Here is a 54685-nt window from a genome sequence, read left to right on the forward strand (position 1 = left end):
CGGTGATTTCCATCGCGCAGGTGTCCGGGCAGTCGTGCGGACAGGCGGCGCGCACCACGCGGTTTTCTTGCATTGCGGTCAACGCCCGGGCGGGCTTCCCAGGGTGAGCTCGACGTAGCGCCGGCGGTCGTCGTCGAAGCGCGCACGCACGGCGTTCAACTCGCGGGTCTTGGCGTCGATCACCGCGCGCTGGGCGGCCACCTCACCCTCGGCGGCGCGCAGGTCGGCGGCCAGTTCGCGCGGCACCTTGTCCTCGTCGTAGAACTCGCGCTCCTGCTCCAGCTTGAAGCGGCGGTCGTCCAGCTCGGCCATGCGGGTGTTGAGTTCCTCGAGCTGGCGGTTCAGTTCGTTCAGCGCGCGGCCGCGCTGGGTGTCGAGGTCTTCCAGGCTGGCGTAGGTTTCCAGCAGGGCCTGGTCGAGCCGGCGCTGCTGCATCTCGCGTGCTTCCTCGAACCTGCGGCGGCGTTCCTCGGCCTGGCGGCGGGCGATTTCCTCGGCGGTCAGCGGCGCCGCGACGTGGCGGCGCACCGTGCCCTGCGGGCTGATCTCGCGATAGGCCTTGCCGTAGCAGGCCATCGGCAGCACGTCGCCGCACACCGGTCTGCCGCTGTTGTCCTCGCAGCAGTAGATGGTGCGTCCGCCAGCGCCCTGTGCCGCCGCGTGCAGCGGCAGCGCCAGTGCGGTGGCGAACAGGAGCAGATCAGCGCGGCGCGGTCGTCCCATAGCGTTCACGATACGCCATCACGGCGTCGAGATTGGCGACCAGTTGCGGCATATCGGCGAGGTAGCCGATGAGGTCTTCGAGGGTGGCGACGGCGATCACCGGGATGCCGAAGGTCTCGCGCACCTCCTGCACGGCGGACAGCGCGCCGGTGCCGCGCTCCATGCGGTCCAGGGCGATCACCACGCCGGCCGGTTCGGCGCCGGCGGCGCGGATGATGTTCACCGATTCGCGCACCGAGGTGCCGGCGGAGATCACGTCGTCGAGAATCAGCACCTTGCCGGCGAGCGGGGCGCCGATCAGCGTGCCGCCCTCGCCGTGGTCCTTGGCTTCCTTGCGGTTGAACGCGAAAGGCAGGTTCGTGCCGTCCTCGGCGAGGCGGATGGCGGCGCCGGCGACCAGCGGAATGCCCTTGTAGGCCGGGCCGAAGAGCATGTTGCAGGGCACGCCGGCGGCGCGGATGGCGCGCGCGTAGAAACCGCACAGCTGGCGGAAGGAGTCGCCGTCGTCGAACAGGCCGGCGTTGAAGAAATACGGGGATTCGCGCCCGGCCTTGGTGATGAAGCTGCCGAAGCGCAGGACGCCCTTGCGGCAGGCAAGGGCGATGAATTCACGGCTAAAATCCACGGGCTGCCTTCTGAATCGCTGGTTTTTCCGAGAGTCCGCCCATGTTACGCATCATCTCCATCAACCTCAATGGCATTCGCTCGGCCGCCAACAAGGGGTTTTTCGACTGGCTGTCCACGCAGGACGCGGACTTCGTCTGCCTGCAGGAACTCAAGGCGCAGGCCGCCGACCTGAGCGACGCGATGCGCGCGCCGGCGGGCTACACGGGCTATTTCCATTACGCCGAGAAGAAGGGCTACAGCGGGGTCGGGCTGTACGCACGGCGTACGCCGGAGCGCGTGGTGGAGGGCCTGGGCATCGTCGACATCGACGCCGAGGGGCGCTACCTGCAGCTCGATTACCCCGGGCTGTCGGTGATCTCGCTGTACCTGCCTTCCGGCTCCAGTTCGGAGGAGCGCCAGCAGGCCAAGTTCAGCTTCATGGAGCGTTTCCTGCCGCAACTCGCCCGCCTGCGCGCCGAGGGCCGCGAGGTGGTGATCTGCGGCGACTGGAACATCGCCCACAAGGAAATCGACCTGAAGAACTGGAAGAGCAACCAGAAGAATTCCGGCTTCCTGCCCGAGGAGCGCGACTGGCTCACCCGCGTGCTCGACGGGCAGGGCTGGGTGGACGTCTATCGCCGTTTGTATCCGGAGGCAACGGCGGAGTGCTACACGTGGTGGTCCAACCGGGGGCAGGCCTGGGCCAAGAACGTGGGCTGGCGCCTCGACTACCAACTCGCCACCCCGGGTATCGCCGCGGCGGCGCGCACGGCCTCGGTGTACAAGGAACAGCGCTTCAGTGACCACGCTCCGCTGAGCGTCGAATATGACTGGTCACATCCTCCGGGCTGAGTTGCCGGGAGGTTGTTTGCCTTCCCGTGGAATTGCGTTTAGCCTTGAAACGGCGCCACTTGCGGCGCATATGTCATTGTTGCCCCATCACGGAGATCATCATGCCTGCAGCCGCCAAAGCCAAACATAACGATGCCGCCAAGGAAAAGCTCGTCGCCGATTTCAAGACCGTGGTGGCCGACGCGGAAGAACTGCTCAAGCTCACCGCCGACCAGGCCGGCGACAAGCTCACCGATGTGCGTGCCCGCCTCGGCGACCGCCTGGTGATCGCCAAGCAGCGCATCGAGGATGCCGAGCACGCCTTGATCGAACAGACCCGCAAGGTTGCGCACGCCACCGACGATTACGTGCATGCCCACCCGTGGCAGTCCGTCGGCGTGGCGGCTGGTGTGGCCTTCCTGCTCGGCCTGCTCTCCGGCCGGCGCTGACCTACCGATGAGCGAAACGCGGAAACCGCGTCTGGCGGACAGCCTGCGCGGCTTCCTCGACGCCGGGCTGTCCACCGTGCAGACCCGGCTCGAATTGCTGGCCGTGGAGGTGCAGGAAGAAAAGCTGCGCCTCACCAGCCTGTTGTTCAACACCGTGCTGTGCGCGCTGATGCTCGGTCTCGGCGTGGTGTTCCTGGTGATCTTCCTGGCCGTGCTGTTCTGGGAGGAGCATCGCCTGCTGGTGCTCGGTCTGGCCACCGCGGCCTTCATCGGCGTGGGCATATGGACCGCCAGCAATGCCGCGCGCGAACTGCGGCGCGGCAGCCGGCTGTTCGCCGCCAGCCTGAGCGAACTGGCGCGCGACCGCGAGGCGCTGCGCCGCGAAGAGCGCGCAGAGTGAATCCCCGCCTGGTGGAATTCGCGCTGCGCAAGCAGCGCCTGCAGATCAAGGCCGAATACCAGCGCGCCGACATGGTGCACCGGCTGGCCGGCATCGAATCGGCGCTCGACACCGTCGATACCATCCGCGAGCAATTCACCTGGGCGCGCCAGCATGCGCCGCTGCTGTCGAGCGGCGTGCTGCTCCTGCTGTTCAGCCGGCCGCGCATGGTGCTGCGGCTGGCGCGCAGCGGCTGGGTGGGCTGGCTGTTGTGGAGCCGCCTGCGCGGCCGGGGGCCGCGGAGCCTGCTGACCCCGGTTGTCGCCCCCGCGCTGCGTCTGCTGCTCGGCCTGTTCCGGCGGCGGGCCTGAAGAAGCGTCCGCCGTACGTACTATAGGGGCGCTCAGTCCGCCTTGCGGCGGGCGGGCAGCACCAGGTTGAGCAGCACCGCGAACACCCCGCACAGGCTCACGCCCTGCAGCACGAAGCTGCCCACGGTGAAGCCGAAGCCGCCGATGCCGAGCACCAGCACGGTCGACACGATGACCAGATTGCGCGGCTCGTCCAGATCGGTGCGCGCGGCGATCAGCGTTTTCAGGCCGATCGCGGCGATGGAGCCGAACAGCAGGATCATGATGCCGCCCATCACCGGGGTGGGGATCGATTGCAGGATGGCGTTGAACTTGCCGACGAAGGCCATGGCGATGGCGAAGATGGCCGCCCAGGTCATGATTGCCGGGTTGAAGTTGCGCGTCAGCGTCACCGCGCCGGTCACCTCGGCATAGGTGGTCACCGGCGGCCCGCCCACCGCGCCGGCGAACAGCACGCCGAGGCCGTCGCCGGCCAGCGTGCGGTCCAGGCCGGGCGACTTGGTGTAGTCCTTGCCGGTGACCCCGCCGATGGCCACCACGTTGCCGACGTGCTCGATGGCCGGCGCCAGCGCCACCGGCAGCATGAACAGGATGGCGGCCAGGTTGAAGCTGGGCGCGACCAGATCCGGCAGCGCGATCCAGCGCGCTTCGGCGATGCGGGAAAAATCCACCCAGCCCATCGCCGCGGCCAGCACGTAGCCGACCACCACGCCGAACAGGATGGGCACCAGGCGCAGGATGCCCTTGGCGAAGATCGCCGCCACCATGGTGGCGCCCAGCGATACCGTGGCGAGCAGCAGCGCGTCGCTGTAGGGCATCAGCTCGGCGGCGCCGTCGCCGGTCTTGCCCATCGCCATGTTCACCGCCACGCCGGCCAGCGCGAGGCCGATCACCATGATGATCGGCCCGATCACCACCGGCGGCATCAGCCGGTGCACCACCTGCGCGCCATACACCCGCACCAGCCCGGCGAAGGCGAAGTAGGCCAGGCTGACCGCTGCCAGCGCGCCCATGGTGGCGCTCATGCCCCAGGTCTGCATGCTGTAGATGATCGGCGCGATGAAGGCGAACGAGGAGCCGAGGAAGATCGGCACCTCGCGACGCGTCAGCAACTGGAACAGCAGGGTGCCGACGCCGGCGCCGAGCAGCGCCATGCTGGGATTCAGCCCGGTGAGCAGGGGCACCAGGACGGTGGCGCCGAAGGCGACGAACAGGATCTGCGCGCCGGAAATGGCCTGGCGCCACACCGGATCGGGCGATTGGACGGGAATTTCACGCATGCGGGTTCTCCGCCGCCCTCGCGGGCGGATTCATGTTGTTGTTTGCAGGGGTGCTACGAAAAGCGGAACGGAAAGCGTGGACGGGGCGGCGGTGCGCACTCAGTTGTGCTTGGTGCCGAAGATCTTGTCGCCCGCGTCGCCGAGGCCGGGGATGATGTAGCCGATCTCGTTGAGGTGGCTGTCGATGCTGGCGGTGTAGACCTCCACGTCCGGGTGGCGCTCCTGCATCAGGCGGATGCCCTCCGGCGCGGCCACCAGCACCAGCGCGCGGATCTGCGTGCAGCCCTTGCGCTTGAGCATGTCGCAGGTGGCGGCCAGCGAGCCGCCGGTGGCCAGCATGGGGTCGATGATCAGCGCCATGCGTTCGCCCAGGTCGCCGACGAACTTCTCGAAGTACGGCGCCGGTTGCAGGGTTTCCTCGTTGCGCGCGATGCCCACCACGCTCACCTTGGCGCTGGGGATCATGTCCAGCACGCCGTCCAGCATGCCCAGCCCGGCGCGCAGGATGGGCACCACGGTGACCTTCTTGCCCTTGATCTGTTCGATGTCCACCGGCCCAGCCCAGCCCTGGATGGCGACGGTTTCCAGGGGGAAGTCCTTGCACGCCTCGTAGGCCAGCAGGCGGGCCAGTTCCGCGGTGAGTTCGCGGAATTTCTTGGTGCTGATGTCGGCTTCGCGCATCAAACCGATCTTGTGGCGGACGAGCGGGTGGGAGATTTGCTGGATGGGCATGGCGCGCTTCGCTGGATTTCGACGCGCGCCAGTGTACTACCGCGCGACCCGCCATAGGCAGGCTCTTCGGCTGATCGTTCGCCTTTCACAGGTAGCCGGCGCATGGGCGCCATCCGGGCTAAAATCCGCCCACGCAAAACCACGCCGGCCGGAGGGCGTTTCATGAATATCGACCTGCAGGAAATCATCCATGCGCGCGAAGAGGCCGACTGCCTCGCCGACGCACCCGCCGTGGAGGCTGCGCTGGATCGCATGGCCGAAGAGATCACCGCGCGGCTGCAGCACAGCAACCCGCTAGTCTACACGGTGATGAACGGCGGGCTGATTTTCGCCGGGCGCCTCCTGCCGCGCCTGCCCTTCCCGCTGGAAACCGCCTACCTGCACGCCACGCGTTACGGCCTGTCCACGCACGGCACGCTGCTCGACTGGCGCGTGCGCCCGACCCAGGACCTGCGCGGGCGCAGCGTGCTGGTGCTCGACGACATCCTCGACGAAGGCCATACCCTGGCCGCCGTCCTCGACCATCTGCGCGGCGAGGGCGCCAGGGAAGTGCTGTCCGCCGTGCTGGTGCACAAGCAGCATGAGCGCAAGGCCTTCCCCGGCATGCGCGCCGATTTCACCGGACTCGACATCGCCGACCGCTATCTCTTCGGCTGCGGCATGGACTACAAGGGCTACTGGCGCAATGCGCCGGGCATCTACGCGGTCAAAGGACTGTAAATCGCCAGGGAGATCCGCATGCTGATCGTATTCAAATCCGACGCCGCCGCCGACGTCATCATGTTCGGCGATGCCGCCAGGCCGCTCATCGCCGCCATGGGCAAGGATCCGGACGACGCCAAGGGCATCGTCACCGTGGAGCAGCTGCCGGGCGCCATCGCCCGCTTGCAGGCGCTGATCGAAGAAGAAAAGGCGCGCGCCGCCGCCAGCGCCGAGGAAGACGAAGAAGCCGCGCGCGAAGCCGGCCGCAGCGGCATGGCCGCCCCGGTCAATCTCGCCCAGCGCGCCTGGCCGCTACTCGACATGCTGCAATATTCGGCGAAGGAAGGCGTGCCGGTGGTTTGGGGGGTGTAGCGGCCGGTTGTCCGCCGCGCGGGCGCGGAATGGCCCGCATACGTTAGCCCACCGCATCGCTGTGGAATAATGCCGGCTCACTTCCTTGCGGGGCGGACGGCATGGATTCGCTTACCTCCACGGATCTGAAAACGATCCTCCACTCCAAGCGGGCCAATCTGTACTACCTGGAGCATTGCCGGGTACTGGTCAACGGCGGGCGGGTCGAGTACGTCACCGACGAGGGGCGCCAGTCGCTGTACTGGAACATCCCCATCGCCAATACCACGACCGTTCTGCTGGGCACGGGCACCTCCATTACCCAGGCGGCCATGCGCGAACTGGCCAAGGCCGGCGTGCTGGTCGGCTTCTGCGGCGGCGGGGGAACGCCGCTGTTCTCGGCCAACGAAGTGGATTTCGCGGTGGCCTGGTTTTCGCCGCAAAGCGAGTACCGGCCCACCGAATATCTGCAAGACTGGGTGCGCTTCTGGTTCGACGAGAGCCTGCGCCTGCGGGCCGCCAAATCCATCCAGTTGGCGCGCCTCGACCGCATTGCCGGCCACTGGACGAATAACCGGGCACTCGCCGATGCCGGATTCAGCGTCGCGAGCGGGCGCTTGCAGGCCGCGCTGGAGTCTTCCCGCCGGGCCATCATCGGGGCGCCGGACAATACGGCGCTGCTTACCGAGGAAGCCCGCCTCACCAAGACGCTGTTCAAGCTGGCCTGCGATGCCACCGATTACGGCGATTTCACCCGCGCGAAAGGCGGCAGCGGCGGCGATCCGGCGAACCGCTTCCTCGACCACGGCAACTACCTCGCCTACGGCCTCGGGGCCACCGCCACCTGGGTGCTCGGCCTGCCCCACGGCCTCGCGGTACTGCACGGCAAGACGCGGCGTGGCGGCCTGGTCTTCGACGTGGCCGATCTGGTCAAGGACGCGGTGATCCTGCCGCAGGCTTTCGTTTCGGCCATGCGTGGAGACAGCGAGCAGGAATTCCGCGAAGCCTGCATCGAAACGCTCGTACAGAGCGAAGCCCTCGATTTCATGATCGACACGCTCAAGGCGGTCGCCACCGGAACCGGGAAACCCGCCGCATGAACGTGCTGCTGATTTCCCAGTGCACCAAGAATGCGCTCACCGAAACCCGCCGCATCCTCGATCAGTTCGCCGAACGTCGCGGCGACCGGACCTGGCAGACCCCGATCACCCAGGCCGGGCTCGACACCCTGCGCCGCCTGCTGCGCAAGAGCGCCCGCAAGAACACCGCGGTGGCCTGCCACTGGATACGCGGCAAGGACCACAGCGAACTGCTGTGGATCGTCGGCGACGCGCGCCAGTTCAACGAACGCGGCGCCACGCCGACCAACGCCACCCGCCGCAACATATTGCGCCAGGGAGACGAAAACGACTGGCACACCGGCGAGGACATTCAACTGCTGGCGCAGATGGCCGCGCTGCTGCATGACCTGGGCAAAGCCAGCGTGGCCTTCCAGGAGCGCCTGCGCGGGCAGTTGCAGGCCAGGAACCTGTTCCGGCACGAATGGGTTTCCCTGCGGCTGTTCCTGGCCTTCGTCGGCACGGACGACGACGCAAACTGGCTGCGACGGCTGGCCGAGCCGGACGAGGCGGACAACGTTAGTTGGCTCGCGCCCGGGCGTTACCTGCGCGACGGGCTGGATTCCGATGCGCCGCCGCCCTTCAAAAACCTGCCGCCACTGGCCGCCGCCATCGGCTGGCTGATCCTGACCCATCATCGCCTGCCGGTGCTGCCTGTGCACGATGCCCTCAGCGGGCAGCAGGCGCCCCTCGGCAGGAAGTCCCCGACCTTCAATCCGGCGCACCTCCCCCATCTGCTCGATGCGGTCGCACACGACTGGAACGAGATCCGGCAACCTGCAACGGCCGCAGAAGCAGAAGCCTACTGGCGTTTCGCCGAGCAGTTGCCCGTGCTGCTCCCGAAATGGCGCACCCGGGCCACCAGGCTGGCCACCCGCCTGCGGGCCTTGCTCGGCAAGGCGGGCAAGGGGGCTTGGCTGGACAACCCCTACGTCATGCATCTGGCGCGGCTGAGCCTGATGCTGGCCGACCATCATTACTCCGCGCTGCCGCCTCACTCCAACGAACGAATGAAAGGGGACGCCGGCTATCGCCTGTATGCGAACACCGACAAAGACGGCAGGCTGAAACAGGCGCTGGACGAACACTTGCTCGGCGTCGCCCGGCTGGCCGGCAGTGTCGCCCATGGCCTGCCCGGCTTCGAGCGCCACCTGCCGCGCCTGGCACGGCATCGGGGGTTGCAGAAGCGCAGCGCCGACCCGCGCTTTCGCTGGCAGGACAAGGCGGCCGATGCGGCCGGGGCGCTGCGTGCAGCGGCACAAACCCATGGCGCCTTCATCATCAACATGGCGTCCACCGGCTGCGGCAAGACGCTCGCCAACGCCCGCATCCTTCATGCCCTGGCCGATCCCCGGCAAGGCATGCGCGCCACCTTCGCCCTGGGTCTGCGTACGCTGACCCTGCAAACCGGGCGCAGCTACCGCAAGGATCTGCACCTGGACGAGGACGAGTTGGCCATCCGTGTCGGCGGCAGCGCCAGTCGCGCGCTGTTCGAGTATTACGAGCAACAGGCCGAAGCCCACGGCTCGGCTTCCACGCAGGCGCTGATCGAGGAGGACGGCCATGTCCTCTACGAAGGGCAGTCCGAAGGCCACGGCCTGCTTTCCCGGGTGATGGCGGACGAGCGCATCCGTGCGCTGCTGGCGGCCCCGATGCTGGTGTGCACCGTCGACCACCTGACGCCGGCCACCGAGGCGCAGCGCGCCGGGCGCCAGATCGCGCCCATGCTGCGGCTGATGAGCAGCGATCTGGTACTCGACGAATTGGACGATTTCGACCTTGCCGACCTCCCGGCGCTGACCCGCCTGGTGTACTGGGCTGGCCTGCTCGGCAGCCGCGTGCTGCTGTCTTCGGCCACCCTGCCGCCGTCGCTGGTCGACGGCCTGTTCCAGGCCTACCGCGCCGGCCGTATCCACCATCAACGCAACCGTGGTCCGCATGGCGGAGGGGAACGGGCCTCGGGCATCGCCTGCCTGTGGGCGGACGAGTTCGGGGTACACACCGCTTGCTGCGGTGACGCCCCGGCCCATGCCCGGGAACACCAGGATTTCGTGCGCCGCCGCGTGGCGGCGCTCGATCGCGCCGTCGCGCGGGACGGCCCCAGGCGTTGCGGCGAACTGCTGCCGCTGCGCATCGAGGCGAAGCAGGAGCAGGCCGTGCGCCGCGCCTTTGCCGCCGAACTGCGCGCAGCCATCCTCCAGGCCCACGACCGTCATGCCGAAACCTGCCCGCGCAGCGGCAAGCGGGTCAGCTTTGGCTTGGTGCGCATGGCCAACATCGAGCCCCTGTTCGATGTCGCGCAGGAACTGCTGCGCCTGGGCGCGCCGGAGGATTACCGTATCCACCTGTGCGTCTACCATGCGCGCTTTCCCATGCTGCAACGCTCGGCCATCGAGCGCCGGCTGGATGCCTGCCTCGATCGCCGCGACCCCGCTGCCGTCTACCAGCGGGCGGACATCCGTCAGGCCATCGACGCCACTACGGAACCCAACCACCTGTTCGTCGTCCTCGCTTCGCCGGTCTGCGAGGTGGGCCGCGACTGGGACGCCGACTGGGCGGTGGCCGAACCCTCGTCGATGCGCGCGCTCATCCAGCTTGCCGGCCGCGTCCAGCGCCATCGCAACCAACCCTGCCAAACGCCCAACATCCTCATCTTCGATACCAATCTGCGCCACTTTTCAACGGACCGGGGGCGCGATGGACACCCGCTGGCCGCCTTCGTGCGCCCCGGCTTCGAGGATGAGCGTGGTCTGGCCGACACGCCGTTCCGCCTGGCCAGCCACCGCCTCGGCGCCCTGCTGCGCGAGGAGGAATACCGGACGATCACCGCCCGCCCGCGCATCCAGCCGCGTCCGCAGCAGGACTGGCAGCCCAAGCGCAGCCTGGTCGATCTGGAGCACGCCCGACTGGCCGCGCAAATGCAACCGAAACCGCGCGATGTGCAAAGCCAGCCCACGCCCCGTGGCGTCAAACCCCGGCATTTCGACCTGGATGCCGCCTGCGCCTGGCAGTTTCCCCGTGCCGCGCTGACCTGGGCGCTGCCGCAGCAACAGGCCTTCCGCGACGACCCGACCCCCAGCTGTGAACTGCTGTTCCTGCCCGACGAGGACGAAGCGCGCCTGCTGCTGCACGCCATCCACGAGGAAGCCCGACACGGCAAACCAGCGATCTACACCAGCGCCGAAAGCCGCATCGAGCGCCTGCAACTGGCCTTCGGGCCGCGCATCGGCGCGTGGGGTGAGGACGATCTGATGGATTTGCTGCACGAGCAGGCCGAAGCGCGCGACCTGCCGCTGCGGCGCTGCGCGGAGCGTTTTACCACGGTCAGCGTGCCGGACAGTGCGCAGGGTTGGCGGTATCACCCGTTTTTGGGGTTTGGAAAGAAAAAGTAGAGCCGGGTAGATATCTACCCGGCCCAAGGCTGCCTGTTCGGCAGTTAAGTTGGCGAACGCCTGCTACGCCTAGATTTCCTGAGCTATTTGTGCAATAGTGGATTCACCATTTAAGCAGACGAGCAGAATGCCAGCTACGCTTAGATGGTTAAAACCCCTGCCGGCCGCTGCAACGACTGGCAGGGGAACAGCAGCAACTCGCCGGGTTGGCCCCGGCCCTACGCACGAAGCATGACGCGCAAGGAGGATAGGAATGTGTCTGACCAGCACATGATCTTATTAGTCGGATGAGGGCAAACACCCTCATGTTTACAACATCCCCACAGCGAATCGCTGTGGGGATTCTACAGGCTTGTTTTCCGCCAAGTCGATTGATCAGGAATCCTCCAGATGGCCGAGCCACCCAAACGCACTCCCCGTGCCCATACTTTCCAGCAAACCATCGCCGCGTTCATCGCCGAACGCCGAGATGCCAAACTGAAAGGCCTGAACGAAGAAGCCGCCGTGCAGGTCGCCGCCAAATACGACTACCACGAGTGGCTGACCGACGCCGCGCGGCGGGTCGCGCAGATTCAGGCGGTGACCCACGTGCTCAAGGCCACCCACCCCGATGCCCGCGGCACCAATCTCCACGTCGTGCCGGACAGTCTGCCCCGGCATGTCGAAGTCGGTACGCATCTACTGGGTAGCGACTTCGCCGACGACATCGTCGGCAACGCCGCCGCGCTGGACGTGTACAAATTCCTCAAGCTGGAAGTCGAAGGCCGCCGCCTGCTCGACTGGCTACAGGCCGACGATGCCGATCTGCTGCGCGCCCTGCATGAGGATGCGGCCACGGCCTGGCAGTGGGCCGCCGCCTTCAAAGGGCTGGTCCGCGAGCCCGTGGCCCTGGCGTCCCACGGTCTGGCCAAACAGGTCTATTGGTGCGTTTCCGGCGAGCCGGCCGACGATGGTGGCTTTCACCTGCTGCAACCGCTGTTTTCCAGCAGCCTCGCCCATACCGTGCACCAAGAGATCAACGAGGCGCGCTTCGGCGAGGCCAACAAGGCCGCCCGCCAGGCCCGGCGCGACAAAAAGGCGCATGACACGCCCTATCGTGACTACCGCAACCTGGCCGTCCGCAAGCTCGGCGGCACCAAGCCGCAGAACGTCAGCCAGTTGAACAGCGAGCGCGGCGGACTCAACTACCTGCTGGCCTCCCTGCCGCCGCGCTGGGACCAGGACCGGCCCCGGCAATTCCTGTTCATCGATTCGGCCCTGGCACGTTTCCGCCGCTTCGAAGGCGTCGGCGAGTTGCTGGAGGCCCTGTTGGCGCTGCTGAAAAGCAATCCTGCGCCGACGCTGGACACCCGCGTCAAGCGCGAACGCATCGAACGCGCCCTGGGCCAGTCGTTGGCCGCCTTCGGTCTGGCCAGCAGGGAGCTGTTCCAGCCCGGCTGGACGCGCGACCCGGCCTGCCGCCTGCCGCTGTGCGAACAGATCTGGCTCGACCCGGAGCGGGCCGAACTGCCGCTGCGCGAAGACGCGGAGCACAGGCTGGAGGACGAAACATTCAACGCGGCACTGGAGTGGAAAGACTGGCCGGACGAGGTGGCACACCGTTTCGGCAACTGGCTCAACGATATCCTGCGGCACCATGACCTGCCGGTGGGCGATGCCGAACACGCCCATTGGGCACGTCAGGCGATCATCGATGCCGAATGGCCCGCTCCCATGCAGCGCCGTGCCGTCAGCGGCGACAGGACCCGGGAGGCGACGCATGGCTGAGTGCCTCCACTTCGAGCATCTGCTGGTGCTGCCGCGCCTGCGGGTGCAGAACGCCAACGCCATCTCCAGCCCGCTCACCCACGGCTTTCCCTCGATGACCGCGTTTCTGGGGCTGATGTGGGCACTGGAACGCAAAACCCAGGCCGCCGGACTGGATTTGCAGTTCAACGCCGTGAGCGCGGTGGTCCACAACCATCAGGAACTGGTGACCGACGGCGGTTTCATCCACAGCCTCCGCCTGACCCGCAATCCACTCGACAAGGACGGCGGCAGCGCCGCCATCGTCGAGGAAGGGCGCATCCACCTGGATATCAGCCTGGTCTTCGCCGTGCAAAGCCAGGCATTGCTCGATGCGCAGGCCGCTCCCGCCATCGCTGCCCAGGTAGGTGATCTGCTGGCGGCGATGCGTATCGCCGGCGGCACCGTGGTCCAATCGCCCGTACCGCGCGGCCGGCGGCTTCCCTACGTGATGTCATTGACCGGAGATGCCGAAAGCCGCGAAAAACTGTTCGGCCAACTCACGCTGCGCCTGCTGCCTGGCTTCGCGCTGGTGGAACGCAGCGACTTGCTGGCGCAGCGCCATGCGGCCCTGCAAGCGCAACACCCTGGCGCCACGCGCCTGGATGCCTGGCTGTCGTTGTCGCGCATCAACTGGCATTGGCAGGAGGAGGGCGATGGTGGCCAATGGCGGCACGACCGCCAGAACCTTGGCTGGATCGTGCCGATTCCGCTCGGTTACGGCGCCTTGGGCGAGTTGCAGCCTGCCGGCAGCGTGGCCAACGCCCGCGACTGGGGCACGCCGTTCCGCTTCGTCGAGAGCCTTTACGGCATTGGCCAGTGGCTCAGCCCGCACCGCCTGTACAGCCCGCAACAACTGCTCTGGTACGCCGACAGCCATCTTCAGGATGGTCTCTACCGTTGCCGCAATGATTACCGGCAGACGCCGGTGCATGACTTCGACTTCGCCTGACTGCCCATAAGGAATTCACCATGTCCAAAGAACTCAAGACCGCCTCCGTTCTCGCCTTCGAGCGCAAGCTCGATCCGTCCGACGCCCTGTTCCATGCCGGCGCGTGGGCAGCGCGTGCAGCCGCGGCCGACTGGCCCGCCGTGGCGATCCGCGAGAAATCCGTGCGCGGCACGATCTCGAACCGCCTCAAAACCAAGGATCAGGACCCCGCCAAACTCGACGCCGCCATCGAGAACCCCAACCTGCAAACCGTCGACGTGGCCGCGCTGCCCAGCGACGCCGATACGCTCAAGGTGAGCTTCACCGTGCGCGTGCTGGGCGGTACGGGCAAGCCGTCCGCCTGCAACGATGCGGACTACCAGCAGAAATTGTTGGCAACGGTGCGTGGTTATGCCGAGCGCAATGGTTTTGGCGAACTCGCGCGGCGCTACGCTTTCAATCTGGCCAACGGCCGTTTTTTGTGGCGTAACCGGTTTGGCGCCGAGCAGGTGGAAGTACGCATCGCCCATCTCGTAGACGGTGCGGCACGGGATACGTGGGAGTTCGACGCGCTGAGCTTGCCGCTGCGCAGCTTCGAGGCGCCTGCCGGGGCGGCGGCCTCGCTCGACGCATTGGCCGGCTTGATCGTCGAAGGACTTGCCGGTGAGCGTCACGTTCTGCTGCAGGTCACCGCCTTCGCCCGTATCGGTGCTGGCCAGGAGGTGTTTCCCTCGCAGGAACTCATCCTGGATCGTGGACGGGGCGACAAGAGCAAGACGCTCTACGGAGTGGGTCCAAAGGAAAACCAGGTTGCGGCCATCCATTCCCAGAAGATCGGCAATGCCCTACGGACGATCGACACCTGGTACGTGGGCGCCGATGAGCTTGGCCCCATCGCGGTGGAGCCCTATGGTTCGGTGACGACCCAGGGCAAGGCTTATCGTCAGCCGAAGCAAAAGCTGGATTTCTACAGCCTGCTCGACAACTGGATTCTCAAGGATCAGGTGCCGCCTCTCGAACAACAGCACTTCGTCGTGGCCACGCTGGTGCGCGGCGGCGTGTTTGGCGAGGCGGGTTGATATGGACCACTACATCGACATCAAGCTGCTACCCGACCCGGAGTTCTCTGCCCCGGTGCTGATGAATGCGTTGTTCGCCAAGCTGCATCGGGGTCTGGTCGAGCATGGAGGATACGACATCGGGGTGAGTTTTCCGGATGTCGGCACAGCCGGCATCACCCTTGGCAAGCGGTTGCGTCTTCATGGCTCGTTCGCGAGTCTTGACCGACTCATCCGGATCGGCTGGATACAAGGCATGCGAGGCCATATCGACCTGACTCCGGCCCGCCCGGTTCCGGCAGATGCCGGTCACCGCGTCGTGTGCCGGGTGCAGGCGAAAAGCAGCCCGGAACGCCTTCGCCGTCGCCTCATGGCACGTAAGGGTATTGGGGAAAAGGAGGCGCGCGAGGCAATTCCAGATTCTGCCGCACGCCGGCTTCGACTGCCCTATGTGGAGCTGGCGAGCCATACGACAGGGCAGCGCTTCCGACTGTTCATCGAGCACCGGCCGATACAGCCCAGCCCAGCGCAGGGACAGGGACTCTTCAGCACATATGGCCTTAGCGCCACGGCCACGGTGCCATGGTTTTGACCCTTTTTTTCGGTAGCGTTTTGAGGGGTTGAAAAACAATGGGTTATGAGCAGGGCGAAGGAAAGGGGAAATACGGCGAATTCCGAGAATTTTTCTATTAATCAGTTGGTTGATTTGATTTTTTGCTAGTTCACTGCCGTGCAGGCAGCTAAGAAATCCACCAGGTTGCGGCCCTGATGGGGCTCTCAGTTCACTGCCGTGCAGGCAGCTAAGAAAAGTCTGAGCAGCAGTTGAAACCAGGCTGCCCGGTTCACTGCCGTGCAGGCAGCTAAGAAATTCTTGGGCAACAGCGAACAGTTGCCCACGCAGTTCACTGCCGTGCAGGCAGCTAAGAAAAGGAGCCGCAAGGCTGCGGCCGAAGCCGGGGCGTTCACTGCCGTGCAGGCAGCTAAGAAATGTGGCAGCTCATCGTGCGCAGCAAGCAGCCCGTTCACTGCCGTGCAGGCAGCTAAGAAAACGTTGCGGTAAAGCAGTCCGCCAGCCATGTCGTTCACTGCCGTGCAGGCAGCTAAGAAACAAGATCAATCTCCATTTCAGGGCTCCTCGCTGTTCACTGCCGTGCAGGCAGCTAAGAAAGGCGTGGCCTGGAAGGATCACCGCTGCGCGACGTTCACTGCCGTGCAGGCAGCTAAGAAAAAGTGGCTGCGTACGTCTTCGCCATCCAGGGAGTTCACTGCCGTGCAGGCAGCTAAGAAACTCGCGGCGATGGCGACTCATTCCCCACCAGACGTTCACTGCCGTGCAGGCAGCTAAGAAATGGACGTGGCGCAAGCTCACGCGAGTGATCTGGTTCACTGCCGTGCAGGCAGCTAAGAAATTCGATCCTGGCAAAAAGGTGCTCAGGGCTGGGTTCACTGCCGTGCAGGCAGCTAAGAAATGCGAAGGAGTGATCGTGTCGATGTTTGTGGTGTTCACTGCCGTGCAGGCAGCTAAGAAATGATCTGGTGCCTGCCGTCGGGCTTCGGGAACGTTCACTGCCGTGCAGGCAGCTAAGAAATGGTCTCGCCGCCGGCTCTCGGCCTCATACTGGTTCACTGCCGTGCAGGCAGCTAAGAAATGATCGCCCTGGGTATTTCTGTGCGCACTCAAGTTCACTGCCGTGCAGGCAGCTAAGAAATCGGGTCGATCTGCGGACGGCTCGACAGCTTCGTTCACTGCCGTGCAGGCAGCTAAGAAATTCTCGGCTTCGGTCATCTCTCCATGGACGTCGTTCACTGCCGTGCAGGCAGCTAAGAAACGAAATGGAGGCGGCATGAGCACCATTCTCCACGTTCACTGCCGTGCAGGCAGCTAAGAAATTCACGGCCTCCATGAGTACGCTGCCCTTGGGGTTCACTGCCGTGCAGGCAGCTAAGAAAGAAACGATTACGCGCCGGACGACGACGCCGATGTTCACTGCCGTGCAGGCAGCTAAGAAAAGGAGCAGCAGGGAATCATGATGCTGAGCGGCGTTCACTGCCGTGCAGGCAGCTAAGAAATTCAGCGCGCGCCGGCCGGTGGCCGGGTCGCGGTTCACTGCCGTGCAGGCAGCTAAGAAATGCCCCTAAAAAACTGATCGAGGCCGCCCGGCGTTCACTGCCGTGCAGGCAGCTAAGAAAATCACGGATGCACCGTTGCCCACGGTGAACCTGTTCACTGCCGTGCAGGCAGCTAAGAAAGGCACGCCCTTGATGGTGTCCAGGTCGCCCACCGTTCACTGCCGTGCAGGCAGCTAAGAAAACGCCGGGAATGCGGCCCTGGTGGCGGAAAGGGTTCACTGCCGTGCAGGCAGCTAAGAAAACCCCCCCCAGTCGGCCGGCGCGCTCGAAACCGTTCACTGCCGTGCAGGCAGCTAAGAAAGGGCACAAGCAGTACCGCTCCGCCGTCGCCGAGTTCACTGCCGTGCAGGCAGCTAAGAAAGTAGCCGCTCGATCCGATCTGCGCGCCGTAGCGTTCACTGCCGTGCAGGCAGCTAAGAAATGCCCGCGCCAGCGAGGTACTGCAACTGCTGCGTTCACTGCCGTGCAGGCAGCTAAGAAAATTGAGCCGCCGCGGCGCCGGCCGCGAGTCTCGTTCACTGCCGTGCAGGCAGCTAAGAAAATGCGGGGTGGGCGGCGGGCGGCGGCGAGAATGTTCACTGCCGTGCAGGCAGCTAAGAAACTCGGGGATGATCAGGTCGGGGGCGTTCATGAGTTCACTGCCGTGCAGGCAGCTAAGAAAGCCTCGGCCTGGGCGATCTGCCGCCCAGCACGGTTCACTGCCGTGCAGGCAGCTAAGAAACGTACGCGCCGCCGGCCAGGCCGCCAGCACGGGTTCACTGCCGTGCAGGCAGCTAAGAAACTGGCCGAACAGATCGAACGCGACGGCTGGATGTTCACTGCCGTGCAGGCAGCTAAGAAACTATACCGGAGACGGGTTCAGCGCGATGTGGCGTTCACTGCCGTGCAGGCAGCTAAGAAATACCGCCTCGCCCGCGACCGCCTGCTTTCCGTGTTCACTGCCGTGCAGGCAGCTAAGAAATTCTGCTGGGAAGTCGCTGACGGACGCGCTGCGTTCACTGCCGTGCAGGCAGCTAAGAAATACTCCAGTTGCGGCCCGAACGACTTGGCGCTGTTCACTGCCGTGCAGGCAGCTAAGAAAGCGCTGGCCGAGTCCGTCTCCAACCGCGAGCAGTTCACTGCCGTGCAGGCAGCTAAGAAATTTTTGCCAGGATCGAAGGCGAACGGACCGGAGTTCACTGCCGTGCAGGCAGCTAAGAAATGGCCGTGCTGGAACTGATTGCCCAGGTGTGGGTTCACTGCCGTGCAGGCAGCTAAGAAAAAGCCGAACTGGTTGGCGCTGACCTTCTCCGCGTTCACTGCCGTGCAGGCAGCTAAGAAAAAAGGAAAGCACGGCCCCGCACGAACACTGCGGTTCACTGCCGTGCAGGCAGCTAAGAAAAGGGGTTTTCCTCCTCTTCCCCCGGGTGCTTCGTTCACTGCCGTGCAGGCAGCTAAGAAAGACAAGACGGAACGCGCCGGCCGCGCGCACACGTTCACTGCCGTGCAGGCAGCTAAGAAATCGCAATACTCCCCGCCCTGCGGGAATTTCTTGTTCACTGCCGTGCAGGCAGCTAAGAAATTCAGAACCTCGACCTCCAGCTTCGTCTGTTCGTTCACTGCCGTGCAGGCAGCTAAGAAACAGGCCGGGCTGTCCAGTGCCACGCCCGGCGCGTTCACTGCCGTGCAGGCAGCTAAGAAAGTCAGCGCCACCCCGCGAGCGGGTGGCACCCCGTTCACTGCCGTGCAGGCAGCTAAGAAATACCGGGCGTATCTCTCCACCGATCTATCCGGGTTCACTGCCGTGCAGGCAGCTAAGAAAGCTGAGCCGGCGTGAACTGCTGAAGTTCGCCGGTTCACTGCCGTGCAGGCAGCTAAGAAACGAGCATCGCCACCATGCCTGAGCAACGCCTGGTTCACTGCCGTGCAGGCAGCTAAGAAAGGCTGCACCCGCCGCGACTACGTGCCCGTCCAGTTCACTGCCGTGCAGGCAGCTAAGAAAATGTAGCCCACGACCTCCGGCGCCAGGTTGTCGTTCACTGCCGTGCAGGCAGCTAAGAAATTCTTTCCCAGTCGCGGAACAGTTCGTGGTCGGTTCACTGCCGTGCAGGCAGCTAAGAAATGGAGGCGGACGGCCTGGCGCGCCACGAACAGGTTCACTGCCGTGCAGGCAGCTAAGAAATCACGCCGGCCGCCCGCGCGGAATACACGCTCGTTCACTGCCGTGCAGGCAGCTAAGAAATTTTTCGCGGGGGCAGGGGAGTCGGTAACGAGGTTCACTGCCGTGCAGGCAGCTAAGAAAGTCTCGGACACCGTGGTGCCCAACAGCGTGGCGTTCACTGCCGTGCAGGCAGCTAAGAAATGTCGGCGAATCTCTTGTGCGTGCCCTGCAGCGTTCACTGCCGTGCAGGCAGCTAAGAAATGAAGGAAGAGAAAACCGGCCGCGACTTCAAGGTTCACTGCCGTGCAGGCAGCTAAGAAAGCCCTGCGGAGTGCCGCCGACCTCACCGCCGGGTTCACTGCCGTGCAGGCAGCTAAGAAAATGAAGCTCACCGCGCGCACGTCGGCCGGCGTGTTCACTGCCGTGCAGGCAGCTAAGAAACGAGTTCTCGTAGCGGAAGATGCCGCGCTCGACGTTCACTGCCGTGCAGGCAGCTAAGAAAAATTACGTGTCGCAGTTCCCAGCTCGTGGGGGGGTCACTGCCGTGCAGGCAGCTAAGAAATCACCGCCGGCCACGACATGCCGGACGAAGCCGTTCACTGCCGTGCAGGCAGCTAAGAAATGGGACAACGGCTGCGGCGAGGGTTGCCATTGGTTCACTGCCGTGCAGGCAGCTAAGAAAACAGGATGGGCTGGCCTGTCCGGCTGAAAATCGTTCACTGCCGTGCAGGTAGCTAAGAAAAAAGCCGGTCCCCCGCTGCGGGCCGTGCACCGGTTCACTGCCGTGCAGGCAGCTAAGAAAGTGCGCGAGAAAAAATGGCGCGACGTGGTGGAGTTCACTGCCGTGCAGGCAGCTAAGAAATCGATGGAGCACGCCCGTGCATGTGACTCTGCGTTCACTGCCGTGCAGGCAGCTAAGAAAAGAATCCGCACATCAGGGAAGCAGCCAGCGAAGTTCACTGCCGTGCAGGCAGCTAAGAAACTCGCCGTACTGCGCCCCTTTCTCACGGGTATGTTCACTGCCGTGCAGGCAGCTAAGAAATCGAAATACATCCCCGCCGAGGTGCGCGAAAAGTTCACTGCCGTGCAGGCAGCTAAGAAAACTGCGCCACGGCGGCCGGCGTGCCCGTCTTCGTTCACTGCCGTGCAGGCAGCTAAGAAATGTTGATGACAACGGGAGAGGTATCTTGAGCAGTTCACTGCCGTGCAGGCAGCTAAGAAACTTCTATCGCCCCTCGTCCGATGCCGAGCAGAGTTCACTGCCGTGCAAGCAGCTAAGAAATTCATGAGACGCGCCGCGCGGGTGGGCGCGGCGTTCACTGCCGTGCAGGCAGCTAAGAAAAAGGCCCGGCGGATCGGCATCGAGGCCCGAGAGTTCACTGCCGTGCAGGCAGCTAAGAAAGCTTCGCCGGTGACGCGGCGCGCGCCTATGCCGTTCACTGCCTGCACGGCAGTGAACGAAGCCGCCAACGCGCTCGAAGAAGTGGTCAAGTTTCTTAGCTGCCTGCACGGCAGTGAACCCCATCACGAATTCCGGCACGACAATGCCGCATTTCTTAGCTGCCGTGCAGGCAGCTAAGAAAACCGGGCCATTGCGGGATGGATAGCGTGTCCCGTTCACTGCCGTGCGGGCAGCTATCGCAGTTCGAAGAACACCAGATCCCGTTCGACTTCATTGGCGGAGAAGCCACAGCCCAGACGGCCGGGGCCGTCCAGGGCGATCTCGCCTTGCTTGATGTACTTCTCTTTCTGGCCGTCGATGACCAGGTAGGTGCCGTTGGTGCTCTGGTCGACCAGGAAGAAGCCGCTGTCGCGGCGCTCTAGGCGGGCGTGCTGGCGGGAGGCGCGTGGGTCGATGATGACCACGTCGTTGCCTTGCTCGCGCCCCAGCAGCAGGACCGGGCGCTGCTCGTCGAGCCGCAGTTCGTCCTTCTGATGATGGATCACCAGGCTCTGGCGGAGATTGTCCGGGCTGGGCGGCGGGGCGACCACGGCCATGCGGTGGCCGATTTCGTAGATGGGGCCGTCTACGCCGTGGATGCTGGGGCCGCGCGAGTCGTCGGCGCTGGCGAAGTGGCGGGCGGGGGTAGAAAGCTGGGAAATGGCCGCTTCGCTGGCGAGGGCCTGGCCGGGCTGGGCGCCCGTGGCCAGGCGGCGGGCCACGCCGAGGCCGTCGCCACGCGGCGGGTGGCCGGATTCCAGGCCGCCGAAATGCACGCCGATGCGGGTGGCCAGTTGCACGCCGCTGGTGGGTGGCAGGCTCATCACGCGTTCTAGCATTTCACAGGCGGCCAGCACGGCGGCGTCACAGCGCGCGAAGCTGGCGGCCAGGCGCTGGGCTTCGCGGTCGATGCGGGTGCCGCCGTTGGATTCCACCACGCGGTCGATGCGGTTCAGGCAGCGGTCCACGGCGTGGCGGGCTTCCTCGGCGCTGAGGCGGCCGACCAGACGTTCGCCGCCGATGACTTCGGCGACCAGGATGCAGGCGTTGTTCCGCTCGGTCATGATGCAGGGGTTCCGGTACGGGCGCGGTGGGAGGCGGCGATTCCGGACGTCATGATGGGGAAATGCGGCGAACGATGCAAGTGCCCGGCCCGCCTAGTCCTGCACGCCGTCGAGCGGGGTGATGCGCACGATGTTGGCGGGTGCGCGGGGCAGCTCCGGCGGGTCGAAGGCGGTGTCGCCTTCGGCGACCTGGCTGTGACGGGTGAGGCCTTGGAAATCGAACAGGCGCTGGTCGGCCAGATGCGAGGGCACCACGTTCTGCAGCGCGGTGGCAAGCGATTCGATGCGCCCCGGGTAATCGCGCGCCCAGCCGGCCAGCATGGCCTTGATCTGCTTGCGCTGGGCGTTTTCCTGCGAGCCGCACAGGTTGCAGGGGATGATGGGGTATTCCATGGCGCGGGCGAAGCGCGCGATGTCGTTTTCGGTGCAGTAGGCCAGCGGGCGGATTACCACGTGGTTGCCGTCGTCGCTGACCAGCTTGGGGGGCATGGCCTTGATCTTGCCGCCGAAGAACATGTTGAGGAACAGCGTTTCCAGCATGTCCTCGCGGTGGTGGCCCAGGGCGATCTTGGTGGCGCCGATTTCGCTGGCCACGCGGTAGATGATGCCCCGGCGCAGGCGCGAGCACAGCGAGCAGGTGGTCTTGCCCTCGGGAATCTTGTCCTTGACGATGGAGTAGGTGTCTTCGGTGATGATGCGGTATTCCACGCCGATCGATTCGAACCAGGCTGGCAGCACGTCGGCGGGGAAGCCGGGTTGTTTCTGGTCCAGGTTCATCGCCACCACGCGGAAGTTCACCGGCGCGCGCTCGCGCAGCGCGAGCAGGATGGAGAGCAGCGAGTACGAATCCTTGCCGCCGGAGACGCACACCATCACCGTGTCGCCGTCCTCGATCATGTTGAAGTCGGCGATGGCTTCGCCCACGCCGCGTTCGAGCTTCTTCTTGAGGCGCAGGAAGGTGTTGGAAAAGCGGTTTTCCGCCGATTCGGCGGCTGGGGGCACGTTGCTCACGGTGATCGTTTCGGCAAGGGGAAAGAGCGCGCGGATTATACGCCCGTCGCGCGGCGGCAGGCCCTACAGGCGCGCGCTGCGCCCCCCGTCCACGGCGATGACCTGCCCGGTGACGTAGGGCGCTTCCAGCAGGAGGAAGCGCACCATGGCGGCAATGTCCTGCGGCGTGCCCTCGCGGCCGAGCAGGGTGTGGCGGATGATCTCGGCGCGCGCCTCGGGTGGGAACTGGCCGTCCTCCGGCCATTCCACGGGGCCGGGGGCCACCGCGTTTACGCGCACCTCGGGCGCCAGTTCCACCGCCAGCGCGCGGGCCAGGCCGAGCAGGCCGGCCTTGGCCGCGCTGTACAGCGGATAGCCGCGCAGCGGGCGTTCGGCGTGGATGTCGACGATGTTCACGATGGCGCCGCGCCGCGCGCGCAGATGCGGCGCGGCGGCCTGCGAGAGGAACAGCGGGCCTTTCAGGTTGGAGCCGATCAGGTCGTGCCAGGCGGCCAGATCGATTTCGCCCAGCGGCGTGGGGAAGAAGCTGGAGGCGTTGTTGACCAGTCCGTCCAGGCGGCCGGCCTGTTGCAGGGTTTGCTCCATCACCGCCTCGGGCATGCCGTCGGCGCCCAGGTCGCCGGCCACCAGCCAGGCCGAATCCGCCCGTGTGGCGTTGAGCAGTTCGGCCAGCGCGCGCGCTTCACCGGCGGAGTGGCGGTAGTGCAGCACCACGTCGGCGCCGGCGGCGTGCAACTGGCGGGCGATCGCGGCGCCGACGCGGCGGGCGGCGCCGGTGACCAGGATGGCGGGGCGTTCAGCGTGCATCGGCAGGGCCTCTAAACGACGGAAGAGTGGAGCGTGGCGTGCACCGAATGATGCCCGCCCGGCGGGCCGGGGGCCAGTGCGCGGGTAGAATGCGCGCTTCTCCGTGCCACCCGGGACCGCCATGAATCTTCCCCAGCCTTCCGCCGACGCCCTTGCGCAGAGCGCGCGCCTGGTCGATCTGCTGCGCGCGGAAATCCACGCGGCGGGCGGCTGGATCAGCTTCGCGCGCTACATGGAGCTGGCGCTGTACGCGCCCGGCCTGGGGTACTACAGCGGCGGCGCGCGCAAGTTCGGGCCGGCGGGCGACTTCATCACCGCGCCGGAACTCACGCCGCTGTTCGGCCAGGCGCTGGCCGCCCAGGTGGAGCAGGGCATGCGCGCGAGCGCGGCCCGGGTGATCGAGGCCGGTGCCGGCACCGGCCTGCTGGCCGCCGATCTGCTGCTCGAACTGGAACGGCGCGGCTGCGTGCCGGAGCAGTACGACATCCTCGAACTCTCTGCCGATCTGCGCGAACGCCAGTTCGACACTCTGGCCGCGAAGGTGCCGCATCTGGCTTCGCGCGTACGCTGGCTGGAAACCTTGCCGGAAACCTTCTCCGGCGTGCTGGTGGCCAACGAGGTGCTCGACGTGATGCCCACGCACCGCGTGGCCGTGCGCGCCGGCGGCGTGTTCGAGCAGGGCGTGGCGGTGGACGCGGCCGGCGCGCTGCGCTGGGCGGACCGCCCGGCCACGGGCGCGGTGCTGGACGCCGCGCGCGCACTTGATCTGCCCTGCCCGGAAGAGGGCGAATACGTCACCGAGATCTGCCTGGCCGCGCATGCCTGGGTGGGCGAGTGGGCACGCCGGCTGCAGACTGGCCTGCTCTTGCTGGTGGATTACGGTTATCCGCGCGCCGAGTACTACTTGCCGACGCGCTCCAACGGCACGCTGCTGTGCTATTACCGCCACCGCGCGCATGGCGACCCTTTCCTGTGGCCGGGGCTCAACGACATTACCTGCTTCGTCGATTTCACCGCAGCGGCCGAAGCGGCCTTCGACGCCGGGCTGGAGGTATACGGCTATACCTCGCAGGCCAGCTTTCTGTTCAACTGCGGCGTGCTGGAATGCCTGGAGCGGCGCGGGCCGCGCGAAAGCGCGGACTACATCCGCGCCGCGCGCGCGGTGCAGCAGCTGACCGCGCCGCAGGAAATGGGGGAGTTGTTCAAGGTGCTGGCGGTGGGCCGGGGGCTGCCGGCCACGCCGTTGGGCTTCGCGCGCGGCGACCGCCTGCACGCACTGTGAGTGGGCGTGGCGGGTGGGCGCGGCCGGATCAAGCCGCCGCCACCTCGCCCAGGCTGCACTTGGCCACGCCGAAGCGGGTGTTCACCAGCAGCGGATAGCTGGCCCCGCTGTAGCGTCCGTAGGCGCCGATGTTGTAGCCTACCACGCGGCCGGCGACGCGGCCGATGCGCACGCGCATGCCGACGCGGTAGCCGGCGCGGATGGCGTTGCTGACCGCCTGCTCCACGCCGCGCGGCGGGTGGCTGGAGGCGGCGTGCGGACAGCCGCCTTCGACGAGATCGAGATGTACCCTGTCCATGATGGTCTCCGTTGAGCGTCCGCCGGCGGCCGGTTTCGGCCGCGTGGGGCGCCTGTGAGGGCCATCATCGCGCCGAACGGCGGCGCGCGAAGGTCCGAGCAGGCGCCCAAACGCCCGCGAATTCGTTGCTTTACCGTGCCCGAAGGCGGGGAGGCTTATTCCTGGTTGCGATACACCGCGGCCAGAAAGGCTTCCACATCCATCGGCGGGGGCATGCGCGGTTCCCTGGCCGCTTCGGCCGCGTGTTCCTGCAGACGCGGCGCGATTTCCGGCCTGGGCAGCCAGCCGGCATCGAGCACTTCGTCGTCGTAGGGCGCCGGGTCGATGGCGGCGGGCTTGTTGTCTGCGCTCATGTCCATGACGATCACCATGATGGCCTCCGCAATGTGTGTGAAACGCGTTTTCCCTTGGTTGCATTAACGGCGCCGGAGCGCCGGACTTGAACCGGGCGCATTGCGGGCGGACGCCCGGGGCAGGCGTCCATGGGCCGATCATGGCGACGCGCGGTGCGCCGGACCAATCAGGGCAAACCCGGGGTGCGGGCGCATTTCACGCCCGCATGCGGTCACAGTTCGCGTTCGACCAGCCAGTCGGCGATGCGGGTGGCGGCGCGTTCCCAATCGCGTTCGAGCATCATGCCGTGGCCCATGCCGGGCAGGATTTCCGCCTGGCGGCCATAGGTGGCGGCGGTGGCGTGCACCTGGTCGGGCGGGATCAGCGTGTCGAACTCGGCGCCCAGAATCAGCATCGGCGGGCGGTGCATCAGGGTGGGGCGCGGCAGGTTGAATAGCGTCATGTCCCAGATCGCGCGGTGCGATTCGGGTTGGCAGAGGTTGTAGTAGCGCAACAAGATTTCACGATCGATGGCTTGGTGGAACAGCGCGTCGCGCAGGCTGTCGAGCTGTGGCTGGCCGCCGCCCATGATGCGGTTGAGATCGACGAGCAGGTTGGGCTTGGTGAACATCAACCCCATCGCCGAGCCCATCAGGCCCTGCGGCGGCACCGAGGAGAGCAGCACCACGCCCGGCACGTCGCCGCGTTCCAGATACTTCTGCACCACCATGCCGCCCATGGAGTGGCCGATCAGCACCGGCGGCTCGGGCAGGCGGGCGACCACCTCGGCCACGTCGGAGACGTAGTCGTCCAGCGAGAAGGAATCCAGCGGCGCGCGCCGGCGGCTGGCGCCGTGGCCGGACAGCGAGAGCGCATAGCTGGCCCAGCCGCGCGCGGCGAACCAGGGCAGGAAGTGCTCTTCCCAGCACCACGCGGCGGTGTAGGCGCCATGCACGAACAGCAGCGGGGCGGGGCGGGTCTGCGTGCCGACGGGAGTGTGGCAGAGTACTTCCAGTTCGCCGAAACGGCTCGTGTTCATCGCGGCACCTCCATGCCGCGCGCCACGGCCGGGCGGGCGGCGATGGCGTCGTACCAGCGCCGCACGGCGGGAAAGTCGTCCAGTTCCACGCCCTGCCATTCGTGTCGGGAAATCCACGGGAAGGTGGCGATGTCGGCGATCGAATATGCGCCGCCGGCCAGCCATTCGTGGCCGGCCAGGCGGCGGTCGAGCACGCCGTAGATGCGCCGGGTTTCGTTGGTGTAGCGCTCGATGGCGTAGGGAATCTGCTCGGGCGCGAAGCGGCGGAAGTGGTGCGCCTGGCCGAGCATCGGTCCCACGCTGCCCATCTGCATCATCAGCCACTGCAGGGCTTCGAGGCGGCCGCGCGGGTCGGCGGGCAGCAGGCGGCCGGTCTTTTCGGCCAGATAGATCAGGATGGCGCCGGATTCGAACAGCGCCACCGGCGCGCCGCCGGGGCCGTCCTGGTCGATGATGGCGGGGATCTTGTTGTTCGGGCTGATGGCGAGGAAATCCGGGGCGAATTGCTCGTCGCGGGTGATATCCACCGTGTGCACGCGGTATTCCAGCGCGAGTTCTTCGAGGGCGATGGAAATCTTGCGTCCGTTGGGGGTGCCCCAGGTGTATAGATCGATCATGCAGTGTTCACCTTTGCAGGCGGCAATGCCGCCGATGCCTCAGAGCCTACCACTTTCTGCTTACCGCTTCCGTGTCGCCTGCCCTGCGGCGCTCAGGCGTTCTGCCACAGCGGCGCCAGCGCGGCGTCGCGGATGTCGTTCTCGCGCTCGCTGAAGCGTGCGGCGTCGGCGTCGAACAGCAGCCAGCACAGGAAGCGTGCCACCGTGTCCGGGGTGGCGAGCTGGCCGTTGGCCTTGAGCTGGCGGAAGGCTTCGACGTCGGGAAAGTCGGCTTCGGCGAGCTTGCGGATCTGCGCCTGCATCGGCGTATCGACCACGCCCGGCCGCGCGCTGCCGACCAGGATGCCGCGCTCGCGCAGTTCCTCCCGCCAGCACTGGTAGAGCATGTGCAGCGCGCTCTTGGAGACGCAGTACGGCCCCCAGCCGGCGAGCGGGTGGTGCGCGGCGCCGGAAGAGATGTGCAGGATGCGCGCGCCCGGCGCCAGCACCGGCAGCAGCGCCTGGGTGAGGAACAGCGGGGCGAGCAGGTTGGTCTGCAGGTGGGCGGTGAAGTCCGCGCGCTCCACCTCGGTCAGCGGGCCCGCCGGGGCGAGCACGCCGGCGTTGTGCACCACGCGTGCCGGCGCGCGGCCGCCGAGCGCGGCGAGCACGCGCTGCGGCGCGTCTTCGGCGCCCACGTCGAGCGCCAGCGTTTCGACCCGGCCGCGGTGGCGCTCGGCCAGGGCCTGCAGCGGCGCGGGGCGGCGGCCGATGGCGAGTACCGTGTCGCCGCGTTCGACCAGGCGTGCGCTGAGCGCTTCGCCGATGCCGCTGCCGGCGCCGGTGACGATGGCCAGCGCGCTCACTGGACGACCCTCCTGGCGCTGCGCGGAGGGTGGGTGGTCCCCTTCGGGCGGCCGGGCGGGGACGCTCATGCGCGGCCCCCCTCGCCCAGCGCCTGCAGGATGGCGGCGCCCAGCACGGCGGGTGATTGCGCGCCGGATACGCCCAGCTGGCGTGCGAGGATGAAGAAGGGTACCGCGCCGATGCCCTGCTGGGCGATGCCCTGGGCCATGCGCAGCACGGCCGCGCTGTCCTCGTCGCTTTCCAGGTATTCGAGGATGTCCGCGCGCCGCGCGCCGCCCGCGGCTTCCGCCAGTTCGGCGAGCACGGCGTTGTCGCCGATGTCGCGTCCATGCTCGAAGTAGGCGGCGAACACGCTGTCGGTGAACGCCTTCAGATGTTCCGGGCGGGCCCCGAGGCGCTGCGCGCGGTAGCACAGGCGGTGGGCCTTGAGGGTGTTGGGGCGCACCTTGATGCGCTCGAAGGCGAAGCGCGGCCCGCCGTCGGCGGCGGCTTCCAGCAGGCGCGCGTTGGCGGCCTCGACCGCCTGCGGGCCGCCGAACTTGGCTTCCATGTAGGCGGCGTAGGGCATGCCGCCGGCCGGCAGTTTGGCGTCGAGGAAGAAGGGCAGCCAGTTCACCTGCACCGGCAGGCTGGGATGGCTGGCGCGCAGGTCTTCCAGCGCGCGGTCCAGGTGGGTCTTGCCGAGGTAGCACCACGGGCAGACGAAATCGGAGACGAGGTCGATGGTCAGGGTCATGGAGTGGGTCCGCAGCGTGGTCAGTCGGGTTGGCGCAGGCGTTGCAGCAGGCGCTGGCCGGCGCGCCCGTCGGGCTCCCAGCCGAACTGGCGCTGCACCTCGGCGATGGCGCGGCGGGTGTTGGTGCCGAGCAGGCCGTCCACTTCGCCGATGTCGTGCCCGCGTTCGATCAGCAGGCGCTGCACCTCGCGGCGGTCGGCGCGCGACAGGCCGGGGTCGTCGGTGGGCCACGGCGTCCGGAAGCCGGCCGGCGCGCCGCGCAGGCGGTCGGCCAGATGGGCGATGGCCAGTGCGTAGCTTTCCGCCGCGTTGTAGCTGAATAGCGCGTCGAAGTTGCGCAGGGTGAGGAAGGCCGGGCCGTTGGGGCCGGCGGGCAGGATCAGCCCGGCCTGCGTATCGCCGCCGGGCAGCGCACCGCCGTCGGCGCGGGTGAGTCCGGCGGCCTGCCATTGGGCGAGCGAGCGCTTGGCGCGGCGGCCGGCCTGCGAAGCGTCGAAGCCGGCCGGCAGGCGTGCTTCGATGCCCCACGGCTGGTTCGGCTGCCAGCCGGCCTTGACCAGGAAGTTGGCGGTGGAGGCCAGCGCGTCCGGCACGCTGCCGACCAGATCGCGGCGCCCGTCGCCGTCGAAATCCACCGCCAGGCGCTGGTAGGTGGTGGGCATGAACTGGGTGTGGCCGAAGGCGCCGGCCCAGGAGCCGGTCAGATGGGCCGGATCCACGTGGCCTTCCTCGATGATCTTCAGCGTGGCGAACATCTCGTCGCGGAAGAAGGCCTGCCGGCGCCCGAAGCACGACAGCGTGGCGAGCGACTGCAGCAGCGGGCGGCGGCCGAAGTTGCGCCCGTAGTTGCTTTCCACCCCCCACACCGCCACCACGGTGGCCGGATCGACGTCGTAGCGCGCCTGCACGGCGGCCAGCGTGTCGGCCCATTCGCGCAGCATGGCCTGGCCGTCGGCCACGCGTTCGTCGTCCACCAGGCCGGCCAGGTAATCCCAGATGGCGGTGGTGAACTCGGGTTGTGCGTCGAGGAAGCCGACCACCGCCATGTCCGGCGCGAGCGGGGCGGCGTGGGCGTCGAAGGTGGCGGCGCTCAGTCCGCGGGTGCGTGCTTCGCCGCGCAGTTCCTGCAGGCAGGCGGCGAAGGCGGCTTCATCGTTGGCGTGGGCGGGCAGGGCGGCGGCCAGCGCGACGGCGGCCAGCAGGGAGGCGGGGACTGTGTTCATGGCGGTCATTCTACGGTGGAGTCGACCGTTCCGATGGCCTGCGGTTGCAACAGGCAGCCCGGAAGAACCACCGGGCCAGTTTGCCGCCGGCGCCGGAAACTGTACCGGTACGCGGGGCCGGGATTGTCCTAATCTGGCCGATCCTGCAGCTCTCGCCCGCACGATCCGCAGCCGCCATGCACATCGAGTTTTCCCGCCGCGCCCAGGCGCTCACCAGTTCCGCCATCCGCGAAATCCTCAAGGTGACCGAGCGTCCCGAGGTGATTTCCTTCGCGGGCGGGCTGCCGGCGCCGGAGAGTTTTCCGACCGATGCATTGGCGCGGGCGAGCGTGCGGGTGTTCGCCCGCATGGCCTACACCGCTTTGCAATATGGCCCCACGGAAGGCTACGCGCCGCTGCGCGAGTGGATCGCTGCGCGCCACGGCACCGACCCCGCCCGCGTGGTGGTGACCACCGGCTCGCAGCAGGGCCTGGACCTGCTCGGCAAGGTGCTGATCGACCCGGGCAGCACGGTGCTGGTGGAAACGCCCACCTATCTCGGCGCCCTGCAGGCCTTCTCGCTGTACGAGCCGGCCTTCCGCGCGCTGCCCTCGGACGACGACGGCCCGCTGCCCGCCGCGCTGGACGAGAGCACCGCGGGTGCGTGCTTCCTGTACGCCCAACCCAATTTCCAGAACCCTACCGGGCGGCGCATGCCGGTGGCGCGGCGCGCCGACCTAGTGCGGCGCGCCCAAGAACGAGGGCTGCTGATCGTCGAGGACGACCCCTACGGCGAACTGGCCTACGATGGCGAGCGCCTGCCCACGCTGCGTTCGCTGAATCCGGACGGCGTGGCCTATCTGGGCAGCTTCTCCAAGATCCTCGCACCTGGCCTGCGCCTGGGCTATCTGATCGCCCCGCCCGCGCTGGCCGCCAAGTTCGTCCAGGCCAAGCAGGCGGCCGATCTGCACACCCCCAGCCTGACCCAGGTGCTGGCCTACGAGAGCGTGCGCGACGGCCTGCTCGACGAGCAGATCGAGCGCGTGCGTGCGCGCTACGCCGCGCAGTGCGGCGCCATGCTCGACGCGCTGGCGCGCCACATGCCGGCGGGCGTGCAATGGAACCGCCCGCGCGGCGGCATGTTCATCTGGCTGACCTTGCCGGCCGGGCTGGATGCCGGCGCGCTGCTGGCCGAGGCGGTGGCGCGCAACGTGGCCTACGTGCCCGGCGCGGCCTTCTACGCGGGTCCGCAGGAGGCCAATACCCTGCGCCTGTCCTTCGCCACCGTGCCGCCAGTACGCATCGAACAGGGCGTGGCGGTGCTCGCCGGCCTGTTCGCCGAAGCCCTTGCCGGGGTCCGTTTCGTCTGAGCCGGAAGGCAAACCACCCCATCCGCCATACCTGCCGTTACAATGCCGCGGTGCACGGTACGCGCCTGCGGCATGACGCGTACGATGACGAATCAAACGGATCACGAAGGGAGCAAGGATGAACGCCATTGCCAACGCCCTGCCGACCGAGCAGGAAATGCTCGCGGCCCCGCCCGACGAATACATGTCGCCGGCGCAGTTGGCCTTCTTCCGCCAGCGGCTCGAGGACGAAATGCGCCAGTTGCTCGACAACGCGCACGAGACCGCCAGCCATCTGCAGGAAAACGAGGCCACCCCGGACCCCTCGGACCGCGCCAGCGTGGAAGAGGAACACACCCTGGAGCTGCGCGTGCGCGACCGCGAGCGCAAGCTGCTGAAGAAGATCGAGGAAGCCATCGCGCGCATCGACACCGGTGATTACGGCTGGTGCGAGGAAACCGGCGAGCCCATCGGCGTGGGCCGCCTGCTCGCCCGTCCCACCGCCACGCTCAGCCTGGAAGCGCAGGAGCGCCGCGAGAAGCTCAAGAAGATGCATGGCGGTTGAACCCCCGGCGTCCGCCGCCGTGGATGAGCACGGCGAAGGGCGCGCGCGCGTTCAGGGCGCCGGCGGCGAGCCGGCCCCGCCCGCAGGCCCCGGCGCCCCCGCCGGGGCCGCTGCGTTTACGGATGCCCCCGCCGACCGGCGCATCCCGGTCACCGTGCTCACCGGCTTTCTCGGCGCCGGCAAGACCACCCTGCTGAACTGGCTGCTGCGCGAGCCCGCTGCGGAGGGCGCCGCCGTGCTGATCAACGAGTTTGGCGAGGTCGGCGTCGACCACCTGCTGGTCGAGAAGGTCGACGACACCCTGGTGCTGCTCGATTCCGGCTGCCTGTGCTGCAGCGTGCAGGGCGATCTGGTGCGCGCGTTGAAGAACCTGTTCATGCGCGCGCTGCGCCGCGAGATCGGCCCGCTGCGCCGCGTGCTGATCGAGACCACCGGGCTGGCCGACCCGGTGCCGGTGCTGCACACGCTGATGGAAGAAGCCTTCATCGCCGAGCGCTACCGCTGCGACGGGGTGATCACCGCCGTTGACGCCACCCACGCCCTCGACCAGCTCGGCACGCACCGCGAGGCCGTACGCCAGGTCGCCATGGCCGACCGCCTGCTGCTCACCAAGTGCGACCTGGCCGAGGCATCTGCGCGCGCCGCGCTGGCGGAGCGGCTGGCTGCGCTCAACCCGTCCGCACCCTGCGTGGAAGTCTTTCATGGCGAGCCGGCCACCGGCGGTGTCCAGGCCCTGTTCGACTGCGGCTTGTACACCCCCACCGGCAAGCTGCCGGACGTGGCTGCCTGGCTGGGCGAGGAACGCGTGCGCCGGCAGGCCGCCGAGCACCGGCCCGCGCCGATGTGGCGCAAGGGCGGCGCCCCGGCGCCGGTCGCGGCGCATGCCCCGCGCCACGATGAAGGCGTCACCAGCTTCGTGGTCCGCTTCGATGAAGCACTGCGCTGGCATGAATTCGCCGATGCACTGGGGCTGATCCTGCAGGTCTACGGCCCGCGCATCCTGCGCGTGAAGGGCCTGCTCAACATCGTCGGCGATCCGCTGCCGCGCGTCGTGCAATGCGTGCAGCACACTGCCTACGCACCCACCAGCCTGCCCGCGTGGCCGGCCAGCGGGCCGTGCGCGGACCGCCGCAGCCGGCTGGTGTTCATCGTGCGCGAACTGCCGCGTGCCGAGGTGGAAACCATCCTCGCCAGCCTCACCGGGCAGGCGCCGCTCGACGAGGCCGAGGCGTGAACCCGCTGCGCGCGCTGCTGCGCGGGCTGATCCGCGGCTACCAGCTGTTCATCAGCCCGCTGCTCGGCCCGCGCTGCCGCTTCTACCCGACCTGCTCGCACTATGCCCTGGAAGCGCTCGACACCCATGGCGTGCTCAAGGGCTCCTGGCTCGCCCTGCGCCGCATCCTGCGCTGCCATCCGTGGAACGCGGGCGGCTTTGATCCGGTGCCGCCGCGCGCTGGCACGCGGGAAGGCGATTGCGGCTGCGGGCACGGGCACGAGCGGCCCCCATGGTAGGGATCTTTCCGGCGCGTCAATCTGGAATCGCCCGCGCGTCCGCCACCACCACCGCGAACACGTCGGCCAGCATCGCCAGCGCGGCGGCCTGCACGCCGGCAGCGCCGAGCACGCCGCCGTCCGTGGCCGGCAGGTCGCGCGTGGCGGTGGCCGACGCCGGCACGGTGATTTCGTAGCCCAGGTTGAACGCGCCGCGCGCGGTGGACTGGATGCACATGTGCGTCATGAAGCCGGCGATCACCAGCTTGCGCCGGCCCAGCGCCTGCAGACGTTCTTCCAGATCGGTGCCGAAGAAGGCGTTCGGGTGGCGTTTGACCACCACCGGCTCGCCGCCCTGCGGGGCTACCGGCTCGGCGATGGCGCCGATCGGTGCGCGGATGTCGAACGGTGAGGCCGGCCCGCCATCGTGCTGGACGTGGATCACCGGCGTGCCGAGGGCGCGCGCGCGGCCCAGCAGCACGGCGCATTCGGCCAGCGCGGCGTCGATGCCGGCCAGTTGCAGGATGCCCTGGCGGTAGGTGTTCTGCGCATCGACCAGGATCAGCACGGACTCGGACAGCGGCGCGGGCAGTTCCGGCTTGCCGGCCAGCCGGCGCAGGGTGGTGGGAGCGTTCATGGCGGAAACCTCGTGTGGGAAGGGACACCGCCAGCGTAGTCCGTATCCAGTCCTGCGAAAATGGACATTGATGCCGTGGAAAACTGCAAAAATGCAGGTACGAGCAGAGGAGTGCATGCGATGAACTGGGACGACCTGCGTTTTCTGAGCGTGCTCGGCCGCTGCGGCACGCTGACCGCCGCCGCGCGCGTGCTGGCGGTCGATCAGACCACCGTGGCGCGCCGCCTGCGCGCGCTGGAAGGCGCGCTGGGCACGGCGCTGTTCGTGCGTGCGGACGGCGCCTGGCGGCCGACCGCAGCGGGCGAACGGGTGCTCGAACGCGCCGCGCGCATCGAGGAAGACATCGCCGGGCTGGCGCGCGCGGCGCGCGAGGACGCGCAGGCCGTGCGCGGCACGGTGCGGGTGACCTCGGTGGGCGCCATCGTCGCGGATTATCTGGTGCCGCGCCTGCCCGCGCTGTACACGCGCCATCCGCAGCTGGACCTCGACCTGATCGCCAGCAACGACAACCTGAGCGTGGCGCGCAGCGAGACCGATCTGGCGATCCGCCTGGCGCGCCCGGCCAGCGGGGATTTCCTGATCCGCAAACTGGCCGATTGCGCCTTCGCGGTGTATGGTCCGGCGGGTGCCGGGCGCGCGCCCGCGCCGGGCGACTGGGTGGCCTACGGCGAAGACCTCGCGCATACCCCGGAGATGCGCTGGCTGGCGGAACACCTGGGCGACGGACGGGTACGCCTGCGCACCAACAGCCTGGCCGGGTTGGTCAATGCGGTGTTGGGCGGCATCGGCCGGGGTGTGCTGCCGTGCTTCGTCGGCGACGCACTGCCCGGGCTGGCGCGCGTGTCCAGCGCGCCGCCGCCGCTGCGCAGCTTCTGGCTGCTGGTGCACCGCGAGGCCCGCCGGCAGGCGGCGGTGGCGGCGGTGGCCGACTGGCTGGTGGATACCTTTCGCGCCGACGCGGCGCGTTTCGCCGGCGGGAAGCCGGCGCGCGCGGCGGATTGAACACGCCGCGCGGCCGATCGGCTGCTCAGTCGGCGTACATCGGCTTGTTGTCGTTCAGGCGCAGCCAGCCCTTGACGATGCGGTAGATGAACCACACCAGGGTGGCCAGCAGCACCAGCCAGCCCACCGCGATCGCCACGGTGATCACGCCGACCACCGACCACAGCAGGCCGAACCAGAAAGTGCGGATCTGCCAGCGGAAGTGGCTTTCCAGCCAAGTGCCGGCCACGTCGCCGCGTTTCACGTAGTTCATCACGATGGCCACCAGGCTGGTCAGGCCGATCAGCAGCGAGGCGGCGTACAGCGCGTAGATCAGCGTGGTGAGGGTCTTGTTGGCCTTGTCCCGGTCGTTGTCGAGGGTGGTGATCTCGGTCATGCGCGTTCCCCTTTCATGGTCGCTCTCGCCGGCCGGCGGCCGGCGGGTGCCTTTTCAGCACCATGGCATTCAACCCGAACTTGCCGCGCTGCACAAGCAAGCATTCCGGCTTCACAGCGCTGCGCCCATCGGGGATCATCCGGGCATGTTCGCCGTCGCCTTCTCCAACCGTTTCGAAGTTCTGCTCGATCTGCTGCTCGACCGCCTGGCCGAGGAGCGCCCCGGCCCGTTCGGGCGGCGCGAGCTGGTGGTGCCCAGTAGCGCGCTGCGCCGCCACGTGGAACTGGCGGTGGCCGGGCGCGAGGGCGTGGCCGCCGACCTCGGCTTCGACTTCCTCGCGCAATGGCTGTGGAAGCAGATCCGCCGCGCGGTGCCGGACATCGCCGAGCGCTCGCCCTACGCCCCCGCGCTGCTGGCCTGGCGCATCCACGCGCTGCTCGGCGAGGACGGCGCATGGACCGCCGCGCACCGGCGTCTGGCCGATTATCTGGCGGCCGCTGATGAGCGCATGCGCTATGAACTGGCCGTGCGCATCGCGCGGGTGTTCGACCACTACCTCACTTACCGCCCCAACTGGCTGGCTGCCTGGGGCGAGGGGCGCGGCGCGCTGCCGGCCGACGCGGGCGCGGCGCAGCGCGCCGACGAAGCCTGGCAGGCCGAACTGTGGCGCCACCTGCAGGCCAACATGCCGCGCCGCCAGGAGCACCCGGCGGCGGCCTTCGTGCGCCTGCTGCGCGGCATGGACGCGCGCCAGCTCGGCGAACTCGGCCTGCCGGCGCGCGTGCACGTGTTCGGCCTGCCCGCGCTGCCGCCGCTCTACCTCGACCTGCTGCGCGAACTCGGGCGCGTGGTGGACGTGCGCCTGTACCTGCTCAACCCCTGCCGCGAATACTGGTTCGACGTGGTGGACGCGCGCCGCCTGTCGTGGCTGGCGCGCCGCCAGGCCGATCTCTTCCTCGACACCGGCAACCGCCTGCTGGCCGCCTGGGGGCGGCAGACCCAGGCGCAGATCGACCAGTTGTTCGAAGGCGAGCACGAGGTGGCCGAAGAGGCGGTGTTCGTCGAGCACCCCGGCGGCCATCTGCTCGCCCGCGTGCACAACGCCATCCTCGACCTCGCCGAGCTGGAGCCGGGCAGCGTGGAACTGGACGCCGTCGACCGCAGCATCGAAGTGCACGTCTGCCATTCCCGCGTGCGCGAGCTGGAAGCCCTGCACGACCGCCTGCTCGGCCTGTTCGCCGCCGACCCCGCGCTGCGTCCGGCCGACGTGCTGGTGCTCACCCCCGACCTGGAAGGCTGCGCGCCGCTGATCGAGGCGGTGTTCGGCACCGCACCCGCCGCGCGGCGCATTCCGTGGCGCATCACCGGCCTCGCGGCGAGTGGCGAGAACGCCGTGGCGCGCGTGCTGGACACCCTGCTGGCGATGGCCGCCGGGCGCTTCCCGGCCAGCCAGGTGTTCGGCCTGCTGCAACAGCCGGTGGTGGCCGCGCGTTTCGGGCTGGACGCGCAGGCGCTGGAGCGCGTGCATGAATGGATGCGCGCATCCGGCATGCGCTGGGGCCTGCGCGGCGCGGACGCCGGCCACGCCGCGCCGTGGTCGCTGGAAGAGGGCCTGCATCGCCTGTACCTGGGCTGGGCGGCCGGCGGTGGCGTGGCCGCGCCGTTCGCCGGGCGCGTCGGCGCGCAGGGCCCGGAAGGCGGCGAGGCGCTCGCCCTCGGCCGCCTGTGGCGCTATCTGGACACCCTGAAGCAGTTGCGCGAACAATTGCTGCGCCCCCACGACGCGGCCGGCTGGCGGCGCGTGCTTAACGGCGTGCTCGACCGCTTGGTGGCCGACGGCGCAGACCGGGCCGACGACCTGCGCGCGGTGCGCGCGGCCATCGCCGCGCTGGCCGGGGAAATCGAAGCCGCCGGCGTGCGCGCCGAGGTGTCGCTGGACGTGGCGCGCGTGGCGCTCGCCGCACATCTGGACGATCCCGCGCGCGGCGGCGTGCCGGGCGGCGAGGTGACCTTCTCCGCGCTCTCCGCGCTGCGCGGCCTGCCCTGCAAGGTGGTGGCGGTGATCGGCCTGGACCAGGGCGCCTTCCCCGGCAGCGCGCGTGCCGACGAGTTCGACCTGATGGCCGCCTTTCCGCGCAAGGGCGACCGTCAGCGCCGCGACGACGAGCGCAACCTGTTTCTCGACGTGCTGCTCGCCACGCGCGAGGTGCTGCACCTGTCCTACACCGGGCGCGGGGTGCGCGACGGCGCCGAGCTGCCGCCCTCGGTGCTGGTCGATGAACTGCTCGACGTGCTCGCCGAATCCTGCGCCACCGATGCCGGCGACCCCGCTGCGCTGGCCGCCGCGCGCCGCCGGCTGGTGGTGGAACACCCCCTGCAGGCCTTTTCGGCGGAGTATTTCCTGCCCGCCGAGCGTTCCGACCTGCGCCTGCTCAGCCATCACGAGGAATACGCCGCCGCGCTGGCCGCGCGCCTGGCCGCCAGTGCGGCGCCCGTACAGCAGGATGCGTGCGCGTTCGCCGGCGATGGCCGCGAGGATGGCGATGAAGACGACGAAGACGATTCGCCCGGCCCGGGGGGCGATGCGCCGCCCTTCTTCAACGCACCGCTGCCGCCGCCCGAACCCGCCTGGCGCGAGGTCTCGCTGGCGCGCCTGACGCGCTTCTTGCGCAACCCCTGCCGCTACCTGCTGCGCGAGCGTCTCGGGCTGGAACTGCCGGAAGGCGGCGAGGAACTCGCCGACGTCGAGCCCTTCCTGCCCGAGCGTGCCGCCCGCCGCGCGCTGGCCGCGCGTCTTGCGCCGCTGCTGGAAGGCGGGCAAATCGCCGATGCCGATACCCTGCTGGCGGTGGCCCGCGCCGGCGCGGAATACCCGGCCGGCACGCTGGGGGACGACGCCTTGCGGGCGGAACTGTCGCAATTGAACGATTACGCCGAACGCCTGCGCGCCGCCCGCGCCGGGCGGGCGCTGGCCGCGCACGAGGCGCGCGTGGTCGTGCTTCTGGATGGCGAGGCATGGTCGTTGAGCGCCTCGTTCGCCGATCTGCGGGAAGACGGCTGGACGCTCGCGCGCTACGAGGACGCCGGCGTGGGCGACTATCTGGCCGCCTGGCTGGGCCACCTGCTGCTGTGCGCCGACCCGCCGGCCGGCGGCGCGTACCCGACCCGCGTGGTGGCGCGTGACGGCGATGCGCTGTTGCGTGTGTTGCCCGCCGACGAAGCGCGCGCGCGGCTGGCTGAACTGCTCGGCTGCTACCGCGACGGCCTGCGCCGCCCGCTGCCCTTCTTCCTGTGGACGGCGTGGGCCTACGTCATCGAAGGGCGCAAGCGCAGCGCCGCCCGCAAGCGCTGGGAGGGCGGCCCGCAGGCCAGCTACGCCGAATCGCGCGATGCGGCGATCCGGCTGGCCCTGCGCGGCGCGGGCGAGGTGTTGGACGACGCCTTCTTCGCGCGCGCCGAAGCGCTGCTCGGCCCCTTGCTGGACGCGCTGGCGCAGCCGGACGCGGGCTGATTCAGCTCACTGTGGCGGTGGCCATCAGGCCCTGCAGCCAGAGTCTTGTCTCGCGCCGCGAACGTTCCTCGGTCAGCCGCGTGCGCAGCGATTCGGCCACTTCCGCCCAGGGCAGCGTGCGTTCCGCGTGGATGCGCTCACAGAGCAGCACATGGAAGCCTAGTTCGGATTCCACCGGCGCGCTCACCTCACCTTCCCGCAGGGCGAACAGCACGGCCTCCAGTTCCGGGTACAGCTGGCCGCGCGGCATGTCGCCGAGCAGGCCGCCGTTGAGCGCGGTGGGGCATTCGGAGTGCTTCATGGCCTGCTCGCCGAAGCGCGCCGGCCTGGCGGCCAGCCGGCGGGCAATTTCGCCGATGCGCCGCTCGGCGGCCTCGCGACGGTTGTCCGCCAGGGTGTCGTTGATGGTGATGAGGATGTGGCGCGCGGTGCGCGTTTCCGGGCTGCGGAAGCGTTCCAGGTGGGTGTAGTAGAAGATTTCCGCCTCGGTCTCGCCCACCGGCGGCACGCGCGCGCCCACGCGCGCCATCACTGCTTCCACCAGCAGGCTGCGGCCGAGCGCGGTGCGCAGATCGCCGTGCCGCAGGCCGGCGTCGTCCAGCGCGTCGTCGAAGGCGGCGGGGTCTTCGTAGCGCGCGCGGATCTCCTCGAAGGCATCGTCGATGGCCTCGGGTTGCAGGCACACGCCGCGCGCCTCGGCGCTGCCCAGCACGGCGGCCTCGATCTCGGCATAGCGTTCGGCCACCGCGCGCACCTTGCGCGCCTCGCCTGCCTCCAGCGCGCCGGCCGCCTTGCCGAACAGGCTGTGGGCGGCCTGCAGTTCGTAATAGGCCAGCGGGTTCATGCGCCGGCTTCCTGCGTTTCGGGGACGAGGGCGGACAGCGAGGCCTCCGGCACGCACAGCACGCGGTCGCCGAAGATCACGTGGTAATGCACGCCGCCGGGCTGCTCGCGGATGACCTTGAGCACCTCGCCGATGCTGCCGCGCCCGGCGACGATCTGCCCGAGCAGGGCGAAGTCGCGTTCGGCGCGCACCTTTTCGCGCGATTCGAAGCGGCTGGGCGTCCATTCCTCGTCGGCACCGATCAGCTCTTCCTCGCGGCAGCCGACGATGCGCCCGGCGTCGAGGAAATGCACGGTGTAGATGATCTGGTCCTGCAGGAAGGTGCCGATCTCGATCACCGTGCCCACGCTGCCGCGGCGCATCAGCAGTTCGCCCATGTCCAGGCCGGGATAGGTGCCGTCGTTGCGTACGTTGCGGATCACCCGCACCGCGTCGCCGTAGTCGAACCGGGGAATCATCTTGCTTGCTCGTGCGGTGACGGGGCGGCTAGCGCTTGATCTCGGTCAGCGGCACAAAGGCCGTGCCGCTGGCCTTGCGCAGCACCGCGAAGACCTTCTCGGTGAGCGCGTCGGAGACGGTGAAGTCGTTGTAGGCGCGCACCAGGAAATCGCGGTGATGGGCGCGCGTGGCGGCTTCGTCGCCCTCGGGCGCGGGGTTGTGCGCCAAGTAGTCGTGGAAGCGCTGCAGGATGTGCAGGCGGTTGACCTGCACGACTGCCGGGTCGTACTCCACGCCGAAGAAATCGAGGAAATCCTCGGCAGAGGAGAGTTCTTCCAGGGCTTCGGCGAGACTGGGTTCTTCCATGGTCGGGGGCTCCGTGGCGGTTCAGTGTTCGGCGGCTGCTTCCGGCTGGCAGGCGCATTGCGGGCAGGCGGCTTCCTGATGGGCGTGGCAGTCGGGCGCGGGGTGCAGCGCGATCGTCCCGGCATCGGGCGCGCCGCGCAGGGCGTTCAGTTCGGCTTCCAGCGCGCGCACGCGTTCCACCAGACAGTCCAGCGTATGGCCCACCGGATCGGGCAGCAGGTGGTGGTCGAGGTTGATTTCCCGCGCGGAATCGAGCACCGGGGCGCCCCGGCGCACCACGTGGGCGGGAATGCCGACCACGGTGCGGTCCGCCGGCACGTTCTTGACCACCACCGAATTGGCGCCCACGCGCACCCGCGCACCGAGCGTGATGGGGCCGAGGATCTTGGCGCCGGCGCCCACCACCACGTGGTCGCCCAGCGTGGGGTGGCGCTTGCCGGCGTTCCAGGTGGTGCCGCCCAGGGTGACGCCGTGGTACAGGGTGACGTCGTCGCCCACCTCGGCGGTTTCGCCGATCACCACCCCGGCGCCGTGGTCGATGAAGAAGCGCCGGCCGATGCGCGCGCCGGGGTGGATGTCCACATTGGTCCACATGCGCGCGGCGAAGGCCAGCAGGCGCGCCGGGTAGCGCCAGCCACGCCGCCACAGCGCGTGGGCCGCGCGGTGGGCCAGGATGGCATGCACGCCGGGATAGGTGGTGAGCACTTCCCAGGTGGTGCGCGCGGCCGGGTCGCGGCCGAACACGCAGCGCACGTCCTCGCGCAGTTGGGCCAGCAGGCCGGGCGGAGGGGAATCCGTGCTCATCGTCAGGGCGTCGCCGTTCATCGTCGGGGCCTCCCGCTGCCGGATCAGGCGTAGGTGGGCGCGAAGGCCTTGTCTGGATCGGTGACCGGGCCATCGCCGTTCCAGTAGGGCGAGAGCTTGCGCAACTGGGCGATGATCGGCGGCACGGCGGCGATCACGCGGTCGATTTCTTCCTCGGTGTTCTCGCGCGACAGCGAGAAACGGATGGTGCCGTGCGCGGCGGTGTAGGGAATGCCCATGGCACGCATCACATGCGAGGGCTCCAGCGAGCCGGAGGTGCACGCCGAGCCGCTCGATGCGGCGATGCCCTGCTTGTTGAGCAGCATCAGGATGGCTTCGCCCTCGACGTATTCGAAGGCGATGTTGAGCGTGTTGGGCAGGCGGTTGTCCAGGTCGCCGGTGGCGAAGGCACAGGGCACGGCGGCCAGGATGCCGGCCTGCAACTTGTCGCGCAGCGCGCGCACCTGGGTGTTCTCGTAGGCCATGTGCTCCCTGGCGAGGCGGGCCGCCACGCCCAGGCCGACGATGCCGGGCACGTTCTCGGTGCCGGCGCGCCGCCCGCGTTCCTGGCCGCCGCCGCGCAGCAGCGGGCGGAAGCGCGAGCCGCGGCGCAGATAGAGCGCGCCGATGCCCTTGGGGCCGTGCAGCTTGTGGCCGGACAGCGAGAGCATGTCGATGGCCGATTCGGCCAGGTTGATGTCCACCTTGCCCACCGCCTGCACCGCGTCGGTATGGAACAGGATGTTGGCGTCGCGCGCCATGCGCGCCATCTCCTCCACCGGGAAGAAGGTGCCGGTTTCGTTGTTGGCCCACATCACCGAGACGATGGCCACCTTGTCGGTGAGCAGCTTGCGGTATTCGTCCAGATCCAGGCGGCCCTTGCCGTCCACCTTGAGCTTGTGGATGACGTAGCCGTCCTTTTCCAACTGATCGCACAGGTGCAGCACGGCGTGGTGCTCCACCATGGTGGTGATGATCTCCTTGCGGTCCGGCGAGGCCTTCAGCGCGGAGAGAATGGCGGTGTTGTCCGCCTCCGTGCCGCCGGCGGTATACACGATCTCGGAGTCGTACTCGGCGCCGATCAGCTTCTGCAAGGCCGCGCGCGCCGCCTTCACCTCGTGGCCCACCGTAGCGCCGAAGCTGTGCATGGACGACGGGTTGCCGAACTGCTCGGTGAAATAGGGCAGCATCGCGGCCACCGCCTCGGGGGCGCAGCGCGTGGTGGCGTTGTTGTCCAGATAGATCGGGGGCTGGGAATTCGGCATGCTCATGGTGCTCTCCGCGCAAACGCCGGCTGGTTCGGCCCGGCGTGTTTCAGGCGGCCCACCGGATCGCGGCGGACCACGGTCGCAAGATCGGTCAGCTGGGATTCACCAGCGGCTGGGGGGGCTTCACGCGCACCGGCACCACCTTCACCAGCTCGCCCAGCGCCTCGATCATCTGCTGCTGCACGCCTCCCAGGGTCAGCGCCTCCATCTGGCAGCCGGAGCAGGCGCCCTTCATCGCCACGTAGATGGTCTTGCCTTCCACGTCGATCAGTTCGATGTCGCCGTGGTCGCGCTGCAGGTTGGGGCGGGCGCGCTCGATCACCTGTTCGATGCGGCGGATGCGCTCCAGCGTGGACAGCTTGCCGGGGCGGGTCTTTTCCGGCGGCGGTGCGGGCGAGAAGGTCTCGCCGCGCTCGGCCATCACCTTGGCGAGGATTTCCTCGATGCCCTCATGGCAGGAAGAACAGCCGCCGCCCGCCTTGGTGTAATTGGTCACCTGTTCCACGCTGCACAGGTTGTTGGCGCGAATGGTCTCCTCGATCATCACCGAATCCACGGCGAAGCACTTGCAGATCAGCGCGCCTTCCTCGTGGTCGTCCTTCCATTCCTCGCCACGGTAGTTGGCCACCGCACTCTGCAGCGCCTCGCGGCCCATCACCGAGCAGTGCATCTTTTCCGGCGGCAGGCCGCCGAGGAAATCGGCGATGTCCTGATTGCTCACCGCCAGCGCCTCGTCCAGTGTCTTGCCCTTGATCATCTCGGTGAGCGCCGAGCTGGAAGCGATCGCCGAGCCACAGCCGAAGGTCTGGAAGCTGGCCTCGGTGATCTTCTCGCTGGCCGGATCCACCTTGAGCATCAGGCGCAGCGCATCGCCACAGGAAATCGAACCCACCTCGCCGATGGCGTTGGCCTCTGGCAGCGGGCCGGCGTTGCGCGGGTTGTAGAAGTGTTCCTTGACGGTATCGGAGTAATCCCACATGGCGGCGTCTCCCGGATCAGGCGGAGAAGGACTGCCCACAGGCGCAACCGCCCGAGGCATTGGGGTTCTCGAACTTGAAGCCGGAGCCGGTGAGCGACTCGACGTAATCCACCGTCACGCCCGACAGCAGCGGGGCGGAAAACGGATCGACCAGCAGGGTCACGCCGTCCAGTTCCACGGTGACGTCGTCGTCGGCCTTCTCGGCCTCCAGCTTCATGCCGTACTGCAAGCCGGAACAGCCGCCACCCTGTACATGGATGCGCAGCCCGGCCACCGGGTCGGCGGAGCCGCTGATGAACCGGCCAACGGCCTTCAACGCGGTAGGAGTCAGGGTAATCATGGTTATGTCTCTCCTGGGGAAGGGGCGAGAGACACGCTGCAAGCGGTGTGCCACGTTGCCTGTGCGGGTAAGTGGCTGATTTGACGAGGTTGTTCCGTTCGGTTCGTTGTCGGGTGCGGAACGTCGGCTGGGGGTTGTCGGGTTTGCGACAAGGGGTAGTTGCGGGGGGATGTGAAGGTGGTGCTTGGGCGGTTCGAAGGTGTGCCTTGGGGGAGGCGCTGAATCTCAGTTTAGTGTTGGGCTGGACGTTTGTTTATCCATTGCAATGTCCTTGCAGGCCACGTGCACGTTCTTTGCCAGATCTACGCAGACCGTCGTATTATTCATTATGATTTTCATTGACGCCCTTCAGATTGACATTGAGCGATGCAGTCTTGGCCGTTAGATGCAGAACCAAACCAGCTAATGGTGGAAGTGGGAGATCTCTTTGTAGCCTGTCAGGAGAACCCTGCACTGGCAGGTCGCTTCAACGATGCGCTCCACCACGTCAAACGTTGAATCGGTTCTATCCTAGATACTGCCGTTAGGAGTTTTTCATGAACCTTGCCAAAGACAGTATTGGCCTTCGAAAAGGCTGGATTGCAGAGCAGGCTTTGATCGGTGTGGGATTGTTTGTTGGTAGTCTCGTAGCTGCAAACGCCGGTGTAATTCCAATCTTAGGAGTATTTTTGGCATATTTTGTGCCTGATGCATTTCTGCTCGGGATCACAATTATCGGCGGTTCTGTGGCGGCGGCTTTGTTTCGAGGGACAGTTCCTAAGGTTTTTGCAGTGACACTCCTGATCGTCGTTGGTGGTCTCAACACGCGGCTGCCGCAGATCTGTTCGGATATTTTCAGCGCTAATATTTATAGCATCAACGTCTTTACTGAGCTTGCAGGGGTGGTTGGTCAGCCTATTCATCTGGATACGGAAGTTCCGGTAATTTCCGCGCGGCAGGATCAATACGGGCATGCGACGCCACGTTGTCGAGGTGACGGCTGTGTAATGACGCGTGGATTCAGGACCCTGTATCCATGGATCGAGAGTGACTATTGGCGGGAGAATGTGCGTGATGTGGTTCTCGCGGCCGGCTTTTCGATCGCCAGAGACGGAGAGCGGGCTCCGGTTCTGACCGTCCGACAGGAAAACCAGAACAGCTTGTCCAGGATTCGGTTCGAGTTGCGCGATGAGGATGGGAAGCTCTTGTCGTCGTATTCGGGACGATACAGGAACGGATTTTTATTTGAAGCCAGAGACGGCGCGCAGTCTGGGCATCTCTGGCCCTTGCTGACGGTGGAATATGTGTTGCACGGCAACTTCGTCAGCAAGCTTTTTGCCTACTTGGTGGAATTAGCGCCAAAGTATCCGCTGGCCAATTTCATGAAGAGTGCAACGCGTCTTTCCCATCCTCAGGGAACAGTTTCGTTGAGCAGACCGGCTGTTGGGATTGACGGGAAGCTTTATCCTTCCATGCGTGTCGCGTTGGAGGTCGTCGAGGTAAAGGACTACGATCCAGTATGGGTCATCAAGCGCGAATCGTCCTCAAACCGCTCGGAGTGGGCAGAAATTAGCTCGGATCCAGAACGTGCCAGCCGGTGCAGGATGTTTTTGAAACCGGAGGTCGCGGGTGCCCAGTCCATGAAGACGTGGCACTTGTTTGTTCATGATCCGACTGGGCGGAAAAAGGTCAAGATCACCGGCAATACAATCTGTGATCTGGATGCGATTTGGTTTCTGGACTATGTCGTTGAAAAGGGCAGAGTCACGCTAACAAAATTCTCAACTGGTGGCGATTTGATATACCGATTGAGTTTCGATCAACCAGATGGCGCTTCTGGATACGCCGGGGCAATCATGACTCCGACTTTTCGAACAGATGATGGATTTCTGACCTTTGAATGGTGGAATACTAAACAAGCCGGCGCCGATCGGCATATACGCCGGGCTATGAAGGTCAGGCTGAAGGAGCCCTCGGATGTTGTCGATTCACGTTAGGGATAGCGCTTTCGTTCCTGTTTGGCAAAGTAGCAAACTGTTCGCCGACTACTAGGTGTGAGGATTGGACACCCATTGCCCCCACTGCAGCCAAGACCTGCGCAAGCAGCGTGTACTTGCACCGGAACGCGACAATGCTGTCGCCGCCGGCGAGGCGACGCACTGGTGTCCCGTATGCCGGGGCGGGCTGGTCCTCAACACCCACCCGGCCGAACTGAAACAGTCCATCTGGCTCGATCCGGAAATCGCGGTGTATCTCTGCCTCGGTAGCGCGATCGCGGTTTCCATGATCCTGGCGGGTTGGGTGCCTCCGCTGATTTCCTTTTTCGTGGTCGTGGTCACCTACGTGGCCGGTGCCATTGCGCACCGCGCTTATTTCTATGAGGTGACGTTGGCGGACTGGCCGCGCTACCGGGCGGCGAGTCTGCGCTTCATCGAGCAGATTTCGCCAAAGTCCTGAGCGGCGCGGCGCACGGTATTCGGGACGTCAGATTTTCTCTTCTCCATCAAACGCGGATCAACCATGAAAACCATCGGCCTGCTGGGCGGCATGAGTTGGGAATCGACGCTGCCGTATTACCGCATCGTCAATCAGACCATCAAGGAACGCCTGGGCGGGTTGCATTCGGCGCGGGTGGTGCTGTACAGCGTGGATTTCCACGAGATCGAGCGCATGCAGCACGCGGGCGACTGGGAGTCCGCCGGGCGTTTGCTGGCGGATGCGGCGCGCCGGCTGGAAGGGGCGGGGGCGGAATTCATCGTGTTGTGCACCAACACCATGCACAAGGTGGCGCCGGCCATCGAGCAGGCGGTGGGAGTTCCGTTGCTGCACATCGCCGATGCCACGGCCGAGGCGATCCGCGCGGCCGGGCTGCGCAAGGTGGGGCTTTTGGGCACGGCGTTCACGATGGAGCAGCCGTTCTACAAGGACCGGCTGCGCGACGCGCACGGGCTGGAGGTGCTGGTGCCTGAGGAGGTGGAGCGCGTGGAGGTGCACCGGGTGATCTACGAGGAACTGTGCCTCGGCCGCATCCTGCCGGTATCGCGTGAGTTCTATCGTGCGGTGATTGCCGGGCTGGTGGCGCGCGGGGCGCAGGCGGTGATCCTGGGCTGCACGGAAATCTCGCTGTTGGTGACGCAGGAGGACGCCGCGGTGCCCCTGTTCGACACCACCTTGCTGCATGCGCGCGGCGCGGCGGAGTTCGCCCTGCGCTGACGCCGCGCGAGCTTCTGGTTCAGCCGCGCAGTTGCGCGGTGAGTTGTTGCAGATCCAGCGTGCGGGCGCGTTCCTCGATCTGCGGGCGGTAGCGCGTCTGCAGGTCGCGCGCTTCATCGACCAGTCCGGCGAACATCTGTTTGAGGCTGGCGGAATCCAGCTTGCGCCCGCCGCCGTAGTAGCGCCTGGCCACCTGGCCGAGCGCCCAGGTGCTGGCGAAGGAAAAGGCCGAGCCGGTGGCCGCGCTGCCGATGGCGCGCCCGGCCTTGCCCAGCACCTTGCCGAGCAGGCCACCCACCAGTTTGCGGCCGAACTGTTCCACGTACTGCGAGGTGAGGCCGACGCCGATGGTGGCGAGGAAATCCGTGATGTGGCCGCGATCCAGCTCGAAGCCGTGCGCCTTGCCAATGCGATACACCAGCCGGGTCTGCAGCGGGATGATGGCCCAGGAGGCGAGCGACTGGGGCAGCAGTTCCAGCGCGCCGTTGAGGATGGCGGCGTTGAGGATCATGCGGTCCAGTTCGGCCTGGTCCGGGCCGGGGGCTGCCGCGGGCGCGGCGCTGGCCGGCGCGGGGGCGGGCAGGTCGGCCGGCACGGGCGGCAGGGCGCCGTTTACCGGGGCGTCGGCCAGCGCGTCGGCTTCATCCACCAGCGCATGGGCGCGGCCGGCGTCCAGGCCGAGCAGGGCGGCGAGGCGGTCCAGGAAGGCGGTTTCTTCCGCGCCATGGTGGCCGTCGGCGTCGCACACGCCCACCGCGGTTTCGAAGGCGAGCTGGCGCAGTGCCGGCGCGTCGAGCGCGGCCACGGCGTCTTCCAGCTTCACGCGGCGCAGCAGCACGTCCTGGTAGAGGGGGATGAAGTCCGCGCCCGCTTCGCGCGAAAGGGATTCGGCGATGCGGCGCACGTGCTCGCGCTCGCGGCCGTCCTGGCGGCCGTCGGCAAAGGCGGCCATGAGGGCGATGGTGAGCAGGGCGCGGGTGTGTTCGGGGGTCATGCGGGCGTCTCCGTGCTGAGTGGGGCGGGTGGCACGCCTTCGACTGGCGCGCGGGCGAAAGTTTCCCCTTTTTCGCCGCGGGCAGGTGTATCGAACCGTGGCGGCGGGCCCGCCTAGCAGGCTTCCATCCGCCAGCCTTCCGGCGTTGCGTGCAGGCGATGGGTCAGAGCGACGCGGTCGAGGAAAACATCGTCGTGCGAGACGACGAGCAGTGCTCCCGGATAGCCGCACAGCATGGTTTCCAGCGCGTGTATCGAGGGCAGGTCGAGGTGGTTGCACGGCTCGTCCAGCAGCAGCAACTGCGGCGGGATTTCTGCGTAGAGCGCGCAGGCCAGGGCGGCCTTGAGGCGTTCGCCGCCGCTGAGCCGGGCGCCGGGCGCCGGGCGTGGCGATCTTCCGCGCATCCAGGCCCAGGTGCGCCAGGCATGTGCGCAGGGCGGCCTCTTCCATGCGGGGGTTGGCGGCGATCATCCGTTCGAGCACGGTACGCGGGTCCTGCGGTTCGCCGAGGCGCTGGTCGAGGTAGGCACTGGCGACCGCGATGCTGCGGCGCCCGGCCAGGGGCTGGAGTTGGCCGGCGAGTACTTTGAGCAGGGTGGATTTGCCGCAGCCGTTGGGGCCGACCACGCCCACGCGCTGCCGGCCGCTCAGATGGAGGCGGATGTGGCGTGTGGCGGGCGGCACGAAAGGCAGTTCCACCTCGTCCAGTTCGGCCACGCGGTGCTGTGCGGCCTGGGCAACGGGTAGCGCGTGCAGGGCAACGGGGGCGTGCTCTTCCACCCGCTGCGCGGCTTCGAGCACGCGTTGCGTGAGTTGCGCCCGCGTGGCGGCGTGCTGCCGGCGCAGCTTGCCCGCCGAGCTTTCGCTGCGCTCTTTCTGGCGGTCGAGCAGGATCCTGGCCTGGTTCGCTGCGCGTCCGTGGCGCTGGCCGCGCGCCTGCCGGCGTTCCTGCTGTTCGCGTTGCTCGCGCAGTGCCTGCAGTTCGCGCCTGCGTTCGAGCTTGTGCTGTTCGAGCTGCTGGACGGCGCTGTGCTGTTCGTCGGCTTTGATTTGCGCGTAATGGGTGTAGTTGCCGCCGTAACTGCGCAGGCCGAGTGATGACAGTTCCACGATGCGCGCCATGCTGTCCAGCAGTTGCCGGTCGTGGCTGACCACCAGCAGACCGTTCGGCCAGCGTTGCAGTTGCTCGATCAGCGCCCGCCGGTGGAGGCGGTCGAGGTGATTGCTGGGTTCGTCGAGAATCAGGAAATCCGCGCCCGAGAGCATGGCGCCGAGCAGCGCGACGCGGGTGGCTTCGCCGCCGCTCAGCCTGCCGGCGGGCGTCGTCGCGTCCAGGTGGCCGAGGCCGTGGCTTGCCAGTGCCTGTTCCAGCCGCTGGCGTACGTCCCAGCGCTGCGCCACGCTGTCGAAATCCTCGGGCGCGGTGCTGCCCGCCTCGATCCTCGCCAGGGCGTCCAGCGTTGCCCGGACGCCCGCGAGGCCGGCCACGGATTCGCCAGCGTGGCCGGATACCTGTTGGGACAGGTAATGCACGCTGCCGCTGCGCAGGCAGCGGCCGGCGGTAGGCTGGATCTGCCCCGCCAGAATGCGCGCCAGGATGGTCTTGCCGATGCCGTTGCGGCCGACCAGGCCGGTATGCCGCTGGTCGAAGCGTTCGTCGAGGGCGGAAAAAAGCGTTCTGCCGTCGGGCAGGGTGTGGGAAACGCCCGCGAGGGCGAGAAAAGGATTCGTCATGCGTCATTCCAGGGATGCCAGGTGCTCCCCCGCTCATCGGGGTGGGTGGAGACAGGCCGTCACGCGGACGGCGGCATCAATGGCGCATGGGTCGAATACCTCGGGCGGGCTTGGACGGGGCCGTACTGTAGCACCGGCGGGCCGGGCTTGATAAGTCCGCCGGGGCCGGCGTCACGGCGTGCCGGCCGGCTCAGCCCAGCACGTGCTCGTACACCAGCCGCAGCACGTCGCGCTCGGTATCCGGCAGGCCGCGGATTTCGGTGAGGGTGACGAAGCGTCCCGCGGCGCTGGCGACGGCGTCGAAGGGCGGGTCGATGGTGGTGAATTCGCCCAGGCGCACGTCCAGTGTGCCGCCGGGGGCGAGCAGGTCGGCCTGGAATTCGCCGTCCACGCGCACGGCGCCGGCGGGCAGGCCGAGGCGGCCGGTGGCCTGGGTGGCGAGCGGGGCGGGATGGGGCAGCACGCCGCCGCCGGCCGTGGCGTCGAGTCGCGCGGCGAGCACGGTGTCGCCGAAGCGGGCGAAGCGCACCATGCCGCTGGTGGATTGCTTGTGGTAGAGGATCAGGGCCAGGGCATTCATGGGCGGCGGGGTGCTATGCGGTGGGAGGCGCGGGGCGGCCCGGCGGAAGCTGCCCGCCGGGCCGGAGGAGGTTCCCCGCGTTCAGGCTTCTTCCGCCACCGGGAAGGATTCTTCCAGCGCCGCGAGCCAGCGCTCCAGGCGCTCCTCGGTCTTGTCTGCCTCGTTCACGTCGTCGAAGCCCAGGCCGACGAACTTGCCGTCGCGTTCGGCGAAGGAGTACTTGTAGGTGTAGCCCTCGGTGGAGATGCTGCCCACCAGGGTGGCGCCGCGCGCCTTGAACTTGTCGTGCAGGATGCCCAGCGCGCTGACGAACTGTTCGCCGTGGGCCTTGTAGTCGCCGGCGCCGAACAGCGCGATGGTCTTGCCGGAGAAGTCCGGCTTGTCGTTGTCCAGGTCCAGCAGCGGGTCGCGCCAGTCGTTCTGCACTTCGCCGGAGCCCCAGGTGGAGCAGCCCAGCAGCAGGTAGTCGTAGTCCAGCATTTCGTCGAAATCGACGAAGTCCTCTTCCATGCTGAACAGGTCGCAGCGCTCCTCGCCGAGCCGCTGGGCGATTTTTTCCGCGACGGCCTTGGTCACGCCGGAGCTGCTGCCATAGAAGATGCCGATGTTTGACATGGCTGATTTTTCCTCGTGTCTGATTCAGGGGCGGCGTTTCAGTTGGCCGCGCTGAGTTCGTTGAAGCGCTTGTTGGCGTCCGCCCACGCCTTGCAGGCGTCGTAGGTGGACTGGGCGATGGCGGGGATTTCCTCGTAGCCGGCGGGCAGGCGGTCTTCCACCAGGTCGTGCAGCTGGGCGGCCCATTCGCTGGAGATGCGCTTGAGCTTCTTCACTTCCTTCTCCAGCGCGCGGAGTTCTTCCTCGGTCATGGTGGTGCTCCTTACAGGCCGGCGACTTCCGGGTACTTGCCGATGATTTCCAGGGCGACGGCCAGATGCTTGTCGCAGTCGTCCTTCATCTTGGAGTAGCTGTCGAAGCCGAAGCGGTGCACGTCGCGCAGCGTGCGGTCCATCACCACCAGCTTGCCGACGGTGATCAGCGCGCGGCCGAAGCCTTCGTGGGTGATGTTGATCAGCGGCACGGCCATCAGCTTGCATTCCTTCTCGATCAGCGCGGCGATGGCGTTGTGGTAAGCCTTGACGCGCGCCAGGAGGACGTCGTCCGGGTCGCCGATCACCGGGATTTCTCGGCGCTGTTCCTTGGTGACGATGTAGGGCGCGAGCAGGCGGTCGACCGGCCAGCCGTCGTAGCTGCCGTAGCTGTCCACGGCGCGGGTCTGGCGCGACATTTCCTTGATGAAGTCGCTGTCGGCCAGTTCGGGGCTGATTTCCGGGACGATGGCGGTCGTGCTCATGGATGGATCTCCTCTGGGAATGGTGGGTTGCCGGTGTCGAGCAGCATGGGTTGCAGTTGTAATCCGGGGCGGCGCGCCAGGCGGCGCAGGGCGAGCAGGCCGCCGCCCAGCCCGCCCAGGCTGGCGGCGAGCACGGCGGCGTCCGGCAGGCCGAGCGCGGCGCCGAGCAGCATGGCCAGCACGAAGCCGGCCAGCGGAATCAGGTAGGCGGCCAGGGTGGCGCGCAGCGCGTTGTGTTCGGCGAGGCCGACGCGTACTTCGTCGCCGATGCGGTAGTGCAGACCGGGCGGGCGGTCCAGCTCGATCTCGCTGGAAGGCGTGTTGCCCGCGCAGGCCTTGGCGGCGCGGCAGCCGGCGCAGGCGGACTGGCGCTCGAAGCGCACGGTGAGGCGGTCAGCGTCCAGGCGGACGATGCGGCCGCTGCGCGCGATCATCGGTTCCGCGCTCATTCCCGCCAGCCCTCCGCTTCCATGGCGTCGAAGCGTGCGGCATCCACGCCGGCGCGCCCGCGCAGGGCCTTGGCCAGCCAGCCGGCGGGGCCGGAGGCCAGTTCGGCCTGGAGGTCGGCGATCAGCGCGTCGATGCAGGAACCTTCTTCCACGCGCACCGGCTGCACGCCGGCGGCGAGCAACTGCTTGACCGCCGAGGCGCCCACCGCCAGGCAATACACCGCGGCGCAGCCGGCCAGCGTGGCGATCTTGCCGGGCAGCTTGTTGTCGTTGCCGTCCTGGCTGGCGGTGTCGATGAATTCGCACACCTCGACGAGTTGCGAGGACGCCGCGCCGACCTCGAAGATGGCGAAGGCCTCGGCCGCACCGAAGTGCTGGTTGACCGTGCTGCGGTCGGTGCTGGCGAAGGCGATGCGTACGCCGTCCATTGCGCGCTCCGTGCCTTCAGTGCCGGCCACCAGCCGCAGCCTGCGGTTGCGTGGCATCGCGGTCGGTACGCACGACAAGCCGTGCGCGGTAGGGGGTGATGTGCTCATGGTTGTGCACCACCAGATTGGCCAGATCGAACAGGGCCTGCCGGGTACCCCGGTAGCCCACCCAGGTCTTGGCGTGGCCGCCGATCAGGTCGTATTGCGGAATGCCCGCGCGCAGCAGCGGCACGCCCAGGCGCCCGGCGCTGGCGAGAACGTGCGAGTTGCCCAGCAGCAGTTCGGCGCCGCCCGCGCGGGCGAGGTCTTCCAGGTCTTCCAGATCGCCCACATGCACCTGCGCTGCGGGCACGTCGTCGAGCACCGCCGCGCGGGCGGGCGACACGGCAGCGACGATCTCGCTGCCCATGCCGGCCAGCCAACAGCACAACTGGTGCAGCAGGTCGGGGTCGGCGGCCACGCCGATGCGCCGCAGGCCGGTCATGAAGTGGGTGTCGACCATGGCGTCCTGCAACTGCGCGCGTTGGCGTTCGAGTTTGTCCGGCACCTTGTGGCCGGACAGTTCGGCCAGCAGGGCGGTGAAGCGGTCGCAGGCCTCCAGGCCCATCAGGCCGTCGAAGCGCCAGTCCGGCACGCCGGTGCGCTCGCGCAGCAGGTCGGCGGCGGGCGCCAGCGAGCGGCCCACGACGATGGTGGCGGCGGCCTCGCCCAGCGTGGCGAGTTCGCCGGCCGGCGTGCCGCCCAGGGTGACGGGCAGGAAATCCTCGGCGATCAGGTGGCCGTCCAGCGCGTCGGCCAGGTCGGGCACCGCCACCGGGCGTAGGCCGAAGGCTTCCACCCAGTCCTTGATGGTTTCCACGTCGCCCGGCGTGAGATGGCTGCCGAGCAGCAGGTTGACCTGCTTCCTGCGTTTGCCGGCGTGGCGCGTGTGCGGCACGCTGACGTCGAGGATGCCGCGCAGCGCGGCGGCGTAGCCGCTTTCCAGGCAGCCGTTGAAATCCGGGGTGTTCACCGCCGCCACCGGAATGTGGGCGAATGCCGGGTGCTGCGCGCGGAACTCGCGCAGCAGGCGGGCGATGTCGGTGCCCTGGGTTTCCGACAGTGCGGTGGTGGCCAGCACCACGAGCCCCGGTTTGGCCTTGCCGCACACGGTGGCGAGCGCCTGCACGACGTTGTCGTCGGCGCTCATCACCGTGGCGACCTGGTCCATCGCCGTGGTCTGCAACGGGATGGGCTCGCGGAAGTGGCGCACGAAGAACACCTTGGCGAAGGCCGTGCAGCCCTGCGAGCCGTGCAGCAGGGGCATGCCGCGGTTGATGCCCAGGCAGGCCAGCGCGGCGCCGGCCGGCGCGGAGGATTTGAGCGGATTGACCGACAGGGCCTTGGGGTGGCGGACGATTTCAGCCATGTTGGCGCTCCTCAGGCGGCGACCAGCGGGTCGAGGGCGGCATCCCCCGCGCCCGCGGCGGCGGGTTCGTCGTCTTCCGCATCCGGGCTGTCGCCCATCTCCGGACCGGCCACCACCATCGCCTTGGTGGACCACGGCGCGGGGCGGCGCACCGCTTCCCACACCGGCGATTCGAGGGTCAGCGCGAGCTGGCGCACCAGCTCCTTCATGCCCTCGTAGCCGGCGTAGGCGAATTCGCGTTCCTGGTTGATGTCGAGGAAGGGTAGGCGGGCCTTCAGCGCGGTGTACAGGTTGCGTCCGCCGGCGATCAGCAGGTCGGCCTTCAGTTCATACACCGCGTTGAGCAGGTCGCGCGCGCCCTCGCTCTTCAGCATGATGGCGTCGTCGCCCATCAGTTCGAGGATGCGCGCCTTGTCTTCCTCGGTGGATTTCTTGGTGCCGCTGGCCACCACGTTCATGCCCAGATCCTGCAGCGCGGAAACCACCGACCAGCTTTTCACCCCGCCGGTGAACAGCAGCACGCGCTTGCCCTGCAGGCGCGGGCGCCAGACTTCCAACTCGGCGCGCACGCGGGTTTCCTCGCGGGCGATGACCGCCTCGGTGCGCGTGATCAGGTCCGTGTCGCCGATCAGGCGGGCGATGTCGCGCAGCGCCTGGCTGGTGTCGGTGATGCCGTAGAAGCTGCCCTCGAACCAGGGCACGCCCCAGCGTTCCTCGATCTTGCGCGCCACGTTGATCATCGCCTTGGCGCACACCAGCATGCTCACCTCGGCGCGGTGCATGGTCTGCACCTCGTGGAAGCGCGCGTCGCCCGACAGCGTACAGAGCACGCGGATGCCCAGTTCGTCGAACAGTGGCAGCACGTGCCACAGTTCGCCGGCGATGTTGTATTCGCCGATCAGGTTGATGCTATGGGCCCGGATGC

The 54685-nt window shown here is 67.5% G+C and carries 55 protein-coding genes, 1 pseudogene and 1 CRISPR repeat array (2 of these 57 only partly in view); of the genes and pseudogenes, 22 read left to right on the plus strand and 34 right to left on the minus strand.

Annotated features, from left to right (window positions below; genetic code table 11):
• The 3 genes in view from E6C76_RS16270 to pyrE are tightly spaced (at most 5 nt apart) and all read right to left on the minus strand, a layout consistent with a single transcriptional unit that may run on beyond the window.
• Nucleotides 1–73 carry the start of a molybdopterin-containing oxidoreductase family protein gene (locus tag E6C76_RS16270; protein WP_136349305.1) on the minus strand. It extends 1997 nt beyond the left edge of the window, so 73 of the gene's 2070 nt are visible here — the first part of the coding sequence; the start codon lies at nucleotides 71–73; its stop codon lies beyond the left edge, outside the window.
• A 5-nt stretch (nucleotides 74–78) separates the two neighbouring features.
• Nucleotides 79–723: a hypothetical protein gene (locus tag E6C76_RS16275; RefSeq protein WP_136349306.1), complete on the minus strand. Its 645-nt coding sequence runs from the start codon at nucleotides 721–723 to the stop codon at nucleotides 79–81.
• Nucleotides 701–1348 (minus strand): orotate phosphoribosyltransferase, encoded by a 648-nt coding sequence (pyrE, locus tag E6C76_RS16280; RefSeq protein ID WP_136349307.1) that lies wholly within the window; start codon nucleotides 1346–1348, stop codon nucleotides 701–703. The genes E6C76_RS16275 and pyrE overlap by 23 nt, the downstream gene beginning before the upstream one ends.
• Nucleotides 1349–1389: 41 nt before the next feature.
• On the opposite strand from pyrE, the gene E6C76_RS16285 reads away from it, so the two are divergent.
• The 4 genes from E6C76_RS16285 (at nucleotide 1390) to E6C76_RS16300 (ending at nucleotide 3359) form a co-directional block, all read left to right on the plus strand.
• Nucleotides 1390–2181 (plus strand): exodeoxyribonuclease III, encoded by a 792-nt coding sequence (locus tag E6C76_RS16285; RefSeq protein ID WP_136349308.1) that lies wholly within the window; start codon nucleotides 1390–1392, stop codon nucleotides 2179–2181.
• A 101-nt stretch (nucleotides 2182–2282) separates the two neighbouring features.
• Complete coding sequence (locus tag E6C76_RS16290; RefSeq protein ID WP_136349309.1) at nucleotides 2283–2609, plus strand: DUF883 family protein; 327 nt, start codon at nucleotides 2283–2285, stop codon at nucleotides 2607–2609.
• 7 nt (nucleotides 2610–2616) lie between these two features.
• A complete protein-coding gene (locus E6C76_RS16295; RefSeq protein ID WP_136349310.1) occupies nucleotides 2617–3009 on the plus strand; it encodes a phage holin family protein in 393 nt (130 codons plus the stop codon).
• On the plus strand, nucleotides 3006–3359 hold the full coding sequence (locus E6C76_RS16300; RefSeq protein WP_136349311.1) for a YqjK family protein: 354 nt from the start codon (nucleotides 3006–3008) through the stop codon (nucleotides 3357–3359). The genes E6C76_RS16295 and E6C76_RS16300 overlap by 4 nt, the downstream gene beginning before the upstream one ends.
• Before the next feature lie 32 nt (nucleotides 3360–3391).
• On the opposite strand, the gene E6C76_RS16305 is transcribed toward E6C76_RS16300, so the two are convergent.
• Together E6C76_RS16305 and upp are read right to left on the minus strand one after the other, a co-directional pair.
• Entirely contained in the window at nucleotides 3392–4639 is a 1248-nt protein-coding gene (locus E6C76_RS16305; protein ID WP_136349312.1) for a uracil-xanthine permease family protein, read from the minus strand.
• A 99-nt stretch (nucleotides 4640–4738) separates the two neighbouring features.
• Nucleotides 4739–5371, minus strand: a complete 633-nt coding sequence (gene upp, locus E6C76_RS16310) for a uracil phosphoribosyltransferase (RefSeq protein WP_136349313.1) — start codon at nucleotides 5369–5371, stop codon at nucleotides 4739–4741.
• A gap of 162 nt (nucleotides 5372–5533) precedes the next feature.
• On the opposite strand from upp, the gene E6C76_RS16315 reads away from it, so the two are divergent.
• The 8 genes from E6C76_RS16315 (at nucleotide 5534) to cas6f (ending at nucleotide 15300) form a co-directional block, all read left to right on the plus strand.
• Complete coding sequence (locus E6C76_RS16315; RefSeq protein ID WP_136349314.1) at nucleotides 5534–6091, plus strand: hypoxanthine-guanine phosphoribosyltransferase; 558 nt, start codon at nucleotides 5534–5536, stop codon at nucleotides 6089–6091.
• An 18-nt stretch (nucleotides 6092–6109) separates the two neighbouring features.
• Complete coding sequence (locus E6C76_RS16320) at nucleotides 6110–6445, plus strand: DUF1840 domain-containing protein (RefSeq protein ID WP_136349315.1); 336 nt, start codon at nucleotides 6110–6112, stop codon at nucleotides 6443–6445.
• A 101-nt stretch (nucleotides 6446–6546) separates the two neighbouring features.
• Entirely contained in the window at nucleotides 6547–7524 is a 978-nt protein-coding gene (gene cas1f, locus E6C76_RS16325; RefSeq protein ID WP_136349316.1) for a type I-F CRISPR-associated endonuclease Cas1f, read from the plus strand.
• The gene (gene cas3f, locus E6C76_RS16330; protein ID WP_136349317.1) at nucleotides 7521–10934 is read left to right on the plus strand and encodes a type I-F CRISPR-associated helicase Cas3f; all 3414 of its coding nucleotides are present in this window, start codon (nucleotides 7521–7523) and stop codon (nucleotides 10932–10934) included. The genes cas1f and cas3f overlap by 4 nt, the downstream gene beginning before the upstream one ends.
• Nucleotides 10935–11324: 390 nt before the next feature.
• Complete coding sequence (gene csy1, locus E6C76_RS16335) at nucleotides 11325–12701, plus strand: type I-F CRISPR-associated protein Csy1 (RefSeq protein ID WP_136349318.1); 1377 nt, start codon at nucleotides 11325–11327, stop codon at nucleotides 12699–12701.
• A complete protein-coding gene (csy2, locus tag E6C76_RS16340; protein ID WP_136349319.1) occupies nucleotides 12694–13671 on the plus strand; it encodes a type I-F CRISPR-associated protein Csy2 in 978 nt (325 codons plus the stop codon). Before csy1 ends, csy2 begins: the two co-directional genes overlap by 8 nt.
• Before the next feature lie 20 nt (nucleotides 13672–13691).
• Entirely contained in the window at nucleotides 13692–14729 is a 1038-nt protein-coding gene (gene csy3, locus E6C76_RS16345; RefSeq protein ID WP_136349320.1) for a type I-F CRISPR-associated protein Csy3, read from the plus strand.
• A gap of 1 nt (nucleotide 14730) precedes the next feature.
• Nucleotides 14731–15300 carry a type I-F CRISPR-associated endoribonuclease Cas6/Csy4 gene (gene cas6f, locus E6C76_RS16350; protein ID WP_136349321.1) on the plus strand — a complete coding sequence of 190 codons (570 nt, stop codon included), beginning with the start codon at nucleotides 14731–14733 and terminating at the stop codon, nucleotides 15298–15300.
• Between the two features lie 128 nt (nucleotides 15301–15428).
• Nucleotides 15429–20381: a CRISPR direct-repeat array (repeat unit 28 nt; unit sequence GTTCACTGCCGTGCAGGCAGCTAAGAAA).
• Between the two features lie 232 nt (nucleotides 20382–20613).
• On the opposite strand, the gene E6C76_RS22725 is transcribed toward cas6f, so the two are convergent.
• The 3 genes from E6C76_RS22725 to E6C76_RS16365 form a co-directional block, all read right to left on the minus strand.
• Complete coding sequence (locus tag E6C76_RS22725; RefSeq protein ID WP_408003493.1) at nucleotides 20614–21483, minus strand: FHA domain-containing protein; 870 nt, start codon at nucleotides 21481–21483, stop codon at nucleotides 20614–20616.
• 93 nt (nucleotides 21484–21576) lie between these two features.
• Nucleotides 21577–22485, minus strand: coding sequence for a tRNA 2-thiocytidine(32) synthetase TtcA (ttcA, locus tag E6C76_RS16360; RefSeq protein ID WP_136349657.1), 909 nt, complete (start codon nucleotides 22483–22485; stop codon nucleotides 21577–21579).
• 72 nt (nucleotides 22486–22557) lie between these two features.
• A complete protein-coding gene (locus E6C76_RS16365) occupies nucleotides 22558–23301 on the minus strand; it encodes a pteridine reductase (RefSeq protein WP_136349322.1) in 744 nt (247 codons plus the stop codon).
• Nucleotides 23302–23422: 121 nt separating this feature from the next.
• Between E6C76_RS16365 and E6C76_RS16370 the strand changes: the two genes are divergently transcribed.
• Nucleotides 23423–24583: a class I SAM-dependent methyltransferase gene (locus E6C76_RS16370; protein ID WP_136349323.1), complete on the plus strand. Its 1161-nt coding sequence runs from the start codon at nucleotides 23423–23425 to the stop codon at nucleotides 24581–24583.
• A gap of 28 nt (nucleotides 24584–24611) precedes the next feature.
• Here E6C76_RS16370 and E6C76_RS16375 read toward each other — a convergent pair whose 3' ends face one another.
• The 7 genes from E6C76_RS16375 to E6C76_RS16405 form a co-directional block, all read right to left on the minus strand.
• Entirely contained in the window at nucleotides 24612–24881 is a 270-nt protein-coding gene (locus E6C76_RS16375) for a hypothetical protein (RefSeq protein WP_136349324.1), read from the minus strand.
• Between the two features lie 155 nt (nucleotides 24882–25036).
• Complete coding sequence (locus E6C76_RS16380; protein WP_136349325.1) at nucleotides 25037–25252, minus strand: hypothetical protein; 216 nt, start codon at nucleotides 25250–25252, stop codon at nucleotides 25037–25039.
• Between the two features lie 194 nt (nucleotides 25253–25446).
• On the minus strand, nucleotides 25447–26253 hold the full coding sequence (locus tag E6C76_RS16385) for an alpha/beta hydrolase (protein ID WP_136349326.1): 807 nt from the start codon (nucleotides 26251–26253) through the stop codon (nucleotides 25447–25449).
• A complete protein-coding gene (locus E6C76_RS16390; protein ID WP_136349327.1) occupies nucleotides 26250–26870 on the minus strand; it encodes a glutathione S-transferase family protein in 621 nt (206 codons plus the stop codon). Before E6C76_RS16390 ends, E6C76_RS16385 begins: the two co-directional genes overlap by 4 nt.
• A gap of 92 nt (nucleotides 26871–26962) precedes the next feature.
• Complete coding sequence (locus tag E6C76_RS16395; RefSeq protein WP_211090254.1) at nucleotides 26963–27784, minus strand: SDR family NAD(P)-dependent oxidoreductase; 822 nt, start codon at nucleotides 27782–27784, stop codon at nucleotides 26963–26965.
• The gene (locus E6C76_RS16400) at nucleotides 27781–28452 is read right to left on the minus strand and encodes a DsbA family oxidoreductase (RefSeq protein ID WP_136349328.1); all 672 of its coding nucleotides are present in this window, start codon (nucleotides 28450–28452) and stop codon (nucleotides 27781–27783) included. The genes E6C76_RS16395 and E6C76_RS16400 overlap by 4 nt, the downstream gene beginning before the upstream one ends.
• 20 nt (nucleotides 28453–28472) lie before the next feature.
• On the minus strand, nucleotides 28473–29675 hold the full coding sequence (locus tag E6C76_RS16405; protein WP_230976298.1) for a lytic murein transglycosylase: 1203 nt from the start codon (nucleotides 29673–29675) through the stop codon (nucleotides 28473–28475).
• A 176-nt stretch (nucleotides 29676–29851) separates the two neighbouring features.
• On the opposite strand from E6C76_RS16405, the gene E6C76_RS16410 reads away from it, so the two are divergent.
• From E6C76_RS16410 to yidD, 4 genes are all read left to right on the plus strand, one after another.
• Nucleotides 29852–31024 (plus strand): aminotransferase-like domain-containing protein, encoded by a 1173-nt coding sequence (locus E6C76_RS16410; RefSeq protein WP_136349330.1) that lies wholly within the window; start codon nucleotides 29852–29854, stop codon nucleotides 31022–31024.
• A gap of 118 nt (nucleotides 31025–31142) precedes the next feature.
• Nucleotides 31143–31568, plus strand: a complete 426-nt coding sequence (dksA, locus tag E6C76_RS16415; RefSeq protein ID WP_136349331.1) for an RNA polymerase-binding protein DksA — start codon at nucleotides 31143–31145, stop codon at nucleotides 31566–31568.
• A complete protein-coding gene (locus tag E6C76_RS16420; protein ID WP_211090255.1) occupies nucleotides 31558–32802 on the plus strand; it encodes a CobW family GTP-binding protein in 1245 nt (414 codons plus the stop codon). The genes dksA and E6C76_RS16420 overlap by 11 nt, the downstream gene beginning before the upstream one ends.
• Nucleotides 32799–33080, plus strand: coding sequence for a membrane protein insertion efficiency factor YidD (gene yidD / locus E6C76_RS22295; protein WP_230976299.1), 282 nt, complete (start codon nucleotides 32799–32801; stop codon nucleotides 33078–33080). The genes E6C76_RS16420 and yidD overlap by 4 nt, the downstream gene beginning before the upstream one ends.
• Before the next feature lie 16 nt (nucleotides 33081–33096).
• On the opposite strand, the gene E6C76_RS16430 is transcribed toward yidD, so the two are convergent.
• Complete coding sequence (locus E6C76_RS16430) at nucleotides 33097–33696, minus strand: cysteine hydrolase family protein (RefSeq protein WP_136349333.1); 600 nt, start codon at nucleotides 33694–33696, stop codon at nucleotides 33097–33099.
• 120 nt (nucleotides 33697–33816) lie between these two features.
• On the opposite strand from E6C76_RS16430, the gene E6C76_RS16435 reads away from it, so the two are divergent.
• Nucleotides 33817–34698 carry a LysR family transcriptional regulator gene (locus tag E6C76_RS16435; RefSeq protein ID WP_136349334.1) on the plus strand — a complete coding sequence of 294 codons (882 nt, stop codon included), beginning with the start codon at nucleotides 33817–33819 and terminating at the stop codon, nucleotides 34696–34698.
• A 25-nt stretch (nucleotides 34699–34723) separates the two neighbouring features.
• Here E6C76_RS16435 and E6C76_RS16440 read toward each other — a convergent pair whose 3' ends face one another.
• Complete coding sequence (locus tag E6C76_RS16440; protein WP_136349335.1) at nucleotides 34724–35074, minus strand: DUF4870 family protein; 351 nt, start codon at nucleotides 35072–35074, stop codon at nucleotides 34724–34726.
• Between the two features lie 145 nt (nucleotides 35075–35219).
• Here E6C76_RS16440 and recC point away from each other — a divergent pair, with 145 nt between their 5' ends.
• Entirely contained in the window at nucleotides 35220–38585 is a 3366-nt protein-coding gene (recC, locus tag E6C76_RS16445; RefSeq protein ID WP_136349336.1) for an exodeoxyribonuclease V subunit gamma, read from the plus strand.
• Between the two features lies 1 nt (nucleotide 38586).
• Here recC and nifM read toward each other — a convergent pair whose 3' ends face one another.
• The 7 genes from nifM to E6C76_RS16480 form a co-directional block, all read right to left on the minus strand.
• Entirely contained in the window at nucleotides 38587–39429 is an 843-nt protein-coding gene (gene nifM, locus E6C76_RS16450) for a nitrogen fixation protein NifM (protein WP_136349337.1), read from the minus strand.
• The gene (locus E6C76_RS16455; protein WP_136349338.1) at nucleotides 39426–39887 is read right to left on the minus strand and encodes a nitrogen fixation protein NifZ; all 462 of its coding nucleotides are present in this window, start codon (nucleotides 39885–39887) and stop codon (nucleotides 39426–39428) included. Before E6C76_RS16455 ends, nifM begins: the two co-directional genes overlap by 4 nt.
• Before the next feature lie 28 nt (nucleotides 39888–39915).
• A complete protein-coding gene (nifW, locus tag E6C76_RS16460) occupies nucleotides 39916–40233 on the minus strand; it encodes a nitrogenase-stabilizing/protective protein NifW (RefSeq protein ID WP_136349339.1) in 318 nt (105 codons plus the stop codon).
• A gap of 21 nt (nucleotides 40234–40254) precedes the next feature.
• Nucleotides 40255–41058 (minus strand): serine O-acetyltransferase, encoded by an 804-nt coding sequence (gene cysE / locus E6C76_RS16465; RefSeq protein ID WP_136349340.1) that lies wholly within the window; start codon nucleotides 41056–41058, stop codon nucleotides 40255–40257.
• A gap of 23 nt (nucleotides 41059–41081) precedes the next feature.
• Entirely contained in the window at nucleotides 41082–42308 is a 1227-nt protein-coding gene (gene nifS, locus E6C76_RS16470; protein WP_136349341.1) for a cysteine desulfurase NifS, read from the minus strand.
• Between the two features lie 88 nt (nucleotides 42309–42396).
• Nucleotides 42397–43284: a Fe-S cluster assembly protein NifU gene (nifU, locus tag E6C76_RS16475; RefSeq protein ID WP_136349342.1), complete on the minus strand. Its 888-nt coding sequence runs from the start codon at nucleotides 43282–43284 to the stop codon at nucleotides 42397–42399.
• 16 nt (nucleotides 43285–43300) lie between these two features.
• Nucleotides 43301–43624 (minus strand): HesB/IscA family protein, encoded by a 324-nt coding sequence (locus tag E6C76_RS16480; RefSeq protein WP_136349343.1) that lies wholly within the window; start codon nucleotides 43622–43624, stop codon nucleotides 43301–43303.
• A gap of 536 nt (nucleotides 43625–44160) precedes the next feature.
• Between E6C76_RS16480 and E6C76_RS16485 the strand changes: the two genes are divergently transcribed.
• The 3 genes from E6C76_RS16485 to E6C76_RS16495 all read left to right on the plus strand — a co-directional run bounded on the left by E6C76_RS16485 (nucleotide 44161) and on the right by E6C76_RS16495 (nucleotide 46816).
• Nucleotides 44161–45600, plus strand: a complete 1440-nt coding sequence (locus tag E6C76_RS16485; RefSeq protein ID WP_136349344.1) for a hypothetical protein — start codon at nucleotides 44161–44163, stop codon at nucleotides 45598–45600.
• A gap of 64 nt (nucleotides 45601–45664) precedes the next feature.
• Nucleotides 45665–46060 (plus strand): hypothetical protein, encoded by a 396-nt coding sequence (locus tag E6C76_RS16490; RefSeq protein ID WP_136349345.1) that lies wholly within the window; start codon nucleotides 45665–45667, stop codon nucleotides 46058–46060.
• Nucleotides 46061–46123: 63 nt separating this feature from the next.
• A complete protein-coding gene (locus E6C76_RS16495; protein ID WP_136349346.1) occupies nucleotides 46124–46816 on the plus strand; it encodes an aspartate/glutamate racemase family protein in 693 nt (230 codons plus the stop codon).
• A gap of 19 nt (nucleotides 46817–46835) precedes the next feature.
• Here the strand turns inward: E6C76_RS16495 and E6C76_RS22475 are convergent, their stop codons facing one another.
• The 10 genes and pseudogenes from E6C76_RS22475 to nifE form a co-directional block, all read right to left on the minus strand.
• Nucleotides 46836–48281: a YcjF family protein gene (locus E6C76_RS22475; protein WP_331000027.1), complete on the minus strand. Its 1446-nt coding sequence runs from the start codon at nucleotides 48279–48281 to the stop codon at nucleotides 46836–46838.
• An 81-nt stretch (nucleotides 48282–48362) separates the two neighbouring features.
• Nucleotides 48363–49544 (minus strand): annotated as a pseudogene (locus E6C76_RS22480) (ATP-binding cassette domain-containing protein); the annotation flags it as partial.
• Nucleotides 49545–49734: 190 nt separating this feature from the next.
• The gene (locus E6C76_RS16510) at nucleotides 49735–50124 is read right to left on the minus strand and encodes a hypothetical protein (protein ID WP_136349348.1); all 390 of its coding nucleotides are present in this window, start codon (nucleotides 50122–50124) and stop codon (nucleotides 49735–49737) included.
• 81 nt (nucleotides 50125–50205) lie between these two features.
• Nucleotides 50206–50739, minus strand: a complete 534-nt coding sequence (locus E6C76_RS16515) for a flavodoxin (protein WP_136349349.1) — start codon at nucleotides 50737–50739, stop codon at nucleotides 50206–50208.
• Between the two features lie 38 nt (nucleotides 50740–50777).
• Nucleotides 50778–50990 (minus strand): CCE_0567 family metalloprotein, encoded by a 213-nt coding sequence (locus E6C76_RS16520; RefSeq protein ID WP_136349350.1) that lies wholly within the window; start codon nucleotides 50988–50990, stop codon nucleotides 50778–50780.
• A gap of 11 nt (nucleotides 50991–51001) precedes the next feature.
• A complete protein-coding gene (locus tag E6C76_RS16525; protein ID WP_136349351.1) occupies nucleotides 51002–51475 on the minus strand; it encodes a NifX-associated nitrogen fixation protein in 474 nt (157 codons plus the stop codon).
• Nucleotides 51472–51924: a SoxR reducing system RseC family protein gene (locus E6C76_RS16530; RefSeq protein ID WP_136349352.1), complete on the minus strand. Its 453-nt coding sequence runs from the start codon at nucleotides 51922–51924 to the stop codon at nucleotides 51472–51474. Before E6C76_RS16530 ends, E6C76_RS16525 begins: the two co-directional genes overlap by 4 nt.
• Complete coding sequence (locus E6C76_RS16535; RefSeq protein WP_136349353.1) at nucleotides 51921–52352, minus strand: NifB/NifX family molybdenum-iron cluster-binding protein; 432 nt, start codon at nucleotides 52350–52352, stop codon at nucleotides 51921–51923. Before E6C76_RS16535 ends, E6C76_RS16530 begins: the two co-directional genes overlap by 4 nt.
• A 16-nt stretch (nucleotides 52353–52368) precedes the next feature.
• The gene (gene nifN / locus E6C76_RS16540; protein WP_136349354.1) at nucleotides 52369–53760 is read right to left on the minus strand and encodes a nitrogenase iron-molybdenum cofactor biosynthesis protein NifN; all 1392 of its coding nucleotides are present in this window, start codon (nucleotides 53758–53760) and stop codon (nucleotides 52369–52371) included.
• Nucleotides 53761–53771: 11 nt separating this feature from the next.
• A protein-coding gene (nifE, locus tag E6C76_RS16545; protein WP_136349355.1) for a nitrogenase iron-molybdenum cofactor biosynthesis protein NifE crosses the window boundary here: on the minus strand, nucleotides 53772–54685 show its 3' portion. 574 nt of this gene lie beyond the right edge of the window; only the last 914 of its 1488 coding nucleotides appear in the window; the start codon falls outside the window, past its right edge; its stop codon occupies nucleotides 53772–53774.

The sequence above is a fragment of the Pseudothauera nasutitermitis genome (genome assembly GCF_004801295.1).
GTDB classification, from domain to species: Bacteria; Pseudomonadota; Gammaproteobacteria; order Burkholderiales; family Rhodocyclaceae; genus Pseudothauera; species Pseudothauera nasutitermitis.

Coding starts and splice junctions, on each gene's coding strand:
- cysE (WP_136349340.1), bottom strand. CDS start 41,058: ATGAACGGCGACGCCCTGACGATGAGCACGGATTCCCCTCCGCCCGGC.
- E6C76_RS16375 (WP_136349324.1), bottom strand. CDS start 24,881: ATGGACAGGGTACATCTCGATCTCGTCGAAGGCGGCTGTCCGCACGCC.
- dksA (WP_136349331.1), top strand. CDS start 31,143: ATGAACGCCATTGCCAACGCCCTGCCGACCGAGCAGGAAATGCTCGCG.
- nifS (WP_136349341.1), bottom strand. CDS start 42,308: ATGAGCATGCCGAATTCCCAGCCCCCGATCTATCTGGACAACAACGCC.
- cas1f (WP_136349316.1), top strand. CDS start 6,547: ATGGATTCGCTTACCTCCACGGATCTGAAAACGATCCTCCACTCCAAG.
- E6C76_RS16480 (WP_136349343.1), bottom strand. CDS start 43,624: ATGATTACCCTGACTCCTACCGCGTTGAAGGCCGTTGGCCGGTTCATC.
- csy2 (WP_136349319.1), top strand. CDS start 12,694: ATGGCTGAGTGCCTCCACTTCGAGCATCTGCTGGTGCTGCCGCGCCTG.
- E6C76_RS22475 (WP_331000027.1), bottom strand. CDS start 48,281: ATGATCGCCGCCAACCCCCGCATGGAAGAGGCCGCCCTGCGCACATGC.
- E6C76_RS16315 (WP_136349314.1), top strand. CDS start 5,534: ATGAATATCGACCTGCAGGAAATCATCCATGCGCGCGAAGAGGCCGAC.
- E6C76_RS16275 (WP_136349306.1), bottom strand. CDS start 723: ATGGGACGACCGCGCCGCGCTGATCTGCTCCTGTTCGCCACCGCACTG.
- nifN (WP_136349354.1), bottom strand. CDS start 53,760: ATGGCTGAAATCGTCCGCCACCCCAAGGCCCTGTCGGTCAATCCGCTC.
- cas3f (WP_136349317.1), top strand. CDS start 7,521: ATGAACGTGCTGCTGATTTCCCAGTGCACCAAGAATGCGCTCACCGAA.
- E6C76_RS16390 (WP_136349327.1), bottom strand. CDS start 26,870: ATGATCGATCTATACACCTGGGGCACCCCCAACGGACGCAAGATTTCC.
- E6C76_RS16535 (WP_136349353.1), bottom strand. CDS start 52,352: ATGGACGGCGTACGCATCGCCTTCGCCAGCACCGACCGCAGCACGGTC.
- E6C76_RS22725 (WP_408003493.1), bottom strand. CDS start 21,483: ATGACCGAGCGGAACAACGCCTGCATCCTGGTCGCCGAAGTCATCGGC.
- E6C76_RS16405 (WP_230976298.1), bottom strand. CDS start 29,675: ATGAACACAGTCCCCGCCTCCCTGCTGGCCGCCGTCGCGCTGGCCGCC.
- E6C76_RS16520 (WP_136349350.1), bottom strand. CDS start 50,990: ATGACCGAGGAAGAACTCCGCGCGCTGGAGAAGGAAGTGAAGAAGCTC.
- E6C76_RS16320 (WP_136349315.1), top strand. CDS start 6,110: ATGCTGATCGTATTCAAATCCGACGCCGCCGCCGACGTCATCATGTTC.
- csy1 (WP_136349318.1), top strand. CDS start 11,325: ATGGCCGAGCCACCCAAACGCACTCCCCGTGCCCATACTTTCCAGCAA.
- E6C76_RS16410 (WP_136349330.1), top strand. CDS start 29,852: ATGCACATCGAGTTTTCCCGCCGCGCCCAGGCGCTCACCAGTTCCGCC.
- E6C76_RS16485 (WP_136349344.1), top strand. CDS start 44,161: ATGAACCTTGCCAAAGACAGTATTGGCCTTCGAAAAGGCTGGATTGCA.
- E6C76_RS16305 (WP_136349312.1), bottom strand. CDS start 4,639: ATGCGTGAAATTCCCGTCCAATCGCCCGATCCGGTGTGGCGCCAGGCC.
- nifM (WP_136349337.1), bottom strand. CDS start 39,429: ATGAACCCGCTGGCCTATTACGAACTGCAGGCCGCCCACAGCCTGTTC.
- E6C76_RS16495 (WP_136349346.1), top strand. CDS start 46,124: ATGAAAACCATCGGCCTGCTGGGCGGCATGAGTTGGGAATCGACGCTG.
- E6C76_RS16380 (WP_136349325.1), bottom strand. CDS start 25,252: ATGGTGATCGTCATGGACATGAGCGCAGACAACAAGCCCGCCGCCATC.
- E6C76_RS16395 (WP_211090254.1), bottom strand. CDS start 27,784: ATGAGCGTCCCCGCCCGGCCGCCCGAAGGGGACCACCCACCCTCCGCG.
- E6C76_RS16365 (WP_136349322.1), bottom strand. CDS start 23,301: ATGCACGCTGAACGCCCCGCCATCCTGGTCACCGGCGCCGCCCGCCGC.
- E6C76_RS16385 (WP_136349326.1), bottom strand. CDS start 26,253: ATGAACACGAGCCGTTTCGGCGAACTGGAAGTACTCTGCCACACTCCC.
- E6C76_RS16510 (WP_136349348.1), bottom strand. CDS start 50,124: ATGAATGCCCTGGCCCTGATCCTCTACCACAAGCAATCCACCAGCGGC.
- E6C76_RS16440 (WP_136349335.1), bottom strand. CDS start 35,074: ATGACCGAGATCACCACCCTCGACAACGACCGGGACAAGGCCAACAAG.
- E6C76_RS16430 (WP_136349333.1), bottom strand. CDS start 33,696: ATGAACGCTCCCACCACCCTGCGCCGGCTGGCCGGCAAGCCGGAACTG.
- E6C76_RS16515 (WP_136349349.1), bottom strand. CDS start 50,739: ATGTCAAACATCGGCATCTTCTATGGCAGCAGCTCCGGCGTGACCAAG.
- nifW (WP_136349339.1), bottom strand. CDS start 40,233: ATGGAAGAACCCAGTCTCGCCGAAGCCCTGGAAGAACTCTCCTCTGCC.
- E6C76_RS16370 (WP_136349323.1), top strand. CDS start 23,423: ATGAATCTTCCCCAGCCTTCCGCCGACGCCCTTGCGCAGAGCGCGCGC.
- E6C76_RS16455 (WP_136349338.1), bottom strand. CDS start 39,887: ATGATTCCCCGGTTCGACTACGGCGACGCGGTGCGGGTGATCCGCAAC.
- upp (WP_136349313.1), bottom strand. CDS start 5,371: ATGCCCATCCAGCAAATCTCCCACCCGCTCGTCCGCCACAAGATCGGT.
- E6C76_RS16285 (WP_136349308.1), top strand. CDS start 1,390: ATGTTACGCATCATCTCCATCAACCTCAATGGCATTCGCTCGGCCGCC.
- E6C76_RS16295 (WP_136349310.1), top strand. CDS start 2,617: ATGAGCGAAACGCGGAAACCGCGTCTGGCGGACAGCCTGCGCGGCTTC.
- E6C76_RS16400 (WP_136349328.1), bottom strand. CDS start 28,452: ATGACCCTGACCATCGACCTCGTCTCCGATTTCGTCTGCCCGTGGTGC.
- E6C76_RS16435 (WP_136349334.1), top strand. CDS start 33,817: ATGAACTGGGACGACCTGCGTTTTCTGAGCGTGCTCGGCCGCTGCGGC.
- E6C76_RS16530 (WP_136349352.1), bottom strand. CDS start 51,924: ATGAGCGCGGAACCGATGATCGCGCGCAGCGGCCGCATCGTCCGCCTG.
- E6C76_RS16525 (WP_136349351.1), bottom strand. CDS start 51,475: ATGAGCACGACCGCCATCGTCCCGGAAATCAGCCCCGAACTGGCCGAC.
- nifU (WP_136349342.1), bottom strand. CDS start 43,284: ATGTGGGATTACTCCGATACCGTCAAGGAACACTTCTACAACCCGCGC.
- E6C76_RS16420 (WP_211090255.1), top strand. CDS start 31,558: ATGGCGGTTGAACCCCCGGCGTCCGCCGCCGTGGATGAGCACGGCGAA.
- cas6f (WP_136349321.1), top strand. CDS start 14,731: ATGGACCACTACATCGACATCAAGCTGCTACCCGACCCGGAGTTCTCT.
- recC (WP_136349336.1), top strand. CDS start 35,220: ATGTTCGCCGTCGCCTTCTCCAACCGTTTCGAAGTTCTGCTCGATCTG.
- csy3 (WP_136349320.1), top strand. CDS start 13,692: ATGTCCAAAGAACTCAAGACCGCCTCCGTTCTCGCCTTCGAGCGCAAG.
- E6C76_RS16290 (WP_136349309.1), top strand. CDS start 2,283: ATGCCTGCAGCCGCCAAAGCCAAACATAACGATGCCGCCAAGGAAAAG.